Genomic DNA, 57,671 nt, shown 5'->3' on the forward strand with positions numbered 1-57,671 from the left:
GAAATAGTTGATAAAGTTATTTCTGTTGCTCTCGATTTGATGAATCCTCAACATTTAAAAAATTGGTTCACTAATTGTTGTTACTGTACCTCATAACACCGGGAAGTGCTGTATAATATCGAAAACTGCTGTATTCATTTAACCTAGGTTGGGTTGACGAAACCCAACAAGATCATACAGCAGATTTCATTTTTATGAGGTACACTTTGTGCGGGCAAGATGCCCGCACCACAAGAGTTTTATCATTATAATATCGAAAACTGCTGTATTCATTTAACCTAGGTTGGGTTGACGAAACCCAACAAGATCATACAGCAGATTTCATTTTTATGAGGTACACCTTGTGCGGGCAAGATGCCCGCACCACAAGAGTTTTATCATTATAATATCGAAAACTGCTGTATTCATTTAACCTAGGTTGGGTTGACGAAACCCAACAAGATCATACAGCAGATTTCATTTTTATGAGGTACACTTTGTGCGGGCAAGATGCCCGCACCACAAGAGTTTTATCATTATAATATCGGAAACTGCTGTATTCATTTAACCTAGGTTGGGTTGACGAAACCCAACAAGATCATACAAATAAAAATATAATTAAAAAATATAATTGTAACAAAAACTACAAAATTTATATATTTCTCAAAAAACAAGGTAAGCTAACCTTATGAATCCAGTTGACAAGATACTATACTCAGGAATAAATATTATGGTAACAACCTCTCTCCCACTTATGGAAAGTGATTCTCCGGCGCATATTTGCCCCTATGATCAAGCTTGTAGCTATTTACAATGGGCTGCTAAAGAATTGAAATTAGATGCAAGTATCGTAGAAATACTTAGTTATCCCCGCAAAGTTGTCACAGTTTCCATACCTGTGAAAATGGATAATGGAGATGTGCGGGTTTTGACAGGACACCGGGTACAACATTCGGATATTTTAGGACCATATAAAGGTGGTATTCGCTACCATGAGGCGGTGACATTACGGGAAGTTTCCGCCCTGGCCATGCTCATGACTTGGAAATGTGCATTGTTAGGTATTCCCTACGGTGGTGGGAAAGGGGGAATTCCCATAGACCCCAAAAAGTTCACTGTGGGGGAATTAGAACGAATTAGCCGCCGTTATATTAGTGAATTAATTAAAGACATTGGACCATCGGTAGATATACCTGCTCCAGACATGGGAACATCAGCGCGGGAAATGGCGTGGATGATGGATACTTACTCTGTTAATGTGGGTCATTCTGTTCCAGGAGTAGTTACAGGCAAACCTCTATCTATTGGTGGTTCATTAGGACGAGAAATGGCTACCGGACGGGGTGTAATGATTGTCATCCGTGAATCCCTAGCAGATCATGGTAAATCCTTGGCGGGAGCGCGGGTAGCGATTCAAGGCTTCGGTAATGTGGGCGGGGCTGCGGCAGAATTGCTACATAAAGCAGGGGCGAAAATTATCGCTGTTTCCAGTGGTGCTGGAGGTATATTTTCTGAAGCTGGTCTTGATATTCCCGTTGTTAAGGCTTACGCTGCTGAAAACCGCCGCAGTGTAGTGGGATTTCCCCAAGGTAAACCTATTAGTAATGCAGATTTGCTAACTTTATCTTGTGATGTACTAATTCCCGCAGCATTAGAAAACCAAATTACTCAAGAGAATGTTAATCAAATCAAAGCGCAATTTATTGCGGAAGCTGCTAATGGTCCGGTAACTTTAGAGGCTAACCGAGCTTTAGAAGCCCGTGGTGTTACCGTTTTACCAGATATTTTAGCCAATGCTGGGGGTGTGGTAGTGAGTTATTTAGAATGGGTACAAGGTCTTTCCTACCTGTTCTGGGACGAAGAACGAGTTAACAAAGAAATGGAACATTTAATGGTTCAGGCTTACCGTAAGGTGATTCATGAGTCAAAGGTAAGGGGGGTAAATTTGCGGTTAGCTGCTTATACTTTGGGTGTAGGTAGGGTCGCCCAAGCCTTAACCGATAGGGGTTTATATCCTTAGTTATGGTTTCAACAAAAGTCCCCACTCGCTGGGGATATTAATTGAATGGAAACGCAAATGGTAGGGGTGAACGGCCGTTCACCCCTACAAAGTCGGGGATATTAATTGAATGGAAACGCCCTCAAAACGCCCAAAGATGAGGTCTGGAATCTTGATAACTTCTATCGGGATTGTGTATAATGGATTTATGGGAAAATAAAAAATTATTAGAAATTGTCTTGCATAATTTACCTACTTTTGCTATACTATTATTAATCAATAAAAACAATTTAATTCCCGCGCTGCACCCGCGGGTTTTTTTTGGCATATCAAATAAAATTATATTCACCATAATAATAAGCATCATCATAATATGATGCTGTTTGCTGTATTCTAACAATAGAAAAAAAATTCTAGGCTTCTATAGCTTGATAGTTGCTATACCAACCAAAAAAAACAGTAAGCTCTTAGAAAGTTTCTACCTAAAAATAAAAATTGAGATGTCGGATTTAATTGAATTAAAACAAATCCCTGATTGGCTCAATCTCTTAAGAGCAGCAATTAAGCAAGTTATAGCTAATTCCTAATTTTTGTCCTTCTTCTCCCATTCCTTGGGTATTCTTGTTGATATCTGACACACCCTACAACTATTGTTTATGACTCTATATGCTAATAAGCAGCTATAGATAATCGTTAATACGGGAAATTGTTGATCTGCTTCTGGAAAAATCACTAACTACTAGTTTAGAATATTAACAACTTATCAGGTGTATACTGTCATGACTAATCATAATTGGCAATCTATCCTTAAAACCGCTCTGACTAAATTACGTAAGTTTGCTGGTCGCACTGATTTTGATATTTCATTACAAAAAATATTTGGTGTTACAGGAGAAGACACTGTACTACTAAAACAGGCTTGGTTAACTGGGAATTTTGGCACGTTACCTAATTTAGAAATTATTGCTAGTAGTCAAATAAACAACGCTAGAGGTGCTTTTGCGGCGGCTACCAATACCCTCTATTTATCGGAGGAATTAATCAAAACCGCTGATTTAAACGCTATTACGGCGGTATTTCTGGAAGAATACGGGCATTATCTTGATAGTATCCTGAATTACCAAGACACCGCCGGAGATGAAGGTGAATATTTTGCTGCGGTGGTAATGGGAGAAGATTTGAGTCCGTGGGATATCGCTCGTTTGCAAACTGAGAATGACCAGGCTGTAGTTACTTTAGCTGGACAAGCAGTAGCAATAGAACAAAATCTGCCCGTAATTTCTGTGGTAAGTACACCCATTAACGCCAACGAAAATAATACACCTGGGAGTTTTACTCTGCGTCGTTCTAATTTTAGTGGTTCTCTAACGGTTAATTATACTATTGGCGGTACGGCTACTAATGGTACAGACTATCTGAGATTAACGGGGACTGCTACTTTTCCCGCTGGAAGTACGACTACAACCATTACGGTTACACCTACGGACGACCTCATCTTTGAAGGTAACGAAACTGTAACTCTGGCTCTGGCTACTGGCACTGGTTATACTCTGGGAACTCCTCAAACAGCCACGGTAACTATAGCTGATAATGACGCTATTCCCCAAGTCTCTATTAATGATGTCGCTATCACTGAAGGCAATAGCGGTACAAGGAATGCTACTTTTACTGTCAGTCTTTCTAACCCCAGCAGTCAAACTATCAGCGTGAATTACCAAACCGTTGATGATGATGCCACAACTGCTAATAATGATTATGTAGCCACAACCGGAACTATTACTTTCACTCCTGGACAAACAACTAAAACCCTACCGATTACCATTAATGGTGATACAGTTGGTGAAATTAACGAAGCCTTTACTGTTCTGTTGACCAATGCTGTTAATGCTACTTTGGGAAAAAATGAAGGTATCGGCATAATTAGAAACGATGACTCGCCTGGTGTGACTGTTACTCCCATCTATACTCAAGCTACGGAGTCAGGAGCTCCGGGTATTTTCCAACTCAACCGCACGGGTAGCATAACTAAATCTCTCAATGTTAATTACAGCTTATCAGGAACAGCTACCAATGGTACAGATTACAGTACATTAAACGGTGTTGCTGCCTTTGCCTCTGGGAGTAGTACAGCCATTATTTTTGTTAATCCTACTGAAGACACGATATTTGAAGGTAATGAAACGGTAATTTTCAACCTGTTAACGGGTACTGGTTACACAGTGGGAACGAGTAATAGTCCTACTATTACCATTGTTGATAATGACCCCCGACCGGAAATCAGTATTAATGATGCGAATGTCACAGAAGGTGATAGTGGGACAACAACCTTGACCTTTGAAGTGACACTTACCAACCCCAGTAGCCAAACTATTACTGTTGATTATCAAACGAGTGACCTTGATGCTACTGTTGCTGATGCTGACTATCTTATTAAAAACGGACAAATTATATTTAACCCCGGTGAAGTTCGTAAGACTGTGGATATTACCGTCAATGGGGATACGTCAGCAGAAAACGATGAACTTTTTAAAGTCAACCTCTTAAATCCTGCTGGGGCCTTGATTAAAGATGGAGAAGGTTACGGTAAAATTCACAATGATGATACTGCTATAACCGTCATTGCGACTGATGCGGACGCGGCAGAAACCCCACCTGGTACTACTCCCGACCTTGGAGTCTTTACCATAACTCGTCAAGGCGTAACTAACATTCCCCTCACCGTCTACTTTAGTTTAACAGGAACGGGAATTAATGGCACTGACTACACTTCTCCCGCAACAGCAACTTTTGGGGTAAATAGCAATACCACAACTGTCAATGTAACTCCAACGGATGATAACATATTTGAAGGTAATGAAGATGTTATTCTCACCCTCAACCCCGGTACAGGTTATAGTCTAGGCACGGATCAATCTGCTACAGTTACCATTACTGATGATGACCCCCAACCGCAAATCAGTATTAGTGATGTGACTTTAATGGAAGGTGATAGTGGGACAACAACCTTTAACTTTGCGGTGACTCTTTCTAACCCCAGTAGTCAAACCATTACCGTTGATTATCAAACGAGTGACGTTGATACTGTTGCTGGTACTGATTATGTTATTAAAAACGGACTAATTACATTTAACCCCGGTGAAACCATTCAACCTCTGATTGTTATTGTTAATGGGGATACGTTGGTAGAAGACAACGAAACTTTTAAAGTCAATCTTTCAAACCCTGTTAATGCCACCATAGGAGTTGGAGTAGGTACCGGTACGATTAACAATGATGATGTTCCAACTTTAACTGTGAATAATCTCACTGTTGTGGAAGGGGTTGACAACAACGCAATTATGACTTTCACCCTTAGCACCCCTTCAAATCAAGGGGTTAGCGTTAATTACAGTACCACTGCGGGTACAGCCACAGCCAATAGTGATTATACTCCTGTGAGTGGGACTTTAACTATTCCTGCGGGTGCAACTACGGCAACTCTTTCTATTCCTATTGTTAATGACAACTTTAACGAACCCAATGAAACATTTAATTTAGCATTGTCTAATCCTGTTGGGGCTGTGGTTGTTAATGCAAGTCCTGTGATCACTATTACAGATACCATCGAAAGCAGTACAACTTTTATATTACCTGCTGGTGTAGAAAACCTCACTTTAACTGGAACTACAGCTATTAATGGCACTGGGAATACAGGTAACAATGTCCTCACAGGGAACAGTGCTAACAACATTTTAGCAGGTGGTGATGGGAATGATACCTATAGTTTTAATGCTACCACAGTCTTAGGTAATGATACCATTCAGGAAACTTCAACGGGTGGAGTTGATGTTATTGACTTAACTGGTACAACTGGGGCTGCTACTCTGAATTTAGGAGTAACGACTATTCAAACGGTTGTTACCACTAATCTTCGTTTAACTCTTACTGCCAACATAGAAAATATTATTGGTGGTAATGGTGCTGATAGGTTAACGGGTAATCCCCTTGATAATAGCTTAGTGGGAGGATTAGGGAATGATAATCTGCGAGGTAATGGCGGTAATGATAGTTTAACGGGAGGTGTGGGTGATGATATTCTCACTGGTGGTCTGGGGACTGACCACTTTATTTATAGTAGTAGTAGAGCTTATCATCCCAGCGATATTGGCTCAGACCAGATTTCTGATTTTACTACGGGAGATAAGTTTGTCTTGAGTAAAATTACTTTTGATGCTCTTCAAAGTGTTCAAGGTAATGGTTTGAGTCAAGGTAGTGATTTTGCGGTGGTTACTGATGATGATTCAGTTAATACTCAAGCTGCGTTTATTGTTTATAGTAGTGGGAGTGGTTACTTATTCTACAATCAAAATGGGACTGCAGCGGGTTTAGGAACTGGTGGGGCTTTTGCAGATTTGTTTAATCAACCGACAACTTTAGCGACGACAGACTTCATAGTAATACCATAGGGGTAGGGGCGAACGGCAGGAAAGCCCTTACAGGGCTTGTCCCTACTCGCTGGGGACATTAATTGAATGGAAACGATGTGTTTGTACGGGCGAACTGCCGTTCGCCCCTACTGGGGACATTGATTGAATGGAAACCCGGAGTTAAAAGATGTAGCCGAAAAGAAATGACTCCACTACTTCTAAACCAACAAGTACATGATGAAATTATTCGTCTTTCCAAGGTGAGTCGGGTTGATACTAAAATCTTGGAGCAATTTGCTTGTTTTATTATCCAAAGTTCTCAACCAAAATCAAAAATAACTGTTGTATCACTTAAAATAGAGGAATTAAAGCAAGCTGTATATTATAGATTTAATGTGAAAAGTACGCAGGAATTAAAGAATTGTGGTGCTTTTATAATGGCAACAGATGGGATGGAAAAGATTGACTTTCGCTTTAAAATTAACATGAGAAATGCTATATCGTAAATTTGTTGGTATTTTATCAGGAGGAGAAAATCAACAAGGATATGGCTGTATTAATGGGATTAATACAGCACTTCCCGGTGTTATGAGGTACATATCTAGCGGGCAAGATGCCCGCACCACAAGAGTTTCATGATTCAACTTTGTACTTCATCAGAGCGGAAAACGCTGTATATTTAACTACTTCAAACCTTGGCAGGTTTTTGGACTAGATCCAAAGACAGCTACAAAAGAAGAAATAAAATCTGCTTATTATAGACTTTCTAAAATATATCATCCTGATAATCCAGAAACTGGTGACAGAGGGATATTTGAGAGAGTTGAAATTATGTATAAAAGTATTATTACTGGAATTTAGATATGTCATTTGATAGGGAAGTTTTTTATATAGAAGAAGGAAAATTGTCTGAGGCTTTTGAACTCATGCAACTTGATTTTCAACTTGATTTTCAACTTGATTTTGATAATTTACAGCAAGTAGCTTTGAGTGAGGTACACCTTGTGCGGGCAAGACTTGTACTGAGATTGGTCGTTCGCGTAGCGTGGCGTTAGCCATAGTATGCCCGCACCACAAGAGTTTTATTATTAATATCTGTACTTGATAATACTGGGAACTGCTGTATGTGAAAAATTGGTTGATTCATCTGATGAAAGTATCATAATAATCTTGATTTTACCCTGTAGGTTGGGTTGACGCAAGGAAACCCAACATCCACCTCACCTAATTGGATTCAGTGTTGAGAGGAATGGCGGGTTTTTTAATCCAGGTTAATGCGGTGGTACTAAAAACCACAAATCTTAGAGATTGACTGGTTGCTTTTTTCCTGTAGTCGGAGAATGACTACTATTGTTAACAGTTTGCGGTGTTAAAAAAGCTTCTTTCCCTGTAATCAATCGAGAGCGACGATTACGAGTAATATAATTCCAGGCCCATTGAATTATGACTACTATTTTAGTGTCAAACTCGATTAAGAAGTAGATGTGAATTATTAACCAAAATACCCAAGCAATAAAACCTGTGAGTTTAATGAAGCCTAAATCTACAACAGCTAAATTTTGCCCAATCATCGCCAAACTACCCACGTCGTTGTAATTAAATTGTGGTAAAGTGTGACCTTGAAGTCGGAGTTGAATGAGTTTACCTACATACTCTCCTTCTTGTTTGGCTACGGGTGCAACACCGGGTAAGGGTTTACCATTTTGATGGGAGAAGTTGGCTAAGTCTCCAATGACGAAGATATTCTTATGATCCTTGATGGTTAAGTCAGGTTCTACAATGACTCTTGCAGAGAAATCGCACTCTACATCTGTACGTTCTGCGAGGATTTTCCCCAGAGCCGAACCTTGAACACCAGCTGCCCATAATATAGTTTTTGAGGGAATTTCTGTCAATTCACCGTTTTGCTTGAAGGTAACAATGTCATTTTCAATATTCGTAACTCTGGTTTGGGTATGAATAACCACACCCAACTTTTGTAAAGATTCTACTGCTACTTTGGATAATACTGGGGCAATATGTGGGAGAATGCGATCGCCCCCTTGTAATAGTAAAATTTTCGTTTCTGATGTGTCAATGTTGCGGAAATCTTCTTTAAGAGTTTTGTATGCCAATTCGGCGATCGCACCGGCTAATTCTACACCGGTTGGACCTCCGCCCACAATCACAAAAGTCAAGAAAGCCTGGCGTTGTTTGGCATCAGTTTCTTTTTCTGCTGCTTCAAATGCTGAAAATATCCGCCGCCGCATTTCTATTGCATCTTCCACAGTTTTCAAACCAGGAGCAAATTCTTTCCAGTGATCTTTACCAAAATAAGAATGGTTAGCACCTGTGGCTACAATTAATGTATCATAAGGTATGGTTTCATCGCCTAAAATAACTTGTTGTTTTTTGGGGTCAATATCAGTTACTTCTCCCAAAAACACTTTTGTATTCTTGCTTTTGCTGAATACAGATCGTAATGGTGCTGAAATATCAGCAGGTGATAATGTACCTGTGGCAACTTGATATAAAAGCGGCTGAAATAAGTGAAAATTGCGTTTATCAATCAGAGTCACATTTACATTGGTATTAGCCAAAGCCTTTGCCGCATACAATCCACCAAACCCACCACCAATGATAACAACCTGATGTGGTGCATTATTCTCGCGTGGAACAACCATAAACAATATTTCCTTTTGTTAAGAGTCGTGTAACCTTTCTTAACAAATATGTAACAATATTATAATATGTTTTGCCGTTTATTGAGAACACTAAAAAAAATACTAAAAGTAGTCAAGGTTACTAATATTAAATCATGGTTGATATGACTGTTCTATAGCTAAATATTCAGGAACATTCATGAGTTCTTGAAAATCTTGGAAATTCATCAAACCCGGTAAATTATCAGTAGTTCCCTGTGCCTTCAAATGACGGAAACACACATTCATGACTTCAGTGACAGCCATGAGTGCAGTGAGAGGAAAAAAGACAATTTTAAACCCCAAATTTTGCAATTCTTGAGGAGAAATTGGCGGAGTTTTACCACCTTCAACAATATTTGCAACTAATGGTACATGAGGAAAAGCAGCGGCTATAGTTTGCAACTCTAGCACAGATTGGGGAGCTTCCACAAACAACACATCTGCACCAGCATTAATATATAATTGACCACGGTCAATAGCTTCTGCTAAACCCAAAGGACCGCGGGCATCAGTTCGGGCTATAATCACCAAACTACTATCACCTCGCGCTTCTACCGCAGCCCGGATTTTTCCCGCGTGTTCAGTCATAGAAATCACTCGTTTACCTGCAAAATGACCGCATTTCTTCGGCCATTCTTGGTCTTCTAAAATTATTCCCGCTAAACCCAATTGAACCGCATCTTGGACGGTTCGCATGACATTTAAAGCGTTACCATAACCCGTATCACAATCGGCGATTAAAGGTATATTAATTGACTTAGCTATCCGGCCGATACTGTAAAAATTTTCCGTAGCCGTGAGAAAACCATAGTCAGGTAAACCCAAGGTAGAAGCAGCAATACCGAAACCGCTAGTAGCAGCGACATCAAAACCCGCTTTTTCTACCAATTTTGCACTCAAACAGTCATAAACACCGGGAATAACGATAATTTCAGGAAGTGCGAGTAATTCCCGCAGTTTTTGAGCAGCCAACATACCAGTAACCATAAATGGACTATTTTCAGAATACAATAAATACTGTAAAAACGTTTTAAGAAACCTACAATATTGATTGTAATTCTTCCTTTGCGTCTTTGCTCCTTTGCTCCTTGACGCGAAATCAAATTAAATATTTTTAAATTCACATTTAAATTAATCACAAATGAGTAAACCCATAGAAGTTCGCAACCCCCGCACAGGTAAATTTGATTATGTCATTGTTCCTCCACCACCAAAATTACTTTCCCAGCAATGTCACAGGCTGCGGAGAGGACAAATTATCTGGCAAAAATTAGCAGTTGAGGAAAGAATTGCGGCCTTAAAAAAATGGAAACAAGCTATATTATCAGAACGGACTCAATTAACAGAAGCTTTAGTTAGTGATACGGGTAGATTATCAACATCAATCATGGAAATAGATTCATTTCTTGCTAATATTGATAAATGGTGTAATTTAGCTCCGCAATTACTACAAAGCACGGCAAAAAATACATCTATTCCTTTTATTTCCTTACAACAAACTGCTGTTCCTTATCCTCTTGTTGGCGTAATTAGTCCTTGGAACTTTCCCCTATCTTTGTCCACCATTGATACAATTCCTGCCTTATTAGCTGGTTGTGCTGTGATAGTTAAACCCAGTGAAATAACTCCTCGTTTTGTCGCTCCTTTAATGACTACTGTAAACAATATACCCCAATTAAGAGAGGTTTTAAATTTTGTGGAAGGAGGAGCACAAACAGGAGCAGCTTTAATTGAAGATGTAGATTTAATTTGTTTTACAGGGAGTGTGGAAACTGGGCGTTTAGTCGCTGAAAATGCGGCAATTAATTTTATTCCAGCTTTTTTAGAATTGGGAGGAAAAGACCCGGCTATTGTTTTAAAATCAGCGGATTTAGATTTAGCAACTTCAGCAATTTTATGGGCTTCTGTAAGTAATACAGGACAGTCATGTTCAGCCATTGAAAGAATTTATGTTGCTGAATCTATATTTGAAGAATTTTATCATCAATTAGTGACTAAAGCCCATCAATTAAAACTAGCCTACCCAACTATTGACAGTGGTGAAATTGGTCCAATTATTTCTGAAAAACAAGCAGCTATTATTAATGATCATTTACAAGATGCTATGTTAAAAGGGGCTGTAATTCACTGTGGTGGTAAAGTAGAAGAATTAGGTGGAGGTTGGTGGTGTCGTCCCACAGTTATCACTCAAGTTAACCATTCCATGCAGATAATGACTGAAGAAACATTTGGACCGATTATGCCTGTGATGTCTTTTGCTAATCTTGAAGAAGCGATAAATTTAGCCAATGATTCTATTTATGGACTTAGTGCTGCTGTATTTGCAGAATCAGACGAATTAGCAATAGAAGTTGCCAATCAAATAGAAGCTGGTACTATTAGTATTAATGATGCTGGTTTAAGTTCATTAATTAATGAAGGAGACAGAAATGCTTTTAAATTTTCTGGTTTGGGAGGTTCACGGATTGGTACAATGGGTTTAAATCGCTTCTTACGAAAAAAAGCATTTTTGATGAAAACTAACTCTAGTAAAGATCCTTGGTGGTTTAATGATGGAAATTAACCATATAGGATATGAGCCTGTTTAGCAAAAATGTAGTAAAACAAAGATAAAGTAAACTTAAATAGTAGTAAGTAGTAGGGTTTGTTAGCGTCAGCATAACCCACGGACATATAAGGTGCGTTACGGCTAATCATTAATCTTTAAAGGTAACAAATATTCTCAAGCCGTAACACACCCTACTTAATATTTACTACTTAATATTTACTAATACTTTAGTTAATTTCCCATTTAGTAAGGTAAGAACATGACTAAAAATGACAAAATCAACTTTTCTACTCCCAGTGGTTTTCCTGAATTTCTACCTAGCGAAAAGCGACTAGAAGTACATTTACTAGATATTATTCGCAAGGTTTTTGAAAGTTATGGTTTTACACCCATTGAAACCCCAGCAGTGGAACGGTTAGAAGTGTTGCAAGCTAAAGGTAATCAAGGTGATAATATTATTTATGGTATCGAACCAATTTTACCACCAAATCGTCAAGCAGAAAAGGATAAATCGGGAGAAACTGGTTCAGAAGCTAGAGCTTTAAAATTTGATCAAACTGTTCCTTTTGCTGCTTATATTGCACGTCATTTGAATGAATTGACTTTTCCCTTTGCTCGTTATCAAATGGATATGGTATTCCGGGGAGAACGGGCAAAAGATGGACGTTTTCGGCAGTTTCGACAATGTGATATTGATGTGGTTGCTCGTGGTCAACTCAGTTTACTTTATGATGCCCAAATGCCGGCAATTATTACGGAAATCTTTGAAAAAATTAATATTGGTGATTTTGTTATTCGCATGAATAACCGCAAAATCCTCACAGGTTTTTTTCAGTCTGTAGGAATTGCAGAACAGCAAATTAAAACCTGTATTAGTATTATTGATAATTTGGAAAAAATTGGCGAGGTTAAGGTTAAACAAGAGTTAGAAAAAGAAGGTATTTCTTGCGAACAAACGGAGAAAATTATTGAGTTTATTAAAATTGATGGTAGTGTTGATGATATTTTAGATAAACTCAAACATTTAGCCGAAAATATTCCCGAAGCAGCAGAATTTAATTTAGGGGTAACGGAATTAGCAACTGTGGTTAATGGGGTGAGAAATTTAGGAGTTGCTGATAAACGTTTTTGTATTGATTTATCTATTGCTCGTGGTTTAAATTACTATACTGGCACGGTTTATGAAACTACTCTATTAGGCCATGAGGCTTTGGGGAGTATTTGTTCTGGTGGGAGATATGAAGAATTAGTAGGAATTTTTATCGGTGAAAAAATGCCTGGTGTGGGTATTTCTATCGGTTTAACTCGGTTAATTAGTCGCTTGTTAAAAGCGGGTATTCTTAATAGTTTATCTGCGACACCAACTCAGGTAGTGGTAGTGAATATGCAAGAGGATTTAATGCCTATGTATTTACAAATATCACAACAATTACGTCAAGGGGGGATTAATGTTGTAACTAACTTTGAAAAACGCCCTTTAGGTAAACAATTTCAAGCCGCAGATAAACAAGGAATTAGGTTTTGTGTAATTATTGGTGGGGAGGAAGCAGCCGCGCAAAAATCGTCGTTAAAAGATCTACAAAGTGGTGAACAAATAGAAGTAAATTTGGCAGATTTGGTAGAGGAAATTAAACGGAGAATTACTAATCATTAAACATACAGCAAGTAGCTTTGAGTGAGGTACACTTTGTGCAGGCAAGACTTGTACTGAGATTGGTCGTTCGCGTAGCGTGGCGTTAGCCATAGTATGCCCGCACCACAAGAGTTTTATTATTAATATCTGTACTTCATAATATCGGGAACTGCTGTAATTAAAGATTAGACCTCGACCAAATTTAACTATACTTTATGCACAAACCTTGTAGAGATGTTATAGAAAACGTCTCTACATTCTCTAAATTGTAGAGAGAAAAAGGCAATATAGCAGCTTTTAATCTAACTCTCTCCGTCCTTCTAATGCTCTGGCCAGGGTTAATTCATCAGCGTATTCTAAATCACCACCTACGGGTAAACCAAAGGCAATACGAGTTACTTTAGTAAAGGGTTTGAGTAGTTGAGCTATGTATAATGTTGTCGTTTCCCCTTCGATACTGGGACTAATGGCTAAAATCACCTCTTGGGGTTTTTGTCCGCTTACCCGTCTCACTAAAGCTTGAATAGTTAACTGTTCGGGACCAATACCATCCATGGGGGAAATTACGCCACCTAAAACATGATATTTACCTTTATATTCGCGGGTTTTTTCTAAGGCAATCAGATCACGAGAATCTGCAACTACACAAATAGTGCTATTATCTCGCTGAGGATGACGACAAATTTCACATACTGGGTCCGCGGACAGGTGAAAACAAACTTGACACAAACCCACTTGTTTTTTTGCGTCAATAAGTGCTTGAGCTAAAGCTTCTACTTCTGCTTCTGGTCTTTTTAAGATGTGCAAGGCTAATCGTTGGGCGCTTTTGGGACCAACTCCGGGTAGCCGTTGCAGTTGTTCAATTAATCGAGCTAAGGGACGTGCGTAAACCGTAATTTTACCTCCGGGCTTTTTCTCTATTTTACAATAAATATGTTTTGCACCAAGGCACAAAGGAGCAAAGATGCAATGTTAGATATTACGCTCAAAGAAACTAGAGTTTATCGAGAAATTAAAGAGGAAGGAAGGGAAGAGGGAAGAGAAGAAGGACTGGAGGAAGGACTAGAACAAGGTCTGGAACAAGGAATAGAACAAGGCATACAACAAGCGACAATTGGTTTGGTGATTCGACAACTAACAAAGCGGTTTGGTAAAATATCTCAAAGAAAGATAAAATCTATTTCTGGTTTACCATTATCTGTTTTGGAAGAATTGAGCGAAGCACTTTTAGATTTTAATAGTTTAGCTGATTTGCAATCTTGGTTATTAATACATAGTCCGGGAAAAATTGACTAACTATGTATTCTCGGTTCTGGGTGTAAAGTTGATAATAATTGACTTTCCACCTCTGCTAATTGATCTAATCTATCCATGACAATTTTTCGCTCAAAATAGGTATCAGCTAAAACCCAATATGTGCCAAAATGTCGGGCTTCTGAGGCCATTAAACTGCGGTAAAATTGAGCTAATTCTGGTTCTGGACAATTAGCAGCTAGAAGTCCTAAACGTTCATGGCTGCGGGCTTCTATTAAACCGGTAACGAGTAAAGAATCTAAAAATCTATGGGGTTCTTGGCCGCGAACTTGGGATTTTAAGCCGGCACCGTAGGGGGGTGCGGATAGGGCTGTAAGTTTGATCTGACGGCGTTCTAGCCATTGGTTGACTAGTTCAAAGTGTTCTAATTCTTCACAAGCGATCGCTGTTAATTCCCTAACCATTTTATGATGAGAAGGATAACGAAACATCATATTTAATGCTACTCCGGCGGCTTTGCGTTCACAGTGGGAGTGATCTAATAAAATAATATCAAGATTAGCGATCGCTTGCTCTACCCAAGCATCATTAGTAGGTTGTTTGAGAGCATTAATAGTGGGTAAAGGTGAACTCAGCACAGCAAAAATAACTCCGAGTTGAACAATTTAGCTAATTAATTTTACAGTGATTTTCTGTAATTGCTGATTTTTTTGATAATTAAGAAAACTTTGTTAAGAATCTCAATAACTGCTTGGTTTTTGGTGTTAGTAAGCTGCGACGATAAGCGTCTGCGGCTTTTTTAATTGCTTCTGCTTGGGTTGGGTAAGGATGAATTACACTACTAAGTTTACTTAAACCAATTTTATTGACAATAGCTGTGGTAATTTCCGAAATCATCTCCCCAGCATGATTAGCAACAATGGTTGCACCGAGAATTTGATCTGATCCTTTCTGGTGATGAATCTTTAAAAAACCAGATTCTTCCTGATCTGCGATCGCTCGATCTATACTTCTAAAGGGAATCTTGATAGTTTCTATTTCTATCCCCAATTTTTGAGCGTCATTTTCATACATTCCCACATGAGCAATTTCTGGGCTAGTATATGTCACCCAGGGCATGATTAAACTACTGAGTTTAGATCGTCCCCAACCAAAGGGGGAAAATAGAGTATTTTTAATCACAATTCGCGCCGCCGCATCAGCTGCGTGAGTAAATTTCCAATTCATGCAGACATCACCAGCGGCGTAGATTTTGGGATTTGTAGTTTGCAAATAATCATTCACTTTGACACCCAAATTCTGATCATATTCTACACCTACTGCTACCAAATTCAAATTCTCTACATTGGGACACCGTCCCGCACCAACTAATATTTCATCAACTGTCACCGAGTCTCGTTCACTATTCACAGAAAAATAGAGTCGTTTTCCCTCGGTTACTGTCACCACTTCTTCTAATTGACAATTTAATACTAAACGAATACCTTCATCAATTAAAACTTTTTGTAAAATTTCTGCTGCTTCCCTATCTTCCTTGTTTAAAATCTGTGAACCACGATCAAATAATATTACCTCACAACCCAACCTGCGAAATGTTTGGGCTAATTCACAACCAATAGGACCACCACCAATTATTGCTAATTTTTCTGGTTTTTGAGTTAGAGAAAAAACAGTTTCATTAGTTAAATAACCCGCTGCTTCAATTCCGCGAATTTTCGGTTTAATAGCCCTAGCACCCGTAGCAATTACAGCTTTTTTAAATTTTAATGTTTTCTGGGCAACTTCTATAGTATTATTATTTGTAAATTTACCATCACCTAAAAAAACATCAATTCCTAAACCTTTAAATCTTTCCACGGAATCATGATGACTAATACTAGCCCGAATGCGTCGCATTCTTTCCATAACTGTGGAAAAATCAATATCAAATTGTTGGGAAATATTAACACCTAAATCCTTAGCTTTCTGCATTTCTCCAACTACACGGGAAGAACGAATTAAACATTTAGAAGGTATACAACCAAAATTTAAACAATCTCCTCCCATAAGATTTTTTTCAATTAATGCGACTTTTAGACCTATATCTAAACCCGCAGCACCCGCAGCCACAACTAAACCCGCAGTTCCCCCACCAATTACTACCAAATCATACAAATCAGCTGCTTGGGGATTAACCCAATTATCGGGGTGAACATTTTTGAGTAGTTTTTGATTATACTCATCCATGGGACGAATTGTTACTCTTGGAGATTCGGGAATTGACATTTATTTTACCTCTAAATTATCAAGGATAAAGGATAAAGTATTTTTTGATTATCTAATCTTTATTTAATAAATAGATCATCATCAAAAATTTGTCAGTTTTATATTTAACAAATCTAGAATATTTCAGAGTTGGGGAGATTAATCATTAGCAGTGAAGCACTGATATATAATCATACTTTCCTAGTAATAACACTAATATTTAAGTTTACTAAATGCTTAGGAAAATCATTCTAATATTTCCTCTTTTAAAGCCTTTTTAGCTATCTTAGTGACATAAACCGTAACCGCAATTGTGGCTATTAAACCAATAATTTGAATTACCCAATGGAGAATCATATTATCAGGTTGGCTCTTATTACCAATTAACGCTAAATCTCCTACTAAATGTCCCAGATAAACATACATAATTGTCCCCGGAATCATCCCGAATGAAGCCAAAAAATAGTCTTTTAAAGAAACACTAGTAACTCCCAAAGCGTAGTTTAATAAATTGAAAGGAAATAAAGGAGAGAGTCGAATTAAAAAGACAATTTTTAATCCTTCTTTGCTAACTGCTTGATCAATATTGGCAAATTTTTTATAACTAGAGATTTTTTCTTTTACCCAACCTCTAGCTACATAACGTCCTACCAAAAATGCAGCTACAGCACCCAAGGTAGCACCGATAAACACATATAAAGAACCCCAAATTACACCAAAAATTACTCCAGCACCTAAAGTGAGAATTGCGGCTGGTAAAAAAGCCAAAGTAGCAAGAATGTAGATAGCAATAAATACTATTCCTCCCAAAGCACCAAGGCCATTAATCCATTGTAAAGTATTTTGTAAAAATGAGAGAAAACTGGGAGAAGATGCTTTAATAGATTCCTGTGCTAAAGCCAAATCTATTTCTGATAAAAATGTCATAACCATGAAAATTTTTTACAATTTTTACAATTTTTACAATTTTGAAGAAGAGTACCAATTACGAATTTGATTGGGGGAAATACCCAATAAATAAGCAATGATAATAATTTGATTCAGAAGAGTAGTTGGCAAAATTCCTTTTTTTAACCACCGACGCGGTGAAGTAATTACAGGTGTGGATAATAGATAAATTTTGCCGATATGTTTTAATTTCCTGACCATTTCAAAATCTTCCATAATCGGTATTTGGGGGAAATTACCAACTTTTTGAAATACATCCTTAGTCAAAAAAATAGCCTGATCACCATAGGGCATTTGTAAAAGATTGCATCTCCATTTTACCCCAAATTCGACAAAACGCAACCCCCAATGAGGTGAATTTATTTGTAAAGCAAATGCACCAGCCACAATTCCTGGTTTTGCTAATGTTTTCCGAATCATTTGCTCAAAATTAGTTGGTAAACGGGTATCAGCATGGAGAAACAGGAGAATTTCCCCACTAGCAGCCATAGCACCCACATTCATTTGATTAGCGCGTCCAGGGGGAGAGACAATTATCTTAGCACCCAAGGATTTAGCTATCAATAATGTTTCATCTTTTGAACCACCGTCAACAACTATTATTTCTATATTTGTGCTGGATTTTGTGCTATTAATTGCAGATTGAATATTATCCGCTTCATTGAGAGTGGGAATAATAATAGAAATTTGCTTTTGGTGAGTATTTTGACTAATCATTTCTTTCATGATGATCATTGTTATCTATATTATTCAAAAGCCCACTTTCAACCATCATCTGCGGCCAAATTAATAGAAAAAATCCCATCCAAATTAATAGTGGAATAGCCACTAAAATTGTTAACCACATAATTTTAAATACTAACCAACTACCACTAATTAATGTGATAGCAGTCAGGACAATTGACCAAGGTTGACACCACCAAGGTTTATATTTCCAGGGGTTAATTGTTTGTTGTTGAGACATTTTTCTATGAAGAAATTTATGGATTTGTTTTTTAGTTTAGCAGGAAATGTCTATTTTAGGCTAGGAGGTTGTTGGTCAAGTCAATTAAGCACTCATTCATTACAGGGAAAATTATGAGGATTAAAAGCTTGTTCTTGTGGTTACGACTGTCGAATTTTGTTTACTTTAGAAATTGATGAAAATAATACAGAAGAAGTGATTCTTTTACTTGATATTGGTAATCATGATGAAGTTTATTAGTCTGATAGTTTGTTTGGTGGTGAAAAGGTTATTGATCATCTGTCTCTACTCCCGTTAAATCCAAAATCGTCACCATTACATTTACAGCGATTTCCAATCATATAAGGTACATCTTAGCCTTCTGATCCCTTGCGGGGTGGGGTTTGGGGGTGGGGTTCTTGTTCCGGGTTTGATGACAATTTGCTGTAATTTAATATTACGCTTCCGGTTCAATTCCCAAAGCCCGTAATTGTGCAGCCAAGCGATTTGCTCTTTGTGTTTCCTGTTCGGCTCTTTCTTCACCAGTTAATAATAAATTACCTTGCAAATCCCACCACCGCAACCAGGGTAACTCCATATTTTGATATTCACCCGTCCATAAACCTAACTCCACACCTGTATGTGTAATTGGATAATGTCCTCGTTCATTTGCTGGTAATAACTGATATTGTCCACCAATTAATTCATAAACTTCTATACTGGCTTTATTCACTTCATAAATGCCATAAAAGGCGGGTTTAATCACCTGTTCATAAATCCAGAATTTACCTTTCCAAGGCGTTTTATCTCGCTCTTCTGCACCATTCCCAGAAACAAATTCTAACACAATTAATGGTGAAATATATTCTTGCCAAAGAACATAGGAACGTCGGCTTTTACCATCTAAAGAAGGTGGGACATTGGGAACATAAAACCAGTCTGGCGCTGCTGCACCAATTTCTGGTGGTTCAGTAATACGCCAATAAATACCTAAATCCTGACCAATAAAATATTGACCATCAGAATAAAGTTTTTGTAATACTGGTTTGATAGAATCAGTTAGTAGAATACTTTGGGGATGTTCTTGCCAATTTTTCACGAATGTACCGTTAGAGTCTGGTAATTGGGTATGATCTGGAAGCGAGGTTTCTGGATAAGGGCGTAAGTCTGGATCTTCCTGAACATCAGTTGTAAAAGTCATATATCCTCCTAATAGTGTGAGGTTTATTCTAGTTTAGCAAAATTGGGGGGGAAAGCGATCGCACCTAACTAAATACGATCGCTTTTTCCTCCTAACTAACCTTCTCTACCCCCGCTAAATCCAAAATTGGCGCGATCAAATCTTCCCGCTTGACCGCCATAATATGCACTCCTTGACACAATTCTCTAGCAATTTGGACTTGTTCTGCGGCAATTTTCATTCCTGCTTCCAGGGGATGTTTTGCTTTAGCTAATCTCTCAATAATGTGTTCAGGAATATTCACACCGGGAACAGATTTGTTAATAAATTGGGCATTTTTGGCCGATTTCAAGAGAAAAATTCCTGCCAAAATTGGTTTATTATAACCACAGGCAATTTTATCCATGAACTTCTCTAATATTTCAAAATCAGTAATTAATTGACTTTGAAAAAATTGCGCTCCGGCTGCTATTTTCTTTTCAAACCGACTTTGTAAACCAGACCAACTGGGAGATTGAGGATCTACCGCCGCCCCTGCAAATAAGTCTAATTTACCATCAGTTAAAGGTTTTTCATTAAAATCAACTCCCAGATTCATGTTTTTAATTAACTGCAATAATCGCACAGCTTCTAAATCAAAAACAGCTTTGGCTTGAGGATGATCACCTGCTTTTACTGGGTCGCCAGTTAAAGCTAAAATGTTGTGGATACCCAAAGCATGAGCGCCCATTAAATCAGCTTGTAATCCAATTCTATTGCGATCGCGGCAAGCAAATTGACAAATCGGCTCAATCCCATTTTGCAGTAAAATTGCCGAAGCTACCAAGGAAGACATCCGCATCACAGCGCGGCTACCGTCAGTAATATTGACAGCATGAACTCTCCCCTTAAGAGTCGCCGCCATTTCTATGGTATGGGTGATATCTCCCCCTTTCGGAGGTGCAACTTCAGCGGTAATGAGAAAATCTCCTGCTGCTACGGCGGTGCGGAAGTTGTTTAATGTACTGGTGCTATAGCTATTCTGCATGATGCAAATTTAATTTTAAGGTTTTCTTAAAGGTAAACTGAATTACACTTTCTAGTTTAAACCTTAGTATGAGTCAGATCCCTGACTGGTCAAAGAGGTAGGGAATCTAACATCTATACAATTCTACTTATAATGGCACTGTATAACCTAGTGCTGCTTTTACATCTGCTAAGGTTTGATTAGCTATAGCCTCGGCTTTTTCTTTACCATCTTTTAAAACTGACTCTAAATAGCCTTTATCTGCCATTACCTCCTTATATTTATCCTGAATTGGTTTTAAAGCATTAATCGCTGTTTCTGTTAACAAAGGTTTGAATTGTCCCCAACCCATATCTGCACATTCGGCCGCTACGGTTTCCTTCGTTTTTCCCGCTAATAGGGTATACAGGGTTAATAAATTATGACATTCGGGACGTTCTACATCATCAAAGGTTAAACCGCGAACTGGATCGGTTTTACAGCGTTTAATTTTATTGACAATTTGCTCAGGTGAATCTAAAACATTAATCCGGCTTAATTCCGAGGGATCTGATTTTGACATTTTCCGTGTTCCATCTGTCAAACTCATTACCCTTGCACCTTCCTTTCTAATCAAAGGATCTGGTAACTTGAATACAGGTTTATTTTTAGCAAATTGATGATTAAACCTGTTAACAATATCCCGCGCTAGTTCTAAATGTTGCTTTTGATCTTCACCGACAGGAACTTTATCCGCTTGATAAAGCAAAATATCCGCAGCCATTAATACTGGATATGTCAATAAACCAGCACTGACATTTTCACCTTGTTTAAGTGCCTTTTCCTTAAATTGAATCATGTCCTGTAGCCAATTTAAGGGAGTAATGCAGTTGAGTAACCAACAAAGTTCACTGTGTGCGGAAACGTGGGACTGAACAAAGATATGAGAATATTGTAAATCAATACCACAGGCTAGATATAAAGCCGCAATGGTGTAGGTATCAGCCGCTAAAGTGGCGGGATTATGTGGTACAGTGATGGCGTGTAAATCTACCACACAAAAGAAATTTTCATACTGGTCTTGAATTTCTACCCAGTTACGAATCGCACCTAAATAGTTACCTAAGTGTAAATTACCAGTTGGTTGAACTCCCGACAGAACGCGCTGCTTACCCATAATTATCCGTTATTTATCTCCTCTTCCCCGCTTTGTCAATGGGGCGGTTACAAGACTCATTTTAGCCGTCATTGGGGATTAGTTATTGGTGTTTGGCAAAATTTCCCAGTCTGCTGAGGGAAAAATTTTTCTAACATCATTATCTTATGGAATTATTTTCTAGATCTAAAAATAAAAAATCTGTACCTCCAGAGAGATAAAAAGTAAGTAACCCAGATTTTATAGTTCAGACTAAATGGGCTTGAATAGGAAAATAAATCAGGGGGATATGCTTGATGAAAGCGTTATTAATCTGGCCGATAATGCCTAATTCTTTTTGGTCTTATCAGGAAACTCTTGATTTAGCAAATCTGCGGGCTACTAATCCCCCATTGGGTTTAATTACGGTAGCGGCAATGTTACCAAGTGATTGGGAATTGCGATTGAGCGATCGCAATGTTCGTCTAGAAAATGATGTAGATTGGGAATGGTGTGATCTTGTCATTATCTCGGCCATGATTATTCAAAAACAGGATTTTAGTGAATTAATTAAAAAAGGTAAAAGATTAGGTAAAAAAGTGGCAGTCGGCGGACCCTTTGCCACATCTGTTCCAGAATTTGCTTTAGAAGCGGGAGCAGACTATTTAATCTTAGATGAAGGAGAAATCACTATTCCCATGTTTTTAGAAGCTTTAGAAAAGGGAGAAGAAAAAGGAATTTTCCGGGCTACAGAAAAACCAGATGTCACTACAACTCCTTTACCTCGATTTGATTTATTAGATTTGAATGCTTATATAGCAATGACTGTGCAATTTTCCCGTGGTTGTCCATTCCAATGTGAATTTTGCGATATTATTACTCTTTTTGGCCGTAAACCCCGCACCAAAACACCTGAACAAATTCTAGCAGAATTGGATGTTTTATATAATATGGGTTGGTGGCGTTATGTGTTTATAGTTGATGATAATTTTATTGGCAATAAACGTAATGCTAAGGTCTTTTTAAAAGAGTTAATTCCTTGGATGGAAAAACGCAATTATCCTTTTGCTTTATTGACGGAAGCTTCTTTAAATTTAGCAGAGGATGATGAATTACTAGAATTAATGGTAAAGGCTGGTTTTGTGCAAGTTTTTATGGGCATTGAAACCCCTGATATAGACAGTCTGGTAGGAATTAATAAACCACAAAATACTCGCAGTTCTCTAGTGGAATCCTGCCATAAAATTACTAAAGCGGGATTACAAATTATGTCTGGTTTTATCTTAGGATTTGATCATGAAAAACCAGGTGCAGGTAAACGGATTCAAGAATTTGTAGAAGAAACTTGTATTCCCCAAGCGCATTTAAATTTGCTGCAAGCTTTACCCAATACAGCTATGTGGAATCGCTTGCAAACAGAGGGAAGATTAAGAGATGGTTTGGGTGAATTTGTTGGTTCTCAAAAAGCTTTAATGAATTTTGTTCCGACTCGGCCAATGTCGGAAATTGCTGGGGAATTTATTGATACTTTTTGGAATTTATATGAACCTATGCCATACCTGAAACGGACTTTTAAACATTTTATGATGATAGAAGGTTGGCGGGCTAAATATCAACGAATTTTAACTAAATCAGAGTTTAAATTTTTAATGTCTATTTGTTGGCGACAAGGTGTATTACGTTCTACTCGTTTTGTTTTTTGGCAGCAATTAATTACAATGATACGCCGTAAACCTCATCTATTATATGATTATTTAATTGCTTTAGGTGTGGGTGAACATTTTTTTAAGTTCCGTCATGAGGTCAAAGCTGAAATAGAATCAGAATTAGCAGAATTTCAGCAGCATGAAGAGGATAAAAAAGCAATAAGTTTACAGTTAGAAACTGTGAGTTAAGTTGATTAATTTAAAATACTGAATACCCATGTCCCCGACTTTCTAGAGAAATCGGGGATCTATTTCTATTTCTCATAATAAAATGTACATAAAACCTATTCTTCTAACCAATTCTCTAAAGTTAATTCCTCAACTCTCAATAAATCACTATCATGAGAAACTAGAATAAACCCTTTAACGATAGCAGTTGCAGCAATTAAAATATCTTCTGTTTGGATTGGTAATCCTCTTAATCTGAGATTTGCATGAATTTCTGCGGCTTTTTCCACAATTGCTAAATCATCTAGAAAAATGATTTGAAAATCCTTACAGAAATTATCAAATCTTTCTAATTGTTTAATTGCGTTGACTGCAAATAAACCTCTTTTAACCTCAAAATAAGTAATACAACTAATGGATATTAATTCTTCTTGTGAACGTAATTCTTCTAATCTTTCCTTAATTACGAGATTATTTTTGATAGCAAAAGAAACAATGTTGGTATCTAATAAATAAGTCATTTTTTATTTCCTTTTAACTGCTTCGTCAAAAATAGCTATTTGTTCAGGAGTTAAATCATCTAACAATCCTGCCAGTATTTCTACAGATAAAATACCGCTACAGCGTTTTTTTAAGTCTTGATCTTCCATGAGATTAAACTCCTCAACAGATAAATTTTTCTGAAATATGTTACATAAATGCTGAATCATTTCCTCTGCATTTAGTTCTTCCTTAAATAAAGGACGTTCTTCCATTAAAATAGCCACAATTTTCTCAATTCTTGTTTTCATTGATTCTTGTTGAAGTTCTGTTGATAACATAATATTTCCTCCAGAGAAATGTAAATGATATTCATGAATGTTATATATTTTAGCATTTTTTAGTTATCTGATGCCTGTTCATTACTCCAGTGTTAATTTTTGAGTAATAGATTGTGTCAGATAACGAGATAAATTTTCTCGTTTCTCGTTTTTAGAATTATGTTGCCAATTTTGCTATGCTTGATGTATTGTAGACTATATGTCACAGCAAAGCAAACGTTCATATCAATTATCGAATGCAAGGAACACAAATCTCTTTTTTACCTAACGAGGATGAGCATAATCCTAGCCAAAAGCAAAAAAAGCCAAAGTTAGGGCGCTATGAGCGTATTCAGCGCGAACTAGATCAAGAAAATTCTGATCCATATAAGATATTTACTGATGTTAGTTCCCCAGCAAGTCCATTATCTCAATATACTTTTGTGGATCTGTTTTGTGGTGCTGGAGGGATCACACAAGGATTATTCCAAGCTGGATTTACACCATTAGCTAGTGTAGAAATTAGTCCAATCGCTTCTGCTACGCACAAAAAAAATTTCCCACAATGTCATAACTTCTGTGGAGATATTGAACAATTTTCCCCCGAAAATTGGCTGCAAAAAATCGGATCACCTCAAGTTAATATTGTTGTTGGTGGTCCACCATGTCAAGGATTTTCAGTAGCAGGAAAACGTGATCCAAAAGATCCTCGAAATAGATTATTTTATGAATTCGTGCGTGTTGTTTCCGAAATACGCCCTTGGTATGTAGTGATGGAAAATGTGCCAGGTATTTTGACAATACAAAAAGGAGATGTAAAGACAGCAATTATTGAAGCTTTTGAATCTATTGGTTATCCTCATATTTCTGTGGCAATTTTAGAATCTGCTGCTTATGGAGTACCACAAATTCGACCAAGAGCTATTTTTATCGCTAATAGATTTGGGATGCCTAACCCTTATCCTAAATCTCAATTAAACCGAGAAGAATACAAAGCTATTGAATCAGCAATTTCTGATTTACCAGAATACACACCCATCCCTGAAATTAATCACGAGTGGACTAAACATTCACGGGAGTATATGGAACGTCTTGCTCAAGTTCCTCCTGGCGGTTCTTTATATACAAAATATGTTGATGCTTTCAAAAGACAATATCCTGGTAAACCGAGTATGACAGTAAAAGAAAATCATGGTGGTACACATATTCACCCTTATTTAAATCGTGTGATTTCTGCTAGGGAAATGGCAAGATTACAAACATTTCCCGATTCATTTATTTTTGAAGGTAGTATGAAAAAAGCCATGTGGCAAATAGGTAATGCTGTTCCACCACGTTTAGCAGAGTGTATTGGTTATGCACTGATTCCTTACTTAAATGATATTGCAATTAACAGAAAACAATTTGCTAATTTACCTCATTTTCATCAACCTGAGATAGTTTTTGGTTAAGTGCATTACGCCAAGTTTCAAAATCATACCAACCACAGCCAATACAACCTTCCTCAGCTTCATCACCTCGCTGATGTTGGGAAGGCCAATCTTCACCTGATTGATACCAGAATTTAATGCCAAAAGGTGTACCGCGTTTACCAGTTTTAATACAACGTTCACAACTTCTCGATTTTAAAAGATTATGATTTCCAGAAGCATCTTTCTTGAGTAATTGAAATTTTTTCCTGATTTCGGTTTCACTCATAGAGGTTAAATGTGGAGCTTCACTTTTTCCCCAACGTTCCATAGGAAATCTATGATCAATAACTAACTCATGCTTCTCTCTTTGTCTCTGTTCTATTACATCTGTATATGAATAAACCTGGAGAATTCTTTGAACTAAAGAAGCTGGTATATTAGAAACTGAATTAGCTGATTTTATCTCTCCTGTCCAGCAATCTCCTAACCGTATTTGTTGACAAGTTGGACAAAAATTCTTTTTTGTTTCAATGACAAGACCAGGACGACTCCTTGTCCCGCGTTGTAGTCCTTGAATACCTCCACCACCAGCATACTGAGTTGATCCAATATTTTTTCCTTCGCACTCCCTGCAATGCCATTTTTGATCTGATAAAAGATTAAAGACTTGTAATTGAGTTGATCCTTGTCGAAATTGGCCTTTAATTGTTTCGACTAAATTTTGTTGGTTTGTCACTATATTTTATCAGCTTCGATTTCTAAATTTGTTAAAAGAGTAGAAACACTAATACCTAAGCCATCTGCAAGACTGACAAGAGCAGTGAGGGAAGGATTTCTGACTCCACGTTCCACACCAGAAATGTATGTGCGGTCTAAGTTAGCGCGTAGTCCTAACTCCTCTTGTGAAATTCCTAACTCCGTTCTACGTTGTCTGACCAGATAACCTAAAGCATCAAGAATTTTTTGTTTTGATTCATTCATGTACTGATTATGAGTCTTTATGGACGATCAGTCTACGGACGATGTGTCACATTAGAGGATATGATCTATCAAATGAAGTACAAAATTATCTGCGTCCATCTGCGTTCGATTGTTACTGCTTGTACCCTTAGAGGAAATTACGGAAGAAGTGAAAATTGTCCGTTCTCAAATTTATGCCAGAAAACAACAAATATCTACCTATGTGTTATAATTTTTCTAGTCTGTGTTAACAGGAGGATCACAATGAGCTTAGTCATTTCCGAAGATATTGTCCAAGCCAGTGGATTATCAGAAAAAGAATTAGTTTTAGAATTGATTATTTTATTCTTTGAAAGAAAAAAAATTAGTATCGTTAAAGCATCCCAACTGGCTAAAATGCCTTTACTGCAATTTCAGAATGAATTAGCTCTCAGAAACATTAATATTCATTATGATGAAACTGATTTAGATGTTGATTTAAAAAACTTTGCTATAATATAATAACTATATCAAATAAAAATAACTGAAATCATGAAAAAAATAGAAATTGAACTTGATCAAGAAACTTTTGAGAAAATAGAACAATTGACACAAACACATCATTGTGAAGTTGCCGACTTAATCAAAGCAATGATTGAGCAATTAACCAAACCAGAAATTATCAATAATTCATTTATTGGTGAATGGTCTAATGATGCTGAATTAGTAGATAAAATGGTTGAAGATATTTTACACCATAGAAGTTAATCAAAAATAATTGAGTTGTGAGAAAATCTTTAATTGATACAGATATTACTTCAGAAATCCGTAAAGGTAAAAATCCTAAAATAAATGCCAATGCTATTGCATATAGAGCAATATGGAAACATTATACAATTTCTGTAATTACTGTTTCCGAAATTGTTAAGGGATGGAGAAAATTAAATCGTCATGATCGCATTCAAGAATTTTTAGCAGATTTATCTCAAATCGAAATCCTACATTTAGACCAAAAAAGTGCAGAACTTTCAGGATTGATTCATGCTGATTTAGAAAGCACTGGACAACCAATAGGATTAGCAGATGTATTAATAGCTTCTATTGCTATCCAAAACAATTTAATTTTAGTCACAGGTAATACTAAGCATTATCAGAAAATTCAAGCATTAGGTTATCCTTTAATCATAGATAATTGGCGAGAATGAAAATTTGTGATTGATTATTTGATAATAGGTAACAGGTAAAAACCAATTACCCATTACCAATTACCAATTACCTATTAGCCAAATATTGATACATCTCCCATCTAGCATTAACTTCTGCTTGCGCTTGTTCTAGCAACAATTTCGCCACCTCCGGTTTACTCTTCGTCAACATTTTAAAGCGGTTCTCCTGATACATGGATTTTTCTACTGACTCAGAAGGCGCTTTCATATCCAATTGTAGGGGATTTTTACCCTGGTCTTGTAATGCCGGATTATAGCGATATAATAACCATCTTCCTGAGTCTACTAAAGCCTTTTGTTGTTGTAAACCAGTGGTCATATCAATCCCGTGAGCAATACAATGACTATAGGCAATTATGATTGATGGACCATCAAAAGCTTCCGCTTCTAAAAATGCTTTGAGTGTATGTTCATCTCGCGCACCTAAAGCGACGCTGGCAACATAAACATTACCATAAGTCATGGCCATTAAACCTAAATCTTTCTTGGGTGCAGGTTTACCTCCAGTCGCATATTTAGCTACTGCGGCTTTGGGAGTAGCTTTAGAAGATTGTCCTCCGGTATTAGAATAAACTTCTGTGTCCATGACCAAAATATTCACATTGCGACCTGTGGAAATTATATGATCAATTCCTCCAAAATCTATATCATAGGCCCAACCATCACCCCCAACTATCCACACACTTTTCTTAACTAAATAATCAGCTAAGGATTGGAGATTTTGGATTTTGGATTTTAGATTGGCTTCTGTTGTGGTTTCGGAAAGTTGTGCTAATTTGTGTTTGAGGATGACAATTCTTTCCCGCTGGTCCCAAATATCAGCTTCGGTTTTTTGTTCCGTTTTAAGAATGGCATTAACTAAATTATCGCCAATTTCATTACTTAATTGTGATAATAATTCTGCTGCAAATTCTGCTTGTTTGTCTATGGATAAACGATAACCAAAACCAAATTCGGCGTTATCTTCAAATAAACTATTAGACCAAGCCGGACCTCTTCCGTCTGCGTTTTGACTCCAGGGAGTTGTGGGTAAATTTCCTCCATAAATGGAAGAACAACCGGTGGCGTTGGCAATGAGTGAGCGATCGCCAAATAATTGTGTTAATAATTTAAGGTAGGGGGTTTCTCCACAACCAGCACAAGCACCAGAAAACTCAAACAATGGTTCTTGTAATTGTTGTTGTCGAATTTGGTTTACTTTCAAAGTTTTCCGGTCAGGATTTGGTAAACTCAAAAAGAAATGCCAATTTTCTCGTTCTTGTTCCCGCAAGGGTAATTGTGGACTCATGTTAATGGCCTTGCGGGTGGGTTCGGCTTTGTTTTTGGCAGGACACACGCTAACACAAATTTCGCAGCCTGTACAGTCTTCTGGGGCTACCTGAATAGTGAATTTCTGGTTAGCAAAACTCTTATCTTTGGCGTTAGTTGATTTAAAAGTTGTCGGTGCTTTGACTAATTCACTAGCTGGATAGGCTTTAGCGCGAATAGCCGCGTGGGGACAAACCATCACACATTTACCACACTGAACGCAGACATCACTATCCCAAACTGGTATTTCTGCCGCCACGTTGCGTTTTTCCCATTTTGCAGTCCCACTGGGAAAAGTTCCGTCAGCGGGTAAAGCACTCACAGGTAAATCATCACCTTCCCAGACCATAATTTTACTGAGAACATTCTCAACAAATTTGGGTTTGGTAATTGCTAATTGGTAATTTTCTTTATTACCTATTTGTACGAGAGGAATTTCGATTTCATGGAGATTTTCTAGGGTGTTGTCTACAGCTTTTAAATTCTTCTGGACAACTTCCACACCTTTTTTGCCATAAGTTTTCTCTATGGACTGTTTGATTTTAGCAATTGCTTCTTTTTCTGGCAATACTCCCGCCAAAGCAAAGAAACAGACCTGCATAATAGTGTTAATTCTATGCCCCATACCACTATTTTTCGCCACTTGACTGGCATTAATAGTGTAAACTTTGAGATTTTTGGCGAGAATTTGCTGTTTTACTTTCAAGGGAAGATTTTCCCAAACTGTATCCGCATCATAAGGACTATTTAACAATAAAATCGCCCCTGGTGCAGCAGCTTTTAAAATATCAATACTTTCCACAAATCCCCAATGGTGACAACCGATAAAATTAGCCTTGTCTATGAGGTAGGTTGAACGAATTTTTTCAGGTCCAAACCGCAGGTGAGAAACTGTCATTGAACCGGATTTTTTGGAATCATAAACAAAGTAACCTTGGGCGTTATTTTCTGTACCTTCACCGATGATTTTGATGGAGTTCTTATTTGCACCCACTGTACCATCTGAACCCAGACCATAAAACATTGCCCGAACTACATGATCCGGTTCTGTAGAGAAATTAAAGTCAAAATTTAAAGAGGTGAAACTAACATCATCATTAATCCCAATTGTAAAATGATTCTTGGGTTTAATTTGGCTAAGATTATCAAAAACACTCTTAACCATTGCGGGAGTAAATTCTTTAGAAGAAAGTCCATATCTCCCCCCAACAATTTTTGGAAATGTAGTTTTTTTCCAGCCTTCATAAATAGCTGTCACCACATCTAAATATAATGGTTCTCCTGCACTGCCGGCTTCTTTAGTTCTATCCAAAACTGCAATAGATTTGACACTATTGGGTAATGCTTCTATAAATCTAGCAATATCAAAAGGGCGGAAAAGTCGCACTTTAATAACTCCAACTTTTTCCCCTGCGTTGTTGAGATAATCTACAGTTTCATGGACAGTTTCACAACCAGAACCCATGATCACAATTACTCTTTCTGCGTCTGCTACACCATGATATTCATAGAGTTTGTAATATCTACCTGTGCGTTTGCCAAATTTATCCATGATCTTTTCAACAATATCGGCACAAACATGATAATAAGGGTTTGCACCTTCACGAGATTGAAAGTAAACATCGGGATTTTGGGCTGTTCCTCGTAATACTGGTTTATCTGGAGTTAAGCAGCGTTGACGATGGTTAGATATTAATTCTATAAGTATAAATTCCCGGAGATCTTCATCTGATAATAACTCAACTTTCTGCACTTCATGGGAAGTTCTAAACCCATCAAAAAAGTGCAAAAATGGCACTCTTGTTTCTAAAGTCGCAGCATGAGAAATTAAGGCAAAATCATGACTTTCCTGGACAGAAGCCGAACACAAAAAAGCGAAACCTGTCGCCCTAGCAGCCATAACATCACTATGATCACCGAAAATAGATAACGCATGGGTAGCTAAGGAACGGGCAGAAACATGAAGGACAAAACTAGTTAATTCTCCGGCAATTTTGTACAAGTTAGGAATCATTAATAATAATCCCTGGGAAGCGGTGAAGGTTGTACTTAATGCCCCCGTTTGTAATGCCCCATGGACAGCAGCAGCAGCCCCTCCTTCGCTTTGCATTTGGGTGACGCTGGGAACTGTACCCCAAAGATTTGGTTTATTTTCCGACATCCAACTATCAGCCCATTCACCCATATTTGAAGATGGGGTGATAGGATAAATAGCGATAACTTCGTTTAATTTGTAGGCTACACGGGCAACAGCTTCGTTACCATCAATTGTGGCATAAGATTTGTTCATGATTTTTCTTCCTGAGTCTTTTGTGGTTGTTTCAACTGTATGCAGAGAAACCAAAAAGATAAGCATTAGAAATAGCTAGAGTCAGGAAGTTAATTTGTCAGATATATTACATTTTTATTAATTATTAATTATTAGTTATTAGTTATTCTGACTTCTAGCCAATATTTTGATTATAGCAGATGGTAAATATACTATTACTATTAATATTAATGTTGTACTCAATATTTATCATCTTTGATTGATCAAAGTTTGATGATTTTCATGGGGTAGAGGTGCGGGAGTTTTTTTCGTTGCCATTTTATTCTAAATTGGCCTATTTCCTGATCAGGAGTTGAGAATGAAGCATGAAGCCTGTTCCCTGCTAGATCAAGTTTTCTATATCCTGAATCCTGACAATTAGATTAAAATAAGGTGTCAATGAAGACACCTTAGCCAACTTTTTAACCCTTATTCTTAATCAACATCACATCAATAATTTTAATTGCTGTTTCTTCGGAAATTTCTAAGAGTTGAAACAAATCATTCAATAGTTTTTGTTCTTCTTCTGTGACTTCACCATCAGCTAAAACAATATCAGTGGCGATCGCAAAAGCTGTTTCTGTGAGATCATGAGGTAGGGCAGCAATAGCAGCATTCAACAAAGCATCCAAACCTTCCCTCTGCATGATACTGAGAAGTTTATCAAACATTTTTCGCATCACATCACCGGGATAGCTTCTAAATAGCTGCATCCGTCCTAAAATTGTGCTGAGTGCTTGGGCTTCTGTATCGCTGATATATCCATCAGATGCAACTGCAATCAGAGCGATTGCTGCAAAAGCTTCCGCAGGACCTAATGTGCTGGAGGCTTTTTTGGTACTACCAGCAATTCTATCAAATAAACCCATAATTTCACCCTCCTGACAAAGGTTATAAGTCTATTTATTAATTTAACACCTATAGATCAGTATATGGGGTATTTTACAGTAAATAAAGTTTTGTAATTGAACGTTATTTAGTGCGTAAGCGTTGCGCTCCGCAGGAATCGCTGATCTTGTCGGTTGGGTTGAGGTAAAGAAACTTGAATTTGTTGGGTTAAACGAAGTGAAACCCAAGCTACACTTTATTCTGTTTGATCCCCAAATAGCCTATATTCATTCTTTGTTGATCACAGTGTCTTATTTTAGTGCTTGTTGTTACAAAATTATGACAGTGGGGATTTCCTCACCTCTTTGCTGGGTATGCACACCAAAAAACAATTTGCAAGCTTTGTTAATAATCTGTTATATTTATTTACATAAGGTTACAAAAAGTAAAAACCGAGGTTCTCAAATGACTATTTTAATCTCTCTATTGGTTGTTGGTTGGGTAGCAGCTTCCGTTATTGGTTCTTTAGCATACTTCATGGGTGAACAAAGCAAGCCCATTCACGAACGTAATTGGGCTTCTGATAAGTTTGAAGCTTTAGCTAAATCTATTACTGGCTTAGATACAGACTATACTCAACGCACTCCAGCCTATGCCATAGATGCTTACAACAGCCGTAACTTACCTCAATAGTATTTAATGGCAGCTTGACAAGATGTGTATAAAAATAACCCCCAGGATTATAACTGGGGGTTTTGCTTTTCTAGGCATAGACCCGACATGAAGAAAAAGTCGAGGATCTACGACTCCATTAAAATACAGGACGATAAACGCGATAGTTAATATTGGGGAAAATATTATCTATGGACTCAACTTTTTCCAGCCAACCACTATCAACTTTACCCACTTTCACATCTGCATACAATTTATTAAAACGCATTAAATGTGATCTAGTTCTTCTCACCGCATAGGGAACCATTGTTCCGGTCCGCATGATAAAAGCCCAGTCCGAAGATTGTGCTAATAACAATTCTCGCGCAGCTTGGTTAAGTGCCTTTAATTGTAACTCATCTTCTGCTTCCATTTGGGAAATTTCAATCATCCTTTCCGCAGCTTTATGTAAATGCGGGTAAACCCAAGCATTAGTATCATTCAACCAATATTCATGGAAACCCTTAAAGCCCCAACTAGATTGAGAGGGACGACATACCTGCTGATGAGGATTAGCACGTAAGTAATCGGACAAATGGGTCATTTCATAGGTTTTTTGATCATACCATGACTTACGGAACAGATAATCAATAAACCAGGGACCTTCATACCACCAGTGACCAAATAACTCCGCGTCATAGGGAGAAACAATAATTGGTGGCCGACCCATCATACCGTGTAAATGTCCAGCTTGCTGCTCACGATTATACATGAAATTAGCAGCGTGTTCTGCGGCCTTTTCCTTTGCCCAGTAAGGATCATAGAGGGCTTTATCCGCCAGACCCAAGCCTCGACCAGTGATTTTATGATACTTAATACCTGTATTTTTCCTCTGTCCATTGGGCATAATATAGGGCTTAATATACTCATATTCAGCTTCCCAACCCAAATCTTTATAAAATTCCCGGTATTCTGCTGCACCAGGATAACCGACCTCAGAAGACCATACTTGCTGAGAAGATTCATGGTCTCGACCAAAAGCTGCTACACCAGTCTCCGTAAAAATTGGGGCATAACTACCAAAACGCGGGCGGGGACGAGCGTATAAAATACCATGTCCATCTGTGAGGAAATAACGTAAACCAGCATCAGCCAGCATTCGTTCTACACCTTCATAATAGGCACATTCTGGCAACCAAATCCCTTTGGGGGCTTGGCCGAAGGTTTCCGCGTAATGTTCACAAGCTACCTGAATTTGCGCCCATACAGCCTGGGGGTACATTTTCATTAATGGTAAGTAGCCGTGGGTAGCACCACAGGTGATAATGTCTAAGTTATTACTATCTTGGAACTGTTTAAATGCTGTAACTAAATCACCGTGATAACGTTCCCATAACTCCCGCGCTTCATTAAACTCAGTTGCATAATGTTCCGCTAAATAACGAACATGACCATTATGGATATTGCGCTCGGCTTCTAATTCTACAAGCTCTTCTAATTGAGCTAGATGAGCATCATAGCGTTCTTGCAATAGAGGATCACGAAGCATGGACACTAAGGGAGGTGTCATACTCATGGTGAGTTTAAAATCAACACCATCTCGCTTTAAGCCTTCAAATACTTTTAATAAGGGAATGTAAGTTTCTGTAATCGCTTCATAAAGCCATTCCTCTTCTAGCACGTAGTCACTTCCCGGATGACGAACGAAGGGTAGATGTGCATGAAGTACAAGCGCGACGTAGCCTATAGCCATAATATTTTTCTGTGTGGTACTTGGAGGTTACAGACAAAAAGTCTGTGTGGGGAAATTAAGAATATTTTAAGACTATATAGGTCATTGGTCATGAATGCTAAGTTAATAGTTATTAGAAAAATATTTTGGCCTAGCACCGCTGCGCGGAAGTTAAACGGGCGGTTATAAACCGCGTCTACACAGGCAAAACCTCAAATCCTTAAATCAAGGTAGAATATCGAATAAACGTGCTAACTACCAAGATTATGAGCCTGTGCATCAATTCTAACTGCCCAAAGCCACAAAATCCCGATAAAATCCTTTTTTGTCAAGCCTGTGGCTCGGAAGTCTTGCTACAACAACGTTATCGGGTACAATGTCAGTTAGGACGGGGTGGCTTTGGTGTGACTTATGAGATTAACGAAGTCAGAACCAATCAGGCTAAAGTTCTCAAAGTCTTGATTAATAACGACCCTAAAGCTGTAGAATTATTTAAACAAGAAGCTGATGTTTTAAGTCAACTCCATCATTCCGGTATTCCTCATGTAGAATTAGACGCTTATTTTGAATATTATCCCTACAATAGCCAAAATCCAATTCATTGTTTGGTAATGGAAAAAGTTGTGGGAGAAGATTTAGAAAAATATATGCAAAAACGTGGTTTGCGTCCTATTAACCAAACTACAGCTATAGAATGGCTAAAAGATCTAATCATTATTTTAGAACAGGTACATAATAAAGACTTCTTTCATCGAGATATTAAACCATCTAATATTATGTTGCGGTCTGAAAAAGCCGAATTGGTATTAATTGATTTTGGGACTGTGAGGAAGGTAACATCTACAGTATTTAAACAACAAGGTGGTGTCACAGGAATAATTTCCGCAGGTTACACACCGTCGGAACAAATTAATCATAATGCTGTACCTCAATCTGATTTTTTTGCTTTAGGACGGACATTTGTTTATTTACTCACGGGTAAAGAACCACTTGACCCAATCATGTATGATTCCTATAATGAAAGATTAAATTGGCGGAATCATGCACCACAAATATCATCTATGTTGGCAGATTTATTAGATGATATGATGCAGCGTTTATATAAAGATCGTCCTCAAAATACTCAGGTGATTTTGCAAAGAATAGCAGCAATAGAAAAAGCTTTAAAACCCCAACGACCAAAACCCCAAGCACCAATACCTTCCAATAACCTTAAAACCTTTAGTTTTGAAGTTGTCACCACAGACGCACGGGGAAATATCACCAACCGACGCAACGCAAGCGCGAAATACTTTACAGAAGACTTAGGAAATGGTGTGACGTTGGACATGGTGGAAATCCCAGGGGGAACATTTATCATGGGTTCACCGAAAAGTGAAGCAAAACGAAGTCCAAATGAAAGTCCCCAACATCAAGTTACAGTTCCCAGTTTCTACATGGGAAAATATGAATTGACACAGGTACAATATCAAGCTATCATAGGAACTAACCCTTCCAACTTCAAAGGCGATAACCGCCCTGTGGAAAGAGTTAGTTGGAATGGTGCGGTTGAGTTCTGTCAAAAGTTAAGTCAAAAAACAGGCAGAAACTACAGATTACCCAGTGAAGCAGAATGGGAGTATGCTTGTCGTGCCGGAACTACCACACCATTTTATTTTGGTGAAAGTATTACTCCAGATTTGGTAAATTATGATGGTAATTATACCTATGCTTCTGCACCAAAAGGAAAATATCGTCAGCAGACCACAGATGTAGGAACTTTTCCCCCTAACTCTTTTGGTTTGTACGATATGCACGGTAATGTGTGGGAATGGTGTCAAGATGACTATAAAAATGATTATATAAACGCGCCTACAGATGGCAGTGCTTTGACAAGTCCAAGCCTGATCCAAAAGCTGCTGCGCGGTGGTTCGTGGCTCGACCTTCCTGACTATTGCCGTTCTGCTTTTCGCGGCAACCTCAACCTCGGCGTCGACCACTACTATATTGGTTTTCGGGTTGTATGTAGTGGTGCGGCGAGGACTTAGTAGCCCTTTACACTCTTGCTCTTTTGCCCTCTTCTCTTTTTTTCTTTTCCCTTCTTAACCCACCGCCGTTAGGCGGAAAATATTTTTCTACAAAAATCTGGTTTTGGTGTCTTGATTCACTATAGCACAGATTTTTTATTTTGTCAGAATCAGGATTTCCAGGATTTAAGGATTTACAGGATAGTTAGTAAATTCGGTTCATTCAAGCAATACCTTGTCCAAATTAGAAAAAGCCTTGATTTGTAGGTTGGGTTGAAGCATGAAACCCAACATAAGCGTTGGGTTGTGCTGTCCCTTAACCCAACAAAGCAAGAAATGGACTTTAGCCCTGAGAGTGTCAATTAGTATTAATCCTCACTTTCTCGATATAATTCCTGTAAATCTTGTAATTGGGTTTTCCGGGAAACTCGACGATATTTTTTACTTTCTAGTTTTGGTTCGTACTGACTCTGACCTTTACCTTTAGATATTAATTTTAAACTAGATTCAGGGTCAGATTGTTGATTAATCTGGTTTTGATGGGCTAAAGCATCATCTAAAAATTCTAAATAATGCTGATATCTTTCCCATTCTCCACTAACAGCACAATCAGGCTCATCTTTATGTATACAATTGCTAAAGCGGCAATGGGCAACAGCCAGACGTTTTCTAGCTTCTGGGAAATAGTGAATTAGTTCTTCAGGACTACAATCTAAATCAGGTTGATTAAAACCGGGGGTATCTGCTAATAAACCACCTTTCGGCATTTCAAATAATTCTACATGACGGGTGGTATGACGACCACGAGCTAATTTACCGGAAACTTCCCCTACCCGCAGGTTAGCGTCGGGAATCAAACTATTAATCAAGCTGGACTTTCCCACACCAGAAGGACCTGCAATCACAGTAATTTTATCCTGCAAATATGTGGCTATTTGATTGATATTAATGTGATTCTGAACGCTAATAAATAAAGGTTGATAGCCCCAAGCCAGGAGACGATCATTAATTTGTTGTTTTTCCAGGGAAGAAATTAAATCACACTTGTTTAAACATAGTAGTACATCAACACCTGTAGACTCAGCTTTGATTAAAAATCTACTTAATTGTACAGGTTCTAAGGGAGGATCAGCAACTGCAAACACCAGCAGAATTTGATTGACATTAGCGATCGCTGGGCGATTTAATTGACTATGACGGGGTAAAACCTCAGTCACAGCCCCTCTTCTCCCAACCCAATCTGGTTCTTCAACAATAACACGATCTCCCACCATCACCTGTTGACCAATTTTTTTCAGGCGTGTTCTCCGCGTACAGAGAAGAATCAAAGGATCAGGTCTTATTGCTGACTCATCCATTTGCACGCGGTAAAAATTCGCCTGTACAGCTAACACCGTACCCAATAACTGTCCAGTAGTAACAATTTCCCTTGTCATTCCCTAGCAACCGGACGACGAATAACCAGGGAAAAATAGCCCGAACAGTCTGTAATTTGTTCTACATGATAACCAGCCATAGTCAGACTATCAGGAACTTGTTCTATGGGTTCACCAGCATCTAACCAGACCTCCAGTAAACCACCAGGGGGCATTTTTTCCAAATACAGTTTTGTCCGCACAAAATTAATGGGACAAGGAGTACCACGTAAATCGAGTTGAGAGTCAGGGGTTAATACAGAAGACCCACTCATGACTTAAACAAGCCTCCTAAGAATCCTTCTAAACCACCTTTACCTGTTCTATCTCCCTTAATTCTAGCCAGTTTTTCCAGGAGTTCCCGTTCCTCTGGGATGATCTTAGTGGGAATATCAATTAACACCGTCAACATTTGATCACCCCGACTCACGGGATTACCCAAACGGGGGACACCACGATTTTCTAATTTCATCACCGTATTTGGTTGAGTTCCTGAGGGAATTACCAACTCCACTGGACCGTCTACCGTATTTACCTCTAAACGACAACCTAAAATTGCTTGTAGGTAGCTAATTTTAATTTCCGAGATAATATTAATTCCATCCCGATGAAATTCTTGATCTTCATTGACAAATAAGTAGACATATAAATCACCAGGTTGTCCACCTCGTTGACCCGCATCTCCTTCTTGGGAAATCCTTAAACGTGTGCCATTGTCTACCCCAGCGGGAACATTGATTTTTAGTTTCTTTGTTACCTGATTGGCGCCTTTACCACCACAAGCATCACATTTATCCTCAACCACCGTTCCTGTCCCATCACAAGTGGGACAAGTTGATACTTGGGTAAAGCTCCCAAACGGAGTTCTTGTGACTCGTCTGACTTGACCTGAACCACTACAAGTTCCACAAGTGCGGGGGCGTGTTCCCGGTTTAGCACCCGAACCATTACAAACTTCACAGGTTTCTAAGTGGGAAATGCGGATTTCTTTTTCTCCACCAAATATCGCTTCCCGAAAGTCTAATTTCAGGTCTAGGCGGAGATCATCACCTCTCACCGGTCCGCTACGCCGTCTTTGTTGAGGTTGTCCACCTGGAGCGCCACCAAAGCCGCTGAAAATGCTTTCAAAAATATCAGCAAAACCACTCATGTCATCTTGAAAACCAGCGCCAGATGCTGCTGCTCCAGAAACGCCAGCTTCACCAAAGCGGTCATAACGAGCGCGAACTTCTGGTTCTGACAGCACTTCATAGGCGCGGTTGATTTCCTTAAATCGTTCCTCTGCCCCAGATTCTTTGTTAACGTCTGGGTGATATTTTCGGGCTAGGCGGCGATAAGCCTGTTTAATCTCTTCTTTGTCGGCGTCACGAGAGACACCCAGGGTTTCATAATAGTCTCGGGCCATATAGCAGGGTTAAAAGTTATAAGGAAGCGAAAGTACCGATAGCGTGGCTTAAGCCGTGGATAGTAGGTAATAGGTCTAAGGTAACACTTTAATTTTTGTTAATAATTAATTTTATTGGTATTTTTTTGCTAAAGTTTGCTCATAAGTACAAAAATCTAGATTTTCAGACTAATACGTACAAATTTAATCAAGGATCATTCTCTGGTTTTGGTCTTTGACTATTTTGTCTATAAGACAATGTTATTGACATACTCACCGACCTGAAGGTGCGGGGAAACACTTGACACTTCACCGGAACACGCCACAAGTGGTCTTATCGTCCCTCCATGTCCGTTTAAAGTCTCCCAATGCCCTATGGCGACTATGACCAAATTTTAACATAAAGCCGTCCTAAAAGCGATGCACTGAGCTGGCCGAAGTGGACGGGGCTTGTATCCCAGATTTTTGGTCAAATTTCTATTTTTAATCGAATCATAGCATTCATTAATTGTTAATTGTTAATTATTGCTGCTAGTTTTGATGAACCTTTTATCATTGTGCTATTCAGGTGTAGAAAAACCCACCTATGGATGATGGGAACTAGCCGTACCATTAGAGGTGGAAAACCCAACCTATACTTTTCTTGGTATTTGTGCTATGTCCGTTCCTCATGGAGTTGAGTGAATGATGCTCTTCTGGTTCACTTCTTCAACCTGAGAGGGTGTTTTCCAAGTCTATCGTGATGTATCAAATGTTTTCAGATATCCCTAAATCCCCTATGATTTGGGGGACTTTGACTCTACTAGCAGGGATGGTCTGGTGTCTAACATCACAATCAAAAACTTTTCCAACAACCTCTTATATAGTTAGCAAAATCCCTTGATAGGGAGGTTTGGTTGACATCTAAACCGTATTCCTACGATTGAAGATGATCCCTAATTGTTATTTTCGTTAGACTGAATCTTCTGGGGAGGAAGATACATCTTCTTTAGGCGCAGCTACTTTCACCATTGCATGACGCAGTACTCTATCACCAAAATAATAGCCGCGAACTAACTCTTCTAACACTGTTCCTTCTGGATGTTCATCCGTGGCTTCTCGCATCACGGCTTCATGCAAATTCGGGTCAAATAGTTGACCTTCAGGACGCATGGGTGCTACACCTAACCGTTTTAGACAATCTACTAATTGTTTATAAACCCCTTGATAACTTTTATGAATTGTCATTTCTCCTTCGCTTTGGGGTTTGAGGTGCGACCTGGCTCTCTCAAAATTATCAACTACAGGCAGCAATTCCGTAATTGTATTTCGCTTCACCTGTAAATCTATTTCTTCTTTTTCCTTACTAGTACGCTTGCGGTAATTCTCAAAATCTGCTGCAATTCGCATATATTGAGTGCTACGTTCTTCTAGTTGTACTTTGAGAGATTCAATTTGCCCAGTTAAATCTGACAAGGCAGCAATATTTATTTCGACAGGCTGTGGCCTATCTTGGTCAATTTCTTCAGTCATGAGAATATCTTGCGGTTGATTAAATTGCTGAAATTGCTCTGGTGTTTGCTCATTCACCTCGTGGCCAGGTTCGTTAGGGTTGATTTCGGACGAAAATTCACTTTTCATACAAATACTCAGTAAATTAGAAACTGCTATGTAAATTCTAGACAAAGCTAGACATTTGCTGCTTACTTGAATGGGAGCTTGGGAGCGGTTATCCCTCAGTAAGCTTACAGGCCAAAGCCTGACGCGATATCACTTTGTTGCTGGAATCCGAAAAAACTATCACTATGACTGCTTTGTTTTCGCGTAAGCAATAGTTTTATTAAACACTTCAGATAATTCACATTGTATATGAATTACCGACTTTTCACCACAAAAAATAGTTCCAGTTTTTCTATATAGGGTTCGCTGAAAACGTCTTTTTCTAGGGGCTAGGAGTCAGGAGTAAGAAAGAAGAAGGAAGAAAGAATCATGTCGAACTTGAAAAGCTGCTTGATTTTTGATTATCCTCCGCAATTGAGCTATTTCCTGCTTCGCAAACGCTAATAATTTTCTATCGCATATCTACTGAATAGGGGTTCATATTACTCTTGACTTTCTTTGATTTTCTCGACTATTTTACCAAACTGTTACACAAAGTTCTGTAAAGTATAGACTCAGATCCCTGACTTATTAAAGGGGTATGTCTAATCTTCATTACCAAGAGTAACAGCTAATTTATCCGCCATTCCCGCAATCCAGTTTTCATCTTGTTTAGTGTAACTGCGGGGAGCATTTGCAGCTAAAATTAAAACTCCTTCTTTACCAATTGGTTGACAAATTACACCTTGTGTGTTCTCTGGTAAATAATCAAATTCAATTTTACCAGGATAGACATACAAAGCAACTAGATAAATTGGCTTTTGTGTTGCCAATACCCTTTTTAAGATTGTTCCTGGTACTACTTCCGATTTAGGAGCTAATATACCGCGACGTAATAAAACCTTACCTTGATAGTAAACTATAAGCGATCGCGTGACTGTATTTGTTAATAATAGCCGCGATGCCCAGGCTAATTCTGTTTTTGCGGTTTCTGATAAATCCCCTGCTAAAAAGAATCCCTCTTCTCCAATTAATTCTACTGTCTCTGGTGTCCTTGGTTGTACCTGTTGCCAAATTAAACCAGTTAAAATTAATATCGCACTTAAAATCACTCCCAGTACATCTCCTCGTGCTTGGGAATCTGTTAGTTGTGGAGTTAATAACCGATTTATTAACAACAGGACAGCACCTAAACCCCCAACTACCAAGGGTAAACGCCGCAAAACTCGATTAGGATCAGATTTAGTCATTACTTATTTATTAGTTATTTATTAGTTATTAACAGATACTTTTACGTTGACATAGATAGCATTTTACATAATCCTTTTTAAACTCTCTTTGTTTGTGTACTTTGAGGTTAGTTTTTCCATTATCACCGGGTGGTTCTTCGTTAACAATAAATCATAATTAAAACTTATGAAAAGACGATATTAGTTTTAATATTCATAACTGATCATAATTGAAGTTTAGATTTGCTTAACAATTAATTGAGAATTATTTTTATTTAGTCACGAGCTTGCAATACTTTCGGCGATTTGCTACAATTTTTGAGAATTTCATAATTGGGTTTATATTGTCAATTTTATCTCCGTCTGGACAGACGATTTCCAAAACCCTTTATTCATAGTTATTTCAGAAATCAATACCGACAAATAATACAAAACTTTACTTTCTTAGCAGCAATATCTGAGAGAAGTTTAGGACAAAATTTTCCAATAAATTATGTAAATTGATCGGCAGAACAAACATACTATTGACAAATAAGTTAAGTTATGGTATGCAGGGGGGGTAGAACTACATTGAGAAATAATAAGTACCTGGGCAAAATTAATTGCACATTTGGGAAAACAATAGAAATCTCTGTATCTCTTGTCTGTCCCCGTGGCGTAGCACCTATCACCTGTCACCTATCACCTGTCAACTATCACCTGTCAAACGTCCCGTGGGGAGTACGGAGTATGAAAAAAAATGAGAAAAAATCATCTCCCCAGCCTCCCACTCTTCCTACTCTTCCCCAGGTTCTAATATGCGTTGGAAAAGATAACCAGTTCCCCTAGCGGTGATAATTAATTCCGGGTTACTAGGGTCATCTTCTAACTTTGCCCGTAAACGGGAAATATGTACATCCACAACGCGAGTATCTACATGACGTTCGGGAGTATATCCCCACACCTCTTGTAGAATTTCCGAACGGGAAAAAGGTTCACCAGAACGACCGACTAACAATTCTAATAAGCTAAATTCCATGCCGGTTAAGCGGATACGCTCATCACCCTTATAAACTTGACGCTTATTAGTATCAATTTTGATATTACTGACATGGATAACACCAGAACTAGGAATACCGTTTACACCTATTTTATCTACCCGGCGTAAAACTGAACGAATTCGCGCCTCTAATTCCTTGGGTGAGAATGGCTTGACCACATAATCATCAGCACCTAACTCTAACCCAGTAATGCGGTCTGCCACATCTCCCAAAGCCGTGAGCATAATAATGGGGACATCAGATTCCTTGCGTAATTCTTGACAAACACCATAACCATCGAGTTTTGGCATCATTACATCTAAAACTACCAGGTCCGGTTCAGCCTTGCGAAACATTTCTAAAGCTTCCTCACCATCCCCTGCTGTCACCACATCATAGCCAATCATGGAAAGGCGTGTTTCCAAAATCCGACGAATGCTGGCCTCGTCGTCTACGACCAGGATTTTTTCTTTATGACTTTCCAAGTTTTGTCATGCTCCTTAACTAAAATTTTTCATGATTAATTTTTAATATCATAATATTAGGATATCATTCTCTCAATTGATTGGGAAAAAGCTCTATACAATTTCCTAGTCCACCAAGGTACAGATTTCTCTAGGTTTATCTGCGTTTATCTGCGATGAACTTCCCTATTCTTGTACCTGACTGAGAACAGAAATGCTCTCACTATTTCTATTATTAAATTTCCCATTTTTCCCAGAATTAAGAAATAATTAAGATTTTTAGATAAAATTTCAGTATGGCTAAGGCAAAAACCATTTATATCTGTAGTAATTGTGCAGCAGAATTTTCCCAATGGTTCGGAAAATGTTCAAATTGCGACACTTACGATTCTCTAGTTGAACAGAATATTAGTTCTTTGATTGGAGATATACCTAGTCGGGGTGGTGTGGGAAATTGGCACAATACCCAGGGTAATGCTAGATCATCTAATACTAAACCAGCTAAAGCTAGATCTGCCTTGACTTTTGATCAAATTAGTGATAGACAAATTGCTCGTTGGGAATCGGGTTATGGTGAATTAGATCGAGTTTTAGGCGGTGGTATAGTTCCCGGCTCAATGGTGTTAATTGGAGGTGATCCTGGTATTGGTAAATCTACTTTATTATTACAAGTATCTAATCAATTAGCTTTAAAATATCGCATTCTTTACGTCACTGGAGAAGAATCAGGACAACAGGTTAAATTGCGTGCTTCTCGGTTGGGGATGTCCAAAGCTCCTACTATCGTCACAGAGGATGATGGGGAAACCGTTACAAAGTCCGAAAAACCCATAGATCCTGATAGTATAGGCGCAGATTTATATGTATTGCCAGAAACGGATTTAGAGGAAATTTTGCGAGAAATAGATTCCCTCAAACCGAATGTAGCTGTAATAGATAGTATCCAAACAGTATTTTTACCAGCTTTGACATCAGCACCAGGTTCCGTTACTCAAGTCAGGGAATGTACCGCAGCTTTGATGAAAGTGGCAAAACATGAGGATATTACTATGTTAATTGTCGGTCATGTGACTAAGGAAGGGACGATTGCCGGTCCTAGGGTATTAGAACATTTAGTGGATACCGTATTATACTTTGAAGGCGATCGCTTTGCCTCCCACAGATTATTAAGAACTGTAAAAAATCGTTTCGGAGCAACCCACGAAATTGGTATATTTGAAATGGTGTCTCAAGGATTAAAGGAAGTTGAGAACCCTTCCGAGCTATTTTTAGGCAACCGTGATGATCCCGCTCCTGGTACGGCCATTGTCGTGGCTTGTGAAGGAACAAGACCAATAGTAGTAGAACTACAGGCCTTAGTTAGTCCTACCAGTTACCCATCTCCGCGCAGAGCGGGTACAGGCATAGATTATAATCGCTTAGTCCAAATACTTGCCGTATTGGAAAAACGGGTGGGAGTACCCATGTCCAAATTAGATTCCTACGTTGCCTCTGCGGGGGGATTAAACGTAGAAGAACCAGCAGTAGATTTAGGAATTGCCGTAGCGATCGTTGCCAGTTTTCGTGATAGAATAGTTCACCCTGGTACAGTCTTAATTGGAGAAGTAGGATTAGGGGGACAAGTGCGAACAGTTTCCCAAATGGAACTACGGTTAAAAGAAGCTGCAAAATTGGGATTTAAAAGAGCTATAGTTCCCAAAGGCACAAGATTTCCCGATCTTGGTATAGAGATATTACCAGTATCTAAGGTAATAGATGCAATTATTGCTGCTGTTCCCCATCAAGAACTGACAGTAGAAGATTTAGAACCTGAGGATGAATAGAAATCAGGTGAGACGGGAACTCTTAACAGGTAACAGGTAACAGGTAACAGGTAACAGGTAACAGGTAACAGGTAACAGGTAACAGGTAACAGGTAACAGGTAACAGGTAACAGGTAACAGGTAACAGGTAACAGGTAACAGGTAACAGGTAACAGGTAACAGGTAACAGTTTTAACTGTCTGGATATCCTCAATTTTCCAAATCCAACAAAGAAAAATGCAATTCATTTTGAGACACCATTAGCCAAAACCTGGCACTTTTTTGTGGTAAAAATCCGCGAAACCCTTATTAATAAATGGTTTTAGCTTTATATGGCTAACGCCACGCTACGCTATCAGCAAGCCATAGTTATAGTTATTTGTCTACATTTGTGAAGTGGGAATGTGATGTGATATATTAGTTTTAAATTCAAGAAGGGTAGATTCTTGAGTAGTGGTGAAAGTCCTGATCTGAGACTGGACAAGAGTGGGAATTAACCTTAAACCTGCTCCTGTGTGACAGAAAATCCTTAAAATCAGACAAAATAAAACATTCTCAAGAGTAGCTAATTAAATCAGAACTGAAAAAGGTAAAAGTAGTTGGGAACTCTATCTGATGATAGAAACCAAATATTATCATTATTTTAACTACTTATTAACTATATCTTAATTTATCCATACTATCGTAAGTGTATTAATAATAGGAAAGAAAAATTGTCTAATTTCTAATGGGCAAATTTTCGACATAAATACAACTGAATAAATACAACTGAAAAACTGACAAGAATTCTCAGGTGACATGATCACTTTGGTAACTAGACTATTAAAGGAGATTCTAGTATGGCAGTTTTCGCGGGCGACATTGCTTTTCTTGGGGTAAATTCTACCAATCCTGATCAATTTGCAATTCTTGCATTAAAACCAATTGCTGCTGGTGATACATTCTATGTTACCGATGGTGGTATTACTGGAAATGGGGGAGCCGCATCGAGTTTTTTCCGTCCGAGCGAAGGTTTTCTACAGTATACCGCACCTACGGGGGGAATCGCTGCTGGCAGCGTACTCCTAATCAATGCTGGTGATAGTAGCACCACCCCCCCAACCCCATCATCCGTGGCACGCAATGGTGGAGGTAGTGCTGGTGCGGTGACGCTATTACCTAATCCCAACAATGCGACGAATAACTTTAGCTTTTCTACTAGCGGAGACTCACTCACAGCCTACACTGTTAGCAGTGGTACGCACTTCACTGGTACACCCAATCTGATTGCGTTTATAGGCTTTGGTATTTCCCCCTATGGCGCTGGTTCTGCACAATCATCCAGTACACCAACGATTCCTGGCGGTCAAGTTCTTGTCCTCGACAATTTGGACAATGCTATTTTTACTAATGCCGCAAACGCCTATTTACAGAATATCAGCACTCTGAGTACCGCCAGTAACTTTACGGCTAGAAACTCGACGGTTGTTGATTTGACTACACTCTCTTCCGGCAACATTTCACTTCTACCAACTGTTAACCTATCTGTAAGTGCCAACACGGGAACGGAAGCAGGTACAACAGTTATCACTGTCACGGCTACAGCTTCTAGTGCTGTTTCTGGTGATCAAACGGTTAACTTAGCTGTTACCGGAACAGGTATCACTACTGGAGATTATACTCTCAGTAATAGCACTATCACTATTCCCAATGGTGCAACGGTTGGGACTGTCACTTTTACAGTTGTTGATGATGTTTTAGTGGAAGGAACGGAAACCGCGATTTTGAGTATTAGCAGTCTTTCTAGTGGATTGACTTTAGGTAGCGCCACTAGTCAAAATATCGTTATCACGGATAATGATGTGATTGCAAATCCCATGGTTAACCTCTCGGTAAGTGCCAACAGGGGAACGGAAGTAGGGACAACGGTTATCACTGTTACTGCTACAGCTTCTAGTGCTGTTTCTGGTGATGAAACGGTTAACTTAGATGTTACTGGAATAGGTATCACTACTGGAGATTATACTCTTAGTAATAGCATTATCACTATTCTTAATGGTGCGATCGCTGGGACTGTCACTTTTACGGTTGTTGATGATGTTTTAGTGGAAGGAACGGAAACTGGGATTTTAAGTATTGGCAGTGCTTCTAGTGGTCTGACTTTAGGTAGCACTATTAGTCAAAATATCGTTATCACTGATGATGACGTTGCTGTTACTAAAATTAGCGCTATTCAAGGTGGTGGTGCAACGGCGGCGTTGACGGGAATTCAAACTATTGAAGGTATTGTGACTCGCGCTTTCTTTGGTGCTACTAAACTTAATGGCTTTTATGTTCAAGAGGAAGACGCTGATACTGATGGTAATGCTGCTACTTCGGAAGCTATTTTTGTTTATGATCCATCAGGATTATTTACGGGTAATGTCGGTGATCAGGTCAGAATTACGGGAACTGTTGGGGAATTTATTACTACTAGCGGGTCTAATATTAGCAGTTTAACCCAATTATTTAATTTAACGAGTGTTGTTAATCTGGGAGCAGGTACGTTACCGACGGTGGTTAATGTCCAGTTACCTAATGGCAATTTAGAAGGCTATGAGGGGATGTTGGTTAATTTGAGTGCTGGTAGTGGCAGCCTCACGGTGACTGAGTATTATCAATTGGGTCGTTATGGGCAAGTTCTGCTTTCGGCTATGGGTTCTAGTAATCAGCCGGGTACGGATGCTAGGTTAGATCAATATACTCAATTCAATGCTCCCAGTGTCAGCGGTTATGCTACTTATTTGGCGGATATTGCTGCTCGCAAGATCTATCTTGATGATGGTAGTGCTGTTCAAAACCCAGACCCGATTATTTTTGGTCGTGGTGGTAATCCTTTAAGTGCGATTAATACTCTGCGCGGTGGTGATACTGTTGCTAGTATCACGGGTATTTTAGACCAGCGTTATGAGGGGTATCGCATCCAAACTACAGATGGGGTTAATTTTACTCCGGGTGGAGGTTTGGGTGGAGGTTTGGGTGGAGGTTTGGGTGGAGGTTTGGGTGGAGGTTTGGGTGGAGGTTTGGGTGGAGGTTTGGGCGAACGGCCGTTCGCCCCTACGGTTGGTGGTACTCTGAGGGTGGCTAGTTTTAATGTTCTTAATTATTTCAATGATTTGGATACGAATGTTAATATCAATACTAATGGATTGAGTTTTGAGCCTCGTGGTGCTAATACTGTTATTGAGTTAACTCGTCAATTGAATAAGATTGTCCAAGCCATTATTACTTCTGGTGCTGATGTTTTGGGTTTGATGGAATTGGAAAACAATGGCTATGGTGCTAATGGCGCTATTCAAGGTTTAATCACTGGACTCAATGGGGTTGCTGGTGCGGGTAGTTACAGTTTTATTAGTTCTAGTACAAGATTGGGGACTGATGCTATTACTGTGGGTTTGATTTACAAGTCTAGTCAGGTTACTCCTTATGGTGCTGCTGCTACTTTACCCGATGGCTTTGGTACTGGTGCTTTTGATTTGGTGGGACGTAAACCTTTAGCGCAGACTTTCCAACAAAACTCTAATGGTGAATTATTTACTGCTGTTGTTAATCACTTTAAGTCTAAAGGTTCTAGTTCTGGTGGTGTTGGTGATGCTGATGCTGGTGATGGTCAAGGTTTATCTAATGGTACTCGCACCCGTCAGTCCCAGGATTTAGCGGCATGGTTGGCTACTAAGCCTACTGGGGTTGATGATGGTGATTATCTGTTGTTGGGTGATTTCAATGCTTATGCTCAAGAAGACCCTCTGACTACATTAGCGATCGCTGGATATAATAATCTTCTGCCTAATACTTCCTATTCTTATGTTTTTGATGGCCAGTTAGGTTCTCTTGATCATGCTTTAGCTACTAGTAGTCTAGCTGCACAGGTATCTGGTGTGGAAATATGGCACATTAATGCTGATGAGCCTAGCGTGTTAGACTATAATGTTGAATTTAAGTCTGTAGGTCAAGTTACTAGCTTGTACAGTCCTGACCAATTCCGCTCTTCTGATCATGATCCGGTAATTGTGGGATTGAATCTTAATTCTGCTCCTACTAATATCACTTTAACTGCTACTAGCATTAATGAGAATGTACCTGCCAATAGCGTTGTAGGTACTCTTGCAACTATTGATTTTAACAATGGTGATACTTTTACCTATAGTTTGGGCGAACAAGGGTTCGCTTCTACGGGTGTAAATGACAATGCAGCTTTCACAATTAACAGCAATCAATTACTCATTAACACTTCACTAGATTTTGAAGCCAAGTCTAGTTATAGCATTGTTGTCCGTTCCACAGATCAAAGTGGATTTTACACTGATAAATTGTTCACAATTAACGTTAATAATATGAACGACTCCGCCACTATTAATGGCAACAGTACCCTGAGCATTACTGAAGGAACTAATATTAATGCCGGTAAACTAACCGCCTCCGGTACGTTAACGGTTGTAGATCAAGATGCTGGTGAAAATAAATTTGCTACTACTGTCGTTTCTGCTAATGGCAATTTGGGTGGTTTGACAATTACAGAAGCGGGAGTATTTAGCTATAGTGTTAATAATAGTGCGGTGCAGTATTTAAATGCTGGTCAAAGCAAAGTTGATACTTTTACTGTCACATCTTTAGATGGTACGGCCAGCCGAAATATCAGCATTACCATTAATGGTATCAACTTAGCTACAACGGTGGATTTGTCTACTTATGTCCGGGTGGGACGATACGATTTACCTGAACCTACTCGCACTACTGCACCCACTAATAGCTTATTAGCTCAGGAAGTCTCTGCTGTGACTTATAACTGGGATACAGATACGCTGTTTGTTGTTGGAGATGGCAGTACATCAATTGTACAGGTATCAAAAACAGGGCAGTTAATCAATTCCATGACCCTAGCTCCCGGTAATAGTCCCCAAGGTACAGACTTTTATGATGTTGAAGGGCTTACTTATATTGGTAATGGCAAGTTCGTCTTAATTGAAGAACGAGACAGACAGGCCCATTTGTTTACTTATACCCCTGGAAGCACTCTGACTAAAGCTAATGCTCAAACTGTTAAGCTGGGGACAACTATTGACAATATCGGTATAGAAGGGATTTCTTGGGACCCCCAAAGTGGTGGATTTATTGGGGTGAAGGAGAAACAACCGGCAGGTATTTTCCAAACTACTATTGATTTTGCTGCGGGGACGGCTAGTAATGGTTCTCCTACTACGGTTAATTCGATAAACCTTTTTGATCCGGTGTTGGCCAATCTTTTAGATTTTGCTGATGTTTATGCTTTGTCTAATTTATCGTCTTTGAATGGACAACCGGATTATAGCCGCTTATTAGTTTTGAGCCAAGAGTCTGGCAAGGTTGTCAGTATTGACCGCTCTGGTAATGTCTCCAGTTCATTAAAAATTACTGCTGATTCTGGTAATCCAGTTTCGGTTGTTGACCAAGGCCATGAGGGATTAACTATGGATAAGAATGGTTATCTCTATGTGGTGAGCGAAAATGGTGGTGGTGGTATTAATTATCCTCAACTTTGGGTTTATGCACCTTCAACTGTTCCTAATCAAGCCCCGACTGGTTTGGTTCTGGATAATAGGGTGATAGCGATCGCTGAAAACACTAGTACCATCGCTGCTGTTAAAGTAGCTGATATTACTATTATTGATGATGGATTAGGAATAAATACTCTGAGTTTGAGTGGAGCAGATGCTAGTTTCTTTGAAGTTAATGACACTGCATTGTACATGAAAGCTGGTACTACTTTGGACTATGAAACTAAAACTAGTTACAGTGTTACTGTTAATGTAGATGATGCTACTCTTGGTAACAATCCCGATGCAATTGCCAATTTTACATTGGCTGTTACTGATATCGTCAATGAAATACCCACCTTACCGGCTCTGATTATCTCGGAAGTATCACCCTGGAGCAGTAGTAATAGTGTCTATACTGCTGATTGGTTTGAGGTGACAAATATTGGTACTAGTGCTGTAGATATTACTGGTTGGAAGATGGATGATAATTCCAATTCTTTCGCTAGTTCTGTAGCCCTGAATGGTGTTACTAGTATTGCTCCTGGGCAGTCGGTGATTTTCTTAGAAACTGCTACACCTGACGCTACTATATCTGCATTCAAAACCGCTTGGTTTGGTACTAATGTTCCCAGTGGTTTAACTATTGGTAGTTATACAGGTATTGGCGTAGGACTAAGTACCGGAGGCGATGCTGTGAATCTGTTTAATGCCAATGGTACGAGAATCACAGGTGTTAGTTTTGGTGGGTCTACCACTTATACAACTTTCGACAATGCTGCTGGCTTGGGTAGTACCACCCTACCTCTGCCAACAGTGTCAAATATAAGCGCTGTCGGAGTTAGGGGAGGGTTTTTATCCCTTAATAACGCGCTGAATGTTACATCTAAAGAAATTGGTTCACCAGGAAGGATTAACAACATGAATAATCTCGCAAGTATTAGTGGTAACGGCAATGTCACTATTAAGGAAGGAACTAATGTTAATGCTGGTAAGTTAACTGCTTCGGGTATGTTAACGGTTACAGATGAAGATGCTGGTGAAAATAAGTTTGCCACTACTGTTGTTTCTGCTAATGGTAATTTAGGTAGTTTGACGATTACGGAAACTGGAGCGTTTAGCTATAGCGTTGATAATAGTGCTGTACAGTATTTAGGTGCAGGTCAAAGCAAAATAGACTCTTTTACTGTTACTTCTTTTGATGGTACAGCTACTCAAAATATAGCGATCGCTATTAACGGAGTTACGGCTGGATTTACAGGGGTAGCTGCTGGAGATGCTACGGCTAATAGTGCTATACTCTGGACTCGTACTTTTGACGCTGCTAATACAAGCACCCAACCTGGTGTTACCCAAAATGTGACTCTGCAATTGTCTACTGATGCTAATTTTACTACTATAGTCAGGTCAATTAGTGGAGTAACCCGGGATGCGAACCGTGACTATACTCTGAAAATAGATGCTACGGGTTTACAGAGTGGGACAAAATATTATTACCGCTTCCAAACAACTGCTGGGGAATTGAGTCAAGTAGGGACGTTTAGAACTGCTTATGATGCTACAACCCAAGCACCTGTGAAATTTGCTTTTAGTGGAGATGCGGACGGTCTGATGCGACCCTACATTTCTACCCAAAATTTCCCTAATTTGAATTTAGACTTTTTCATGTTCTTGGGGGACACAATTTATGGAGCGGCAAGTGCTGGATCTCCGGCAGCAACTACTAATATTGTTGGTAATCCTGGTCAAGCTTTGGCTGATTACCAACGTAAATATTTAGAAAATCTCCGGTCTGTCAATAGTGGCGGTTTTTCTGGTTTAAAAGGTCTGTATAGTTCTCAAGGCAATTACACTGCGCTAGATAACCATGAATTAGGGAACAGACAATTAATCAATGGTGGCGCACCGGGGGCTTTAGCTGCTGTATCTGGTAATGGTTCTAGTAATACGGTAGATGATGTCAATACAACAGGTGTATTTATTAACCAAAATCCTGGTTTTAAAGCTCTGATTCAAGCATACTCTGATTACCAACCGATTAGAGAGCGTGTAATTTCTGCTCCTACTGATTCTCGCACTAATGGTACACAACAGCTTTATTTAGCTCAACAATGGGGTAAGAATGTTATTCATATCAATACAGACACTCGCAGTTACCGTGATGTGCGGTTAAAGACTGCTACTGGTGCTGATGATACGGGTTCTCGTGCTGATAATAGCGATCGCACAATGCTAGGAGATACTCAACTGGCTTGGTTGAAGCAAACTTTGTTAGACGCGCAAAATAATGGCACGATTTGGAAGTTTGTCAGTGTATCTAGTCCTATAGATCAAATTGGTGCTATTGGTTCTGGTTTGGATAGTGGTAAGTCATGGATTGGTGGTTATCGGGCTGAACGTAATGAGTTGCTCAAGTTTATTGCTGACAATGGCATCAAAAACGTGGTGTTTTTATCTGCTGATGACCACCAAAATCGTATCAATGAAATAACTTACACTGATAATGGTGTGGTTAAGGTTTTACCCAATGCTTTATCAATTGTAGGCGGACCGCTAGGGGCTACTGGACCTGATACTATTACTAACCATAGTTTTGCTAATATCCAGTCTTTAGCGAATAATCTTGCTAACAGTCAGATAGCAGCAGGGGTCAATCCAGTGGGTTTAGATGCTAATTTCCCTGGCTTAAGAAATGTGTGGCGTGAGAATGACACCAATCCTTCACGAATCGAACCTGTTGATTTCTATTCTCCCAACACTTTCAATTACACTGTTTTTGATGTTTCTGCTGATGGTAAAACGTTGAATGTGAATGTGCAAGGGGTTAATTCTTATGCTGTAAACACATTCCCAGAACCATCTGCTGCTAATCCAGTCCGCTCAATTCTCAGTTTTAGTATTGATGCTGCTGTTCCTTTGTTTAACTTTAGTACCGCCAACTACACGGTTGCAGAGGGTGGTACTTCTGGTTTTTCTAATGCCACGGTGCGAGTAACCCGTGAAGGAGATGTATCTGGTACAAATTCGGTGCAATTGCAATTGAGTGGTGGTACTGCCAAAGGTAGTGCTGCTGCTCCGACGGTGGACATAAGCCAAGGACTGAGCAGTTCTGCTACTTCTTATATTATCCCGACTACACCAGGCTCTGGTGTTAGTTTGAGATCTATCCTCACGGTTGGGGATTCGGTTAACAACAAACCTGATGGCACACCCTATAGAATGGTTGGTATTCCCGATGGTTTGGGGGCTTTTGATAATGGTGATGGGACTTTCACTTTGTTGATGAACCATGAAATAGGCAGTACATCTGGAATTGTCCGCGCCCATGGCGGTAAAGGTGCTTTTGTTTCCAAGTGGGTAATCAATAAATCGGATTTATCGGTGGTCAATGGTAGCGATTTAACCCAGACGGTATATGTATGGAATGGTACTAACTTTGCTCAAAGCACCACTACAGTATTTAGTCGTTTCTGCGCTGGGGATTTAGCTGCGGTTTCTGCTTTTTACAATAGTGCTACGGGACTCGGTAGTACGGCACGTATTTATTTGAATGGCGAGGAAAGCGGAGCCGAAGGTCGTGCTTTTGCTCATATTGCTACTGGTACAAGTGCTGGTACAACTTATGAATTGCCTTATTTAGGTAAATTCAGTTGGGAAAATACTGTTGCTAGTCCGACTCTTAGTAATAAGACGGTAGTAGCTGGACTAGATGACTCTGGGGGTGGTCAAGTTTACTTCTACGTTGGCGATAAAACCAACACAGGAACGGAGATTGACAAAGCGGGATTAAACAACGGTAAGCTGTATGGAATTGCTGTTACTGGATTAGCAAGCGAAACTAATACAACTAACTTAGCGTTGGGAAGCAGATTTACATTGGCGGACTTAGGCAAGGTTCAAAATACAACAGGGGCAGTACTGGAAACCGGGAGTGTAGCGGCTGGGGTTACGGCTTTCTTACGTCCTGAAGATGGACATTGGGATCCATCTAACCTGAGAGATTTCTACTTTGTCACTACTAATTCATTTAGTAGTCCTAGTCGCTTGTGGAGACTGCGCTTTGATGATCCAACTAATCCAGAGTTAGGCGGTACTATTGAGGCGGTTCTGGATGGTACTGAAGGACAGAAGATGTTGGATAATATGACCATAGACAAGTATGGTAACATCCTGCTTCAGGAGGATGTGGGGAACAATGCCCATATTGGCAAAATTTGGCAGTATAACATTGCCACCGACACCTTGAAATTAATAGCGCAACATGACCCAAATCGCTTCCTTTCTGGTGGTTCTAACTTTTTGACTCAAGATGAGGAATCATCGGGGATTATTGATGCTCAAGATATTCTTGGACCTGGTTGGTTTTTGCTTGATACTCAGGCACACTACAGTATTACTGGGGAATTGGTACAGGGTGGACAATTACAGGCACTTTTTAATCCTGATACTTACAAAGCTTACCAAACGGACTATATCAACAGTGCCATTACTGTTACTTTTGCACCGGGTGAAAGTTATAAGGATGTACAGATTCCGATTGCGGGCGATAATGTGATTGAGTTTAGCGAAACTGTCAATCTGAGTTTGGTAAACTCCAGTGGTGGCACATCTGTAGGTACACAGCAACCCACAGCAGTCCTGACTATTGCTGATTTTAACCAAGCGCCGACTAATTTAATTCTCAGCACTAGTACAGTTGCGGAAAATCAAACGGATGGTGTAATTGGTAATCTAACTAGCACGGACTTAAATACAGGTGACACTTTTACTTATAGCTTAGTTACAGGGGATGGTGACACTGACAATAGTTTATTTGCCATTGTTGATAATCAACTTATAGCTAATACTGTATTTGATTTTGAAGCCCAAGCAAGTTACAGCATTAGAGTCAAAACTGAGGATCAAGGTGGGTTATTCTTTGAGAAGGCTTTAACTATTAACGTTAATGACGTTAATGAAGCACCGACGGATTTGTTTTATGATAATACTACTGACACTACTGCAATTGATGAAGGACAGACAGATGGTGTAGTTGGTAATCTCATCAGTACAGACTCAGATACAGGAAACACTTTTACTTATAGCTTAGTTACAGGGGATGGTGACACTGATAATAGTTTATTTGCCATTGTTGATAATCAACTTATAGCTAATACTGTATTTGACTTTGAAAGCCAAACAAGTTACAGCATTAGAGTCAAAACTGAGGATCAAGGTGGGTTATTCTTTGAGAAGGCTTTAACTATTAACGTTAATGACGTTAATGAAGCACCGACGGATTTGTTTTATGATAATACTACTGACACTACTGCAATTGATGAAGGACAGACAGATGGTGTAGTTGGTAATCTCATCAGTACAGACTCAGATACAGGAAACACTTTTACTTATAGCTTAGTTACAGGGGATGGTGACACTGATAATAGTTTATTTGCCATTGTTGATAATCAACTTATAGCTAATACTGTATTTGACTTTGAAAGCCAAACAAGTTACAGCATTAGAGTCAAAACTGAGGATCAAGGTGGGTTATTCTTTGAGAAGGCTTTAACTATTAACGTTAATGACGTTAATGAAGCACCGACGGATTTGTTTTATGATAATACTACTGACACTACTGCAATTGATGAAGGTCAACCCAGTGGTACAGTGGTTGGTAATCTCATCAGTACAGACCCAGATACAGGTGACACTTTTACCTATAGCTTAGTTGCAGGGGATGGTGATATTGATAACAGTGCTTTCACTATTAGTGGAAATCAACTGCAAATTAACGCTTCTCCAGATTTTGAATCTCAATCCAGTTACAGCATCCGGGTGAGAACTAGCGATAATGATGGTTTGACTTTTGAGAAGGTTTTGACTATCAACGTTAATGACCTCAACGAAATCATTGGTAATGCTGGTAACAATAATCTTGTGGGGACTGCAAATAACGATTACATTGATGGCAAAGCTGGTAACGATACTCTCAACGGTGGTGCTGGAGTAGATATCCTGGTTGGTGGTACAGGAAATGACATTTACATAATTGATACAAACACTGACACCATCATTGAATATCTGAATGAAGGTACGGATTTAGTCCAATCATCTGTTAGTTACGGTCTGGGTAACAATGTAGAAAGAGTTACTCTTACTGGCGGCGGTAATATCAATGCTACTGGTAATAGTTTAAGTAACAACCTCACAGGTAATAGTGGGAATAACATCCTGGATGGTGGTGC

Annotated in this window: 41 protein-coding genes and 1 pseudogene (1 of these 42 running past the window's edge); 18 read left to right on the forward strand and 24 right to left on the reverse strand. The window is 38.9% G+C overall.

What is annotated here, in order from left to right; translation table 11 throughout:
* Positions 1-709: 709 nt before the first annotated feature.
* From H6F39_RS11325 to H6F39_RS11350, 6 genes are all read left to right on the forward strand, one after another.
* Positions 710-1,999, forward strand: coding sequence for a Glu/Leu/Phe/Val dehydrogenase (locus tag H6F39_RS11325; RefSeq protein ID WP_190396730.1), 1,290 nt, complete (start codon positions 710-712; stop codon positions 1,997-1,999).
* A 758-nt stretch (positions 2,000-2,757) separates the two neighbouring features.
* Positions 2,758-6,423: a Calx-beta domain-containing protein gene (locus tag H6F39_RS11330; protein WP_190396731.1), complete on the forward strand. Its 3,666-nt coding sequence runs from the start codon at positions 2,758-2,760 to the stop codon at positions 6,421-6,423.
* 164 nt (positions 6,424-6,587) lie between these two features.
* Entirely contained in the window at positions 6,588-6,890 is a 303-nt protein-coding gene (locus tag H6F39_RS11335) for a hypothetical protein (RefSeq protein ID WP_190396732.1), read from the forward strand.
* Positions 6,877-7,023 carry a hypothetical protein gene (locus tag H6F39_RS11340; protein WP_190396733.1) on the forward strand — a complete coding sequence of 49 codons (147 nt, stop codon included), beginning with the start codon at positions 6,877-6,879 and terminating at the stop codon, positions 7,021-7,023. Before H6F39_RS11335 ends, H6F39_RS11340 begins: the two co-directional genes overlap by 14 nt.
* Before the next feature lie 36 nt (positions 7,024-7,059).
* Positions 7,060-7,245, forward strand: a complete 186-nt coding sequence (locus tag H6F39_RS21155) for a DnaJ domain-containing protein (RefSeq protein WP_370539382.1) — start codon at positions 7,060-7,062, stop codon at positions 7,243-7,245.
* A gap of 2 nt (positions 7,246-7,247) precedes the next feature.
* A complete protein-coding gene (locus tag H6F39_RS11350; RefSeq protein WP_190371705.1) occupies positions 7,248-7,439 on the forward strand; it encodes a hypothetical protein in 192 nt (63 codons plus the stop codon).
* Positions 7,440-7,685: 246 nt separating this feature from the next.
* Here H6F39_RS11350 and H6F39_RS11355 read toward each other — a convergent pair whose 3' ends face one another.
* Entirely contained in the window at positions 7,686-9,047 is a 1,362-nt protein-coding gene (locus H6F39_RS11355) for an NAD(P)/FAD-dependent oxidoreductase (protein WP_190371704.1), read from the reverse strand.
* A gap of 132 nt (positions 9,048-9,179) precedes the next feature.
* Positions 9,180-10,043 (reverse strand): oxaloacetate decarboxylase, encoded by an 864-nt coding sequence (locus H6F39_RS11360; protein ID WP_137906645.1) that lies wholly within the window; start codon positions 10,041-10,043, stop codon positions 9,180-9,182.
* A 166-nt stretch (positions 10,044-10,209) separates the two neighbouring features.
* Here H6F39_RS11360 and H6F39_RS11365 point away from each other — a divergent pair, with 166 nt between their 5' ends.
* Both H6F39_RS11365 and hisS read left to right on the forward strand, forming a co-directional pair.
* Positions 10,210-11,631 (forward strand): aldehyde dehydrogenase family protein, encoded by a 1,422-nt coding sequence (locus tag H6F39_RS11365; protein ID WP_190396734.1) that lies wholly within the window; start codon positions 10,210-10,212, stop codon positions 11,629-11,631.
* Positions 11,632-11,875: 244 nt separating this feature from the next.
* Positions 11,876-13,270 (forward strand): histidine--tRNA ligase, encoded by a 1,395-nt coding sequence (hisS, locus tag H6F39_RS11370; RefSeq protein WP_137906603.1) that lies wholly within the window; start codon positions 11,876-11,878, stop codon positions 13,268-13,270.
* 276 nt (positions 13,271-13,546) lie between these two features.
* Here the strand turns inward: hisS and recR are convergent, their stop codons facing one another.
* Entirely contained in the window at positions 13,547-14,104 is a 558-nt protein-coding gene (recR, locus tag H6F39_RS11375) for a recombination mediator RecR (RefSeq protein ID WP_236097053.1), read from the reverse strand.
* 108 nt (positions 14,105-14,212) lie between these two features.
* Between recR and H6F39_RS11380 the strand changes: the two are divergent.
* Positions 14,213-14,545 (forward strand): annotated as a pseudogene (locus tag H6F39_RS11380) (DUF4351 domain-containing protein); the annotation flags it as partial.
* Here H6F39_RS11380 and H6F39_RS11385 read toward each other — a convergent pair.
* From H6F39_RS11385 to trpS, 8 genes are all read right to left on the reverse strand, one after another.
* The gene (locus H6F39_RS11385) at positions 14,542-15,141 is read right to left on the reverse strand and encodes a tRNA isopentenyl-2-thiomethyl-A-37 hydroxylase MiaE (protein WP_190396735.1); all 600 of its coding nucleotides are present in this window, start codon (positions 15,139-15,141) and stop codon (positions 14,542-14,544) included. The pseudogene H6F39_RS11380 and the gene H6F39_RS11385 overlap by 4 nt on opposite strands.
* A 79-nt stretch (positions 15,142-15,220) precedes the next feature.
* On the reverse strand, positions 15,221-16,768 hold the full coding sequence (locus H6F39_RS11390; protein ID WP_190396736.1) for a mercuric reductase: 1,548 nt from the start codon (positions 16,766-16,768) through the stop codon (positions 15,221-15,223).
* Positions 16,769-16,993: 225 nt separating this feature from the next.
* On the reverse strand, positions 16,994-17,680 hold the full coding sequence (locus tag H6F39_RS11395) for a TVP38/TMEM64 family protein (protein ID WP_190396737.1): 687 nt from the start codon (positions 17,678-17,680) through the stop codon (positions 16,994-16,996).
* Between the two features lie 27 nt (positions 17,681-17,707).
* Positions 17,708-18,421, reverse strand: a complete 714-nt coding sequence (locus H6F39_RS11400) for a TIGR04283 family arsenosugar biosynthesis glycosyltransferase (protein ID WP_190371700.1) — start codon at positions 18,419-18,421, stop codon at positions 17,708-17,710.
* On the reverse strand, positions 18,405-18,659 hold the full coding sequence (locus H6F39_RS11405; protein WP_137906606.1) for a DUF6737 family protein: 255 nt from the start codon (positions 18,657-18,659) through the stop codon (positions 18,405-18,407). The genes H6F39_RS11400 and H6F39_RS11405 overlap by 17 nt, the downstream gene beginning before the upstream one ends.
* Before the next feature lie 436 nt (positions 18,660-19,095).
* Positions 19,096-19,839 (reverse strand): Uma2 family endonuclease, encoded by a 744-nt coding sequence (locus tag H6F39_RS11410; RefSeq protein ID WP_137906607.1) that lies wholly within the window; start codon positions 19,837-19,839, stop codon positions 19,096-19,098.
* A gap of 91 nt (positions 19,840-19,930) precedes the next feature.
* Positions 19,931-20,845 (reverse strand): methylenetetrahydrofolate reductase, encoded by a 915-nt coding sequence (locus tag H6F39_RS11415; protein ID WP_190396738.1) that lies wholly within the window; start codon positions 20,843-20,845, stop codon positions 19,931-19,933.
* A 127-nt stretch (positions 20,846-20,972) separates the two neighbouring features.
* Positions 20,973-21,980: a tryptophan--tRNA ligase gene (gene trpS / locus H6F39_RS11420; protein ID WP_190371698.1), complete on the reverse strand. Its 1,008-nt coding sequence runs from the start codon at positions 21,978-21,980 to the stop codon at positions 20,973-20,975.
* Between the two features lie 275 nt (positions 21,981-22,255).
* On the opposite strand from trpS, the gene H6F39_RS11425 reads away from it, so the two are divergent.
* Entirely contained in the window at positions 22,256-23,833 is a 1,578-nt protein-coding gene (locus tag H6F39_RS11425) for a B12-binding domain-containing radical SAM protein (RefSeq protein WP_190396739.1), read from the forward strand.
* Positions 23,834-23,928: 95 nt separating this feature from the next.
* On the opposite strand, the gene H6F39_RS11430 is transcribed toward H6F39_RS11425, so the two are convergent.
* Entirely contained in the window at positions 23,929-24,333 is a 405-nt protein-coding gene (locus H6F39_RS11430) for a type II toxin-antitoxin system VapC family toxin (RefSeq protein WP_190396740.1), read from the reverse strand.
* Between the two features lie 3 nt (positions 24,334-24,336).
* Positions 24,337-24,633, reverse strand: a complete 297-nt coding sequence (locus H6F39_RS11435) for a hypothetical protein (RefSeq protein ID WP_190371696.1) — start codon at positions 24,631-24,633, stop codon at positions 24,337-24,339.
* Positions 24,634-24,869: 236 nt separating this feature from the next.
* Between H6F39_RS11435 and H6F39_RS11440 the strand changes: the two genes are divergently transcribed.
* On the forward strand, positions 24,870-26,063 hold the full coding sequence (locus H6F39_RS11440) for a DNA cytosine methyltransferase (protein WP_137906613.1): 1,194 nt from the start codon (positions 24,870-24,872) through the stop codon (positions 26,061-26,063).
* On the opposite strand, the gene H6F39_RS11445 is transcribed toward H6F39_RS11440, so the two are convergent.
* Positions 26,020-26,760, reverse strand: a complete 741-nt coding sequence (locus tag H6F39_RS11445) for a hypothetical protein (RefSeq protein ID WP_028082403.1) — start codon at positions 26,758-26,760, stop codon at positions 26,020-26,022. The genes H6F39_RS11440 and H6F39_RS11445 overlap by 44 nt on opposite strands.
* On the reverse strand, positions 26,760-27,005 hold the full coding sequence (locus H6F39_RS11450) for a helix-turn-helix domain-containing protein (protein ID WP_028082404.1): 246 nt from the start codon (positions 27,003-27,005) through the stop codon (positions 26,760-26,762). Before H6F39_RS11450 ends, H6F39_RS11445 begins: the two co-directional genes overlap by 1 nt.
* Positions 27,006-27,248: 243 nt before the next feature.
* Between H6F39_RS11450 and H6F39_RS11455 the strand changes: the two genes are divergently transcribed.
* The 3 genes from H6F39_RS11455 to H6F39_RS11465 are packed head-to-tail and all read left to right on the forward strand — an operon-like array spanning position 27,249 to position 28,168.
* Positions 27,249-27,485 carry a UPF0175 family protein gene (locus tag H6F39_RS11455; protein ID WP_137906614.1) on the forward strand — a complete coding sequence of 79 codons (237 nt, stop codon included), beginning with the start codon at positions 27,249-27,251 and terminating at the stop codon, positions 27,483-27,485.
* Positions 27,486-27,515: 30 nt separating this feature from the next.
* Positions 27,516-27,731, forward strand: coding sequence for a hypothetical protein (locus H6F39_RS11460; RefSeq protein WP_028082405.1), 216 nt, complete (start codon positions 27,516-27,518; stop codon positions 27,729-27,731).
* Between the two features lie 17 nt (positions 27,732-27,748).
* Complete coding sequence (locus H6F39_RS11465) at positions 27,749-28,168, forward strand: PIN domain-containing protein (RefSeq protein WP_137906615.1); 420 nt, start codon at positions 27,749-27,751, stop codon at positions 28,166-28,168.
* 67 nt (positions 28,169-28,235) lie between these two features.
* On the opposite strand, the gene nifJ is transcribed toward H6F39_RS11465, so the two are convergent.
* Positions 28,236-31,787 (reverse strand): pyruvate:ferredoxin (flavodoxin) oxidoreductase, encoded by a 3,552-nt coding sequence (gene nifJ / locus H6F39_RS11470; protein WP_190396741.1) that lies wholly within the window; start codon positions 31,785-31,787, stop codon positions 28,236-28,238.
* 440 nt (positions 31,788-32,227) lie between these two features.
* The gene (locus tag H6F39_RS11475; protein WP_137906617.1) at positions 32,228-32,674 is read right to left on the reverse strand and encodes a tellurite resistance TerB family protein; all 447 of its coding nucleotides are present in this window, start codon (positions 32,672-32,674) and stop codon (positions 32,228-32,230) included.
* A gap of 424 nt (positions 32,675-33,098) precedes the next feature.
* Here H6F39_RS11475 and H6F39_RS11480 point away from each other — a divergent pair, with 424 nt between their 5' ends.
* Positions 33,099-33,326 carry a photosystem II protein, Psb35-related gene (locus H6F39_RS11480; protein WP_137906618.1) on the forward strand — a complete coding sequence of 76 codons (228 nt, stop codon included), beginning with the start codon at positions 33,099-33,101 and terminating at the stop codon, positions 33,324-33,326.
* Positions 33,327-33,444: 118 nt separating this feature from the next.
* On the opposite strand, the gene H6F39_RS11485 is transcribed toward H6F39_RS11480, so the two are convergent.
* Positions 33,445-35,037 (reverse strand): glycoside hydrolase family 57 protein, encoded by a 1,593-nt coding sequence (locus tag H6F39_RS11485; RefSeq protein WP_190371691.1) that lies wholly within the window; start codon positions 35,035-35,037, stop codon positions 33,445-33,447.
* A gap of 245 nt (positions 35,038-35,282) precedes the next feature.
* Between H6F39_RS11485 and H6F39_RS11490 the strand changes: the two genes are divergently transcribed.
* Positions 35,283-37,043 carry a bifunctional serine/threonine-protein kinase/formylglycine-generating enzyme family protein gene (locus H6F39_RS11490; RefSeq protein ID WP_190396742.1) on the forward strand — a complete coding sequence of 587 codons (1,761 nt, stop codon included), beginning with the start codon at positions 35,283-35,285 and terminating at the stop codon, positions 37,041-37,043.
* Between the two features lie 347 nt (positions 37,044-37,390).
* Here H6F39_RS11490 and rsgA read toward each other — a convergent pair whose 3' ends face one another.
* The 6 genes from rsgA to rpaB all read right to left on the reverse strand — a co-directional run bounded on the left by rsgA (position 37,391) and on the right by rpaB (position 44,132).
* Positions 37,391-38,458, reverse strand: a complete 1,068-nt coding sequence (gene rsgA, locus H6F39_RS11495; RefSeq protein WP_190396743.1) for a small ribosomal subunit biogenesis GTPase RsgA — start codon at positions 38,456-38,458, stop codon at positions 37,391-37,393.
* Positions 38,455-38,712 (reverse strand): sulfurtransferase TusA family protein, encoded by a 258-nt coding sequence (locus H6F39_RS11500; protein ID WP_190371688.1) that lies wholly within the window; start codon positions 38,710-38,712, stop codon positions 38,455-38,457. The genes rsgA and H6F39_RS11500 overlap by 4 nt, the downstream gene beginning before the upstream one ends.
* Positions 38,709-39,842, reverse strand: coding sequence for a molecular chaperone DnaJ (dnaJ, locus tag H6F39_RS11505; RefSeq protein WP_137906623.1), 1,134 nt, complete (start codon positions 39,840-39,842; stop codon positions 38,709-38,711). The genes H6F39_RS11500 and dnaJ overlap by 4 nt, the downstream gene beginning before the upstream one ends.
* Before the next feature lie 930 nt (positions 39,843-40,772).
* Entirely contained in the window at positions 40,773-41,441 is a 669-nt protein-coding gene (grpE, locus tag H6F39_RS11510; protein ID WP_190371687.1) for a nucleotide exchange factor GrpE, read from the reverse strand.
* A 563-nt stretch (positions 41,442-42,004) separates the two neighbouring features.
* Entirely contained in the window at positions 42,005-42,649 is a 645-nt protein-coding gene (locus H6F39_RS11515; protein ID WP_190396744.1) for a cofactor assembly of complex C subunit B, read from the reverse strand.
* A gap of 754 nt (positions 42,650-43,403) precedes the next feature.
* A complete protein-coding gene (gene rpaB / locus H6F39_RS11520; protein WP_137906626.1) occupies positions 43,404-44,132 on the reverse strand; it encodes a response regulator transcription factor RpaB in 729 nt (242 codons plus the stop codon).
* A 275-nt stretch (positions 44,133-44,407) separates the two neighbouring features.
* Here rpaB and radA point away from each other — a divergent pair, with 275 nt between their 5' ends.
* A complete protein-coding gene (gene radA / locus H6F39_RS11525; protein WP_190396745.1) occupies positions 44,408-45,934 on the forward strand; it encodes a DNA repair protein RadA in 1,527 nt (508 codons plus the stop codon).
* 818 nt (positions 45,935-46,752) lie between these two features.
* Positions 46,753-57,671, forward strand: the 5' portion of a protein-coding gene (locus H6F39_RS20715) for an ExeM/NucH family extracellular endonuclease (RefSeq protein WP_242028639.1). 1,225 nt of this gene lie beyond the right edge of the window; only the first 10,919 of its 12,144 coding nucleotides appear in the window; it begins with the start codon at positions 46,753-46,755; its stop codon lies beyond the right edge, outside the window.

It is taken from the genome of Dolichospermum sp. FACHB-1250 (assembly GCF_014696335.1).
GTDB lineage: Bacteria > Cyanobacteriota > Cyanobacteriia > Cyanobacteriales > Nostocaceae > Dolichospermum > Dolichospermum planctonicum.

What these genes read in the sequence shown, in the direction of transcription:
- H6F39_RS11325 (WP_190396730.1), top strand. Translation starts at nt 710, where the DNA reads ATGGTAACAACCTCTCTCCCACTTATGGAAAGTGATTCTCCGGCGCAT.
- H6F39_RS11330 (WP_190396731.1), top strand. Translation starts at nt 2,758, where the DNA reads ATGACTAATCATAATTGGCAATCTATCCTTAAAACCGCTCTGACTAAA.
- H6F39_RS11335 (WP_190396732.1), top strand. Translation starts at nt 6,588, where the DNA reads ATGACTCCACTACTTCTAAACCAACAAGTACATGATGAAATTATTCGT.
- H6F39_RS11340 (WP_190396733.1), top strand. Translation starts at nt 6,877, where the DNA reads ATGCTATATCGTAAATTTGTTGGTATTTTATCAGGAGGAGAAAATCAA.
- H6F39_RS11350 (WP_190371705.1), top strand. Translation starts at nt 7,248, where the DNA reads ATGTCATTTGATAGGGAAGTTTTTTATATAGAAGAAGGAAAATTGTCT.
- H6F39_RS11355 (WP_190371704.1), bottom strand. Translation starts at nt 9,047, where the DNA reads ATGGTTGTTCCACGCGAGAATAATGCACCACATCAGGTTGTTATCATT.
- H6F39_RS11360 (WP_137906645.1), bottom strand. Translation starts at nt 10,043, where the DNA reads ATGTTGGCTGCTCAAAAACTGCGGGAATTACTCGCACTTCCTGAAATT.
- H6F39_RS11365 (WP_190396734.1), top strand. Translation starts at nt 10,210, where the DNA reads ATGAGTAAACCCATAGAAGTTCGCAACCCCCGCACAGGTAAATTTGAT.
- hisS (WP_137906603.1), top strand. Translation starts at nt 11,876, where the DNA reads ATGACTAAAAATGACAAAATCAACTTTTCTACTCCCAGTGGTTTTCCT.
- H6F39_RS11390 (WP_190396736.1), bottom strand. Translation starts at nt 16,768, where the DNA reads ATGTCAATTCCCGAATCTCCAAGAGTAACAATTCGTCCCATGGATGAG.
- H6F39_RS11395 (WP_190396737.1), bottom strand. Translation starts at nt 17,680, where the DNA reads ATGGTTATGACATTTTTATCAGAAATAGATTTGGCTTTAGCACAGGAA.
- H6F39_RS11400 (WP_190371700.1), bottom strand. Translation starts at nt 18,421, where the DNA reads ATGAAAGAAATGATTAGTCAAAATACTCACCAAAAGCAAATTTCTATT.
- H6F39_RS11405 (WP_137906606.1), bottom strand. Translation starts at nt 18,659, where the DNA reads ATGTCTCAACAACAAACAATTAACCCCTGGAAATATAAACCTTGGTGG.
- H6F39_RS11410 (WP_137906607.1), bottom strand. Translation starts at nt 19,839, where the DNA reads ATGACTTTTACAACTGATGTTCAGGAAGATCCAGACTTACGCCCTTAT.
- H6F39_RS11415 (WP_190396738.1), bottom strand. Translation starts at nt 20,845, where the DNA reads ATGCAGAATAGCTATAGCACCAGTACATTAAACAACTTCCGCACCGCC.
- trpS (WP_190371698.1), bottom strand. Translation starts at nt 21,980, where the DNA reads ATGGGTAAGCAGCGCGTTCTGTCGGGAGTTCAACCAACTGGTAATTTA.
- H6F39_RS11425 (WP_190396739.1), top strand. Translation starts at nt 22,256, where the DNA reads ATGAAAGCGTTATTAATCTGGCCGATAATGCCTAATTCTTTTTGGTCT.
- H6F39_RS11430 (WP_190396740.1), bottom strand. Translation starts at nt 24,333, where the DNA reads ATGACTTATTTATTAGATACCAACATTGTTTCTTTTGCTATCAAAAAT.
- H6F39_RS11435 (WP_190371696.1), bottom strand. Translation starts at nt 24,633, where the DNA reads ATGTTATCAACAGAACTTCAACAAGAATCAATGAAAACAAGAATTGAG.
- H6F39_RS11440 (WP_137906613.1), top strand. Translation starts at nt 24,870, where the DNA reads ATGCAAGGAACACAAATCTCTTTTTTACCTAACGAGGATGAGCATAAT.
- H6F39_RS11450 (WP_028082404.1), bottom strand. Translation starts at nt 27,005, where the DNA reads ATGAATGAATCAAAACAAAAAATTCTTGATGCTTTAGGTTATCTGGTC.
- H6F39_RS11455 (WP_137906614.1), top strand. Translation starts at nt 27,249, where the DNA reads ATGAGCTTAGTCATTTCCGAAGATATTGTCCAAGCCAGTGGATTATCA.
- H6F39_RS11460 (WP_028082405.1), top strand. Translation starts at nt 27,516, where the DNA reads ATGAAAAAAATAGAAATTGAACTTGATCAAGAAACTTTTGAGAAAATA.
- nifJ (WP_190396741.1), bottom strand. Translation starts at nt 31,787, where the DNA reads ATGAACAAATCTTATGCCACAATTGATGGTAACGAAGCTGTTGCCCGT.
- H6F39_RS11475 (WP_137906617.1), bottom strand. Translation starts at nt 32,674, where the DNA reads ATGGGTTTATTTGATAGAATTGCTGGTAGTACCAAAAAAGCCTCCAGC.
- H6F39_RS11480 (WP_137906618.1), top strand. Translation starts at nt 33,099, where the DNA reads ATGACTATTTTAATCTCTCTATTGGTTGTTGGTTGGGTAGCAGCTTCC.
- H6F39_RS11485 (WP_190371691.1), bottom strand. Translation starts at nt 35,037, where the DNA reads ATGGCTATAGGCTACGTCGCGCTTGTACTTCATGCACATCTACCCTTC.
- H6F39_RS11490 (WP_190396742.1), top strand. Translation starts at nt 35,283, where the DNA reads ATGAGCCTGTGCATCAATTCTAACTGCCCAAAGCCACAAAATCCCGAT.
- rsgA (WP_190396743.1), bottom strand. Translation starts at nt 38,458, where the DNA reads ATGACAAGGGAAATTGTTACTACTGGACAGTTATTGGGTACGGTGTTA.
- H6F39_RS11500 (WP_190371688.1), bottom strand. Translation starts at nt 38,712, where the DNA reads ATGAGTGGGTCTTCTGTATTAACCCCTGACTCTCAACTCGATTTACGT.
- dnaJ (WP_137906623.1), bottom strand. Translation starts at nt 39,842, where the DNA reads ATGGCCCGAGACTATTATGAAACCCTGGGTGTCTCTCGTGACGCCGAC.
- grpE (WP_190371687.1), bottom strand. Translation starts at nt 41,441, where the DNA reads ATGAAAAGTGAATTTTCGTCCGAAATCAACCCTAACGAACCTGGCCAC.
- H6F39_RS11515 (WP_190396744.1), bottom strand. Translation starts at nt 42,649, where the DNA reads ATGACTAAATCTGATCCTAATCGAGTTTTGCGGCGTTTACCCTTGGTA.
- radA (WP_190396745.1), top strand. Translation starts at nt 44,408, where the DNA reads ATGGCTAAGGCAAAAACCATTTATATCTGTAGTAATTGTGCAGCAGAA.